Here is a 57,671-nt window from a genome sequence, read left to right on the forward strand (position 1 = left end):
GTGGTCTGACTGTAGACGTATAAGACAACCTGTCCCGCGGACAAGTCCACTCGCGACTGCTGCCCGTATTGGATGTTGCCGCCGCCGTTGGGTTGACCGTAAGTCAGACCACTCTGCTGCCACTGAAATACCGATGCGTTCGCGGGCAAGTTGACGACCACACGCTGCACGATATAACCATCGGGTGTCACAACGGGCGTTGAAGACACGATATCCGACGGATTCACGTAATACGCAGTTTGAATAATCGTGTTCGCATCCTGGAACGGGGCGGTGTTACCGGGCTGCCCCGGGTGCCACCACGGCAGCTCGTTCATCACATATGTTTGGGTGCTTGTCGTGGTCGTTGTCTGGATATTCTGGCGGACGTTATTGATCTGGTTCGCAGCCGCATTCAGATTGGCGCCGGCTTCAATCGTCGATGACAAGTTATTGATGGTCCCGGTCTGATTGATCAGGGTGCCGTTCGCATCGGTGCCGCTGTTCGCGGCCATGTTGACGTCGCCGAGACTATAGATGGTGGCACCGTTCTGATTGTTGACGGTGCCCGGCACCCACAGGTTGACCTGGTCAGTGCCCGCGATAACTGCGGAAGCGCCGTCGTTGGTCAGCGTGTTCGCGTTCGCGGTGATGGTCCCGCCGATAATCGTCGCCGTGTTCTCGAGCGTGTTGCTGATCGTGGTGACGGTATTGCCTTCAATACGCCCGGCGTTGTTGATATCACCCGCGCCATTGCCTGCGATCAACGTCGTTTGGCCCGTCGCGGAATCGCCTGCCGTGCCCGACACAATGTCTGCGCCAGCCGTGTTCACGATATTCGCCGCGTTCACGGTCACGCCGCCCGCTGCGGACAATGTCTGCTCGTTCGTGAGCGTGCCGGTTGTGGACAACGTGAGGTCGTGGTTCGCCGTGATCAGGTTGCCGGCGTTGTACGTGTAGTCGCCTTGCAGCGAAACAGTTGCGTCATGGCCGCCGATGATCTTGCCATCGCCGGTAAGCGTGTTGGCTGTTATCGCCAGGTCACCACCGCTTCCCACCGAGCCGCCGTCATTCTGCAGCGCTCCCGTGGAAATCGTAACGGTTCCGGTGCCACCCAGTGGATTCGCAATTTGCCCGTTCGTGTTGTTCAGGCTAGCCGTCGTCAGCGCAACGTTACCGCCGCTTACCGTTCCGCCAACGTTAGAAAACACAGCGCTCGGCTCGTTGAGCGTCAACGTGCCGCCAGAAACAAGTTGGCCACCGTCGTTGACAACATTGCCCGGCATGGTCAACGTCAACGCCCCGCCCGCCGCCGCCTGAGCGCCTTGGGTGTTACTGAAATTTGCACCCGAGATGGCGACATCACCGTTTCCACCGATCATGGCCGCCGAGCCCGCGTTTGTGATCGCGCCCGTCGCGTTCACGCTCGTCTGGGCCGTTCCCGTATTGGTTAGGATACCGTTCGTGTTATCGATCGAACTGCCTGCGAGCGTCAGCGCACTGGTTGGCCCAAGGCTTTCGATCTTGCCAGCTACATTCGATACCGCACCCGCTGCCGAGATGGCAAGATCGCCTTGGGTCGCAATCGTGCCGCCGTCATTAACCAATGACGATTGTGAAGCGATGGCGACGTTGCCAAGGGCGGCAATCGTGCCGGACGTGTTGTCGATTGCAGCCGCGTTCACCGATACGTCCGCAGCACCACCAATCGTGCCGGCACGGTTAGACAACGCCTCCGCTGCAACCACCGTGACAGCGCCACTGCCAAGTCCGTGGACCGTGCCGCTGTCGTTATCGATCGATTGCGCGCTTACCGTTGCAGCGCCCGTTGCCGCCTCGATCGTCCCGCCTGTGTTAGTGACTGCGCCCTGACCCGCAGACAGCGCAACCGACGATCCGCCGATGTATCCGCCCACGCCACCAAGCGCGCTGTTATCGACACCGGTCTGCCCCGTCAACGACTGCGTGCCAAGCGCCGATATCTGGCCGCCACGGTTCGATACAGAACTCGCGTTGACTGTCGACGTGCCGTTGGTGCCGAGCACACCGCTGTCGTTATCGAACGCACCGGTTGCTACGTTGAGACTGCCCGACCCCGAGTGCGTGATCGATCCGTTCACGTTGATCAGCGTCTGCGGTGTCATCGACAAATCTGTCGCCGCGATTTGTATCGAACCCGCAGTGTTATCGAGCGTGTTCGCGACATCAAGCGTGGCCGTGCCGCCCGATCCTGTCTGCGCGATCTTGCCACCGGCGTTGGTCAGGTTGTTCGCATGAAGGCTCGCCGATGCAGCGTTGACCCAGCCATCGGTGTTATTGAGCTCGTCAGCGGTGATCGTCACGGCACCGGCAGCCGTGGACGTTCCCGACTGAATGGTGCCGCCCGCGTTCGTCAATTGCGTGCCGGCCTGCACCGTCAGCGCATCCACTGACGCGAGCGTCCCGCCGTTGTTATTCACTGCCGTACCAGTAACGTCAAGCGTGCGCTGAGCGCTTATCGTCCCGCTGTTGGTAATAGTGGTTGCGCTTAGCGATGCAGCGCCGTTGCCAGAGATTGATCCTGCGTTGGACAAAGCGCCGGTTTTAATATCGAGCGTGCCGGTGCCCGCGTGGGCGATGGTCCCTTGAGCGCCGTTAGTCAGCGAGCCGGACGAGATCGTAAAATCCTGGCCGTTGCTTTGAAGCGTTCCCGCCGAGTTGTCCAGCGAGCCCGCAACCGAAACGGTGGTGTTACCCGTCCCGCTTTGACTCACGACTCCGGCGTTATTGATGAGATTGCGCGCCTGAACCTGAACTGACTTACCCGATGCTGTACCACCCGAGTTATCGAACGTGTTGACCACTGCGATGCCCAGATCGGTTGCGGCGCTTAGCGTTCCGCTATTCGTGAATGACCCGGCCGTGATCGATGCAGCGCCGTTGCTGCCGATCACCCCGCGCGAACCATCGGCTGCGGGGGCATTGCTCAACTGCCCAGCAACGTTGAGCGTCATCGCGTCCGTGCCGAGCGAAACAATGCGTCCCCGGGAGTTATCCAGCGATCCGGCGGACACGCCGAGCGGACCACTCGCATCAATCTCCCCGCCGATGTTCGACATCGCACCGGGTGTCGAAATGGAGAGCCCGCCCTGACTGATGATTGCGCCGCGATCGTTAGTCAGCGAAGACTGCGATGCAACATTTACCTGACCACGGGCCGTTATCGTGCCTCCTGTACTGTCGATCTGAGCAGCGCTAACCGATACGTTGCCGTTACCGCCAATCATGCCACTGCGATTCGAGACCGCACCGCTCGTGGTCACCGTGACGGAGCCCTCGCCCAGTGCGTGGACGGTGCCGCTGTTGTTATCGAGTGTCTGTGCGTTGAGCGTTGCCGGACCCGTCGCTGCTTCAATCATCCCGCCAGTGTTCGTCACGCTACCCTGCTGCGTCGACACGGCGACGCTTGCGCCACCGATGTAGCCGCCCACATCCGCTAAGGCGCTGTTATCAACGCCCGTCTTCCCCGTTATCGATTGCGTGCCAACGGCCGAGATCTGACCTCCACGGTTGGACACCGATGACGCGCTGATCGTCGATGCGCCGTTCGTGCCGAGCACACCGCCATCGTTGTCCAGCGCGCCGGTCTGCACGCCAAGCGTGCCGTTACCAGCGTGCGCAATAGTCCCGTTAACATTGGTCAGCGTCTGCGGTGTCAGCGCGAGATCGACCGCTGCAACCTGTATCGACCCGGAACTGTTATCGAGCGTGTTCGACACATCAAGCATGGCCGTGCCGTTTGTCGCTGACTGCGTGATCTTGCCGCCAAGGTTCGTCAGGTTGACTGCGTGAATGCTCGCGGAACCTGCATTGATTACGCCCTGACTGTTATCCAGGTTGCCGGCAGTGATCGCTACCGTGGCCGGCGTAGAGGAAGTCCCCGAGCGTATCGTGCCGAGTGCGTTGGTGAGCTGAGTTTTGCTCTGCAACGTCAAGTCGTCGACAGATGCGAGCGAACCACCATTGTTATTTATCGATACCGCCGTCACGCCGAGTGTGCGCTGAGCGCTCACGGTGCCGCTATTTGAAAGCATCGTCGCGTTCGCTACGGCGTCGCCATTGGTCGTGATAGCCCCGGCGTTTGACAATGCGCCGGTTCGGATATCGAGTGTTCCGGTTCCGCTGTGCGTGATCAACCCTTGAGTGCCGTTAGTCAGTAACCCTGATGATATCTTCAGATCACGCCCATTAGTTTCGAGCGTCCCTCCCGAGTTGTTCAACGAGCCTGCGACTGAAACCGTGGTGTTATCCGTTCCGCTTTGACTGATGACCCCGGCTTGATTGACGAGATCATGTGCCTGAACCTGAACCGTCTGTCCGGACGCGATGCCCTTCGAGTTATCGAACGTATTGGCGACGTTGATACCCAGGGTGGTTGCCGCGTTGAGCGTTCCGTTATTCGTCAACGACCCTGCGGAAATAGCGGTCGCTCCATTGCTGCCGATCAGGCCATTCGATCCGTCGGCGGCCGGCGCGTTGATCAACTGCCCGCTGACGCTCACCGTCAAGCCATCGGCGCCCAGCGCTGCGATGCGGCCCTGCGTGTTATCCAGCGATGCAGCGGATACGTTGAGCGCGCCACCCGCATCGACGCTTCCGCCGACGTTTGAAACCGCACCTGTGGATGCAACGGTCACGGCGTTCACAGCAGAGAGTGCGCCATCTTGATTGCTGATTCCCGATGCCTTCACCAACAGCGCGCCATTCGATGCGACCACACCGCCCTGATTATTCAAAGCACCGGTCGTCACGGTCAGCTTGCCGGACCCCGCGAGTTGCACCTTGCCGCCAACGTTTGCTATAGAGCCAGCCTGCAGCGCGAGGTCAGCCGCGTTGGTGGTCAAGGTGCCACCCGAGTTGTCGAATTCGCCCGTGATCTGAATTGACGTGTCGGCGGTACCGGTCTGGTTGATCAGGCCGCCTCTGTTAGTAAGACCCGCCGCGTTGATGTTGATCTGGGCCGCATTGATTTGCGCGAGTTCGTTTGCCCTTTGCGCGTCGTTGCGGACCGTGCCTGAAGGCGCATTGATGTCGATTTTCTGACCAGCGTTCGTGTTGGCGCCCATCAGGTTGACGTCACCGTTTTCTGCGAGCAGCGACAGGTTGCCGTTCGCCGTGGTCGTCGACCCCGAGAGATCAAGCGATGCGCCCTGCAGCGTCGCGTTGCCGCCCGCGAAGTTCCGGCCGTTCGCAGCAAGCGCATTGCTCGCGACGACGATCAGGTCGCCGGACTGGCCCACGTTGCCCGATGTATCCACCCCGGCAGCCAGGCTGCCCGTGGATGAAACGTTCCTGCCGTTGACCACGACCTGGGCCTGTCCCGCGATCGTGCCGCTGTTCGACACATCGCCGGGTGAGTTGACGGTCGCCGACTGAAGTCCGTAGATCGAGCCGCTGTTCTCTACGCCGCCAGCCGCCGATAGATTCAAATTGCCCGACGCGTTCGTGTTGCCCGTGACGACGAGCTTGCCTTGGCTTGAGAGCGTCAGGTCACCCGACTGCGCGGCGATGGTGCCCGCATCATTGACACCGACGCCACGCTCGGTCCCGACCAGCCAGATATGCTGAGCGTACATGCCACCCAGTTGGCTCACATCGACGCTGACCGAAGGCGCCGTCCCGGTGCCTGCGATGGGGGTTGCTGCCAGCGTCGAATGATCGACCTGATTGGCGCCGGTGATCACGTTCAATGAGTTCGCGTACACGCCGGCGTTCACCGACACGGCACGCGCGATGACATCGACCTGATCCAGATTCGATGCGTTCAAACCGGCGCCCGTGAGCGAGACGGTGCCGCTCGTGACGCGGAACGCATCGAGACTCCCGCTCGGTCCAATGACTGGCGTGCCGGTGGTGAGAATGCCCCGGCTGGTATTGATGAAGCCGCACCCCGAGCATGTGATGCCTGCGGAGTTTGCAATCACGACTTCGGCCTTGCGTCCTGCGACTTCGATCTGCCCCGCGAGCATGGACGGGAGATTGCCGGTCACCTGGTTCAGGATGATCTTGGCCGGTGATGTGAGGTTTGCGTTGCCGGGAATCCAGCCGGCGAGTTGGCTCTGGACGGAGGTCGGTGAATTGTTTAATACTGCCCCGGCGCGGCCGACGGAGAATTGATCGTACTGGTTGTTCGATACACCCGCAGCCGATGGGCGCGAGATCTGGACGAGTGGAATGCCTGAGGGCGTGGTCGCGACAGTTGGTTTTTGCGCTCCGGCATTCGAATTCGGAACGATCTGCGCGGCGACCCATACGGGCGTCAAGCCGAAGATGCAGAGGGCGCCGAATGCTGCCACTCTGAGTTGCCACACGAGGGGCAGCGGGCGGGATGGCGCATCGCCAGAATTTCCGCTGCTTGAACACCTTCCAGATACCGTCTCCGCGACCGCAACTAATGCGCCTTGAACACGGCTGAAAACAACACGGAAACAGTTCTTATTCATTTCATTACACGCGTGGCAATCCTAATGGCCGGCGAGTGTAATGGTTACGTTTATGAAAATTGATACAAAGTGTCAAGGTAAGCTAATTATTGTTGTCGTGTTGGATTTACATGTTTTTTCCGACGACGCGGTTATCTCGTTGACCCGGTCTTTTCAGAATATTCTGAATTTGGCGCATTTGTCTGCATCGTCGGATAGTGCAGATTGGGACACGCGATAAGAACATTTGGCAAGTTTTTGATCGTTCACTTTGTTCAGTACGGGCCTCGTCGAGGATGTGCTCCCGCACGCTCACATTCGATGGAGATCCGAATCGCGAAAGGGGTACCTGTCTACGTTGTGTGACAATCAAGTTCTCACCCTATAAATTACAGCACGGCGGAAGCTCATGAACACCAACAAGAAAGTGACGTATCTGGTCAGCATCTTTATCGGTACTCCGACGCAGCAGCACGCGCAGATCAAAGACATCGCGGCGCAAGTGTCAGGTGACGACTATGAGTTCTTGCATCTGCATCAAATGGGCGCGTTCCTGGTGCTGAACACGGATCGCAACGCCAAGGAACTGGCGGGTTCGTTCTCGCGTGCGACAGCGGCCGATGACCGAGTGTTCATCTGCGAAATGGGCCAGGATTGGCACGCGCTCGGATTGAACAAAGCGATGTTCTGGTTGCAGAACCATCTGGCGACCAAGACGCAGACGCCAGCGACTAAGAAAGGGAATCCGTTTGGGGATGCGTGATTGCATGTGAGTTTTTGGGCGAGTCTCGGGTGACAGATCGCACTTGGCGAATTTTGTGCTGAAGGACAATAGTGCAGATGTTTAGTCGAATGACAAGTGTCCGGCCATTGCGGCTATTTGCCAATGGACGCTTGCGTGACTGCTTCAGACTACGAACCGGACGTTCTGCGATCGGAAGCCCAGTGAGCATGGCGCTTTCACTTTAACGCCTTTGCCACGCGGTTCTTCAGTTGCTAAATCGACGCCACTTGAGGTGTATGTGTTTTTTTGTCCGATAATAAAATAAATATCGATACGCCTGCGCGTTCAGCAGAACCATAGGACATCGAGTTCAGATGGTGAGCCACCGTGCTTTCGTTAAGAAAAGATCTAAATCATACGTGTGCGCTCGCAGACAGCGCGGATAGCCGCAATCAAGGCGGTTAATGGTTCTAGTGCGCTGCCCGTGACGGATGTGAGTGCGGCCGGTCTGGAAATCGAGTCGCAAATTTATGCACCGCCTAGCATTGCGCCGCAGCTAGTCCGGTGCTTTCGGCTTTGGCGGGGCCATCACTGCGTGTGGCCTATCAGAGCACTTTAGTCCAGGAAATTCGAAGCGTGCTCTGGGCAAGTTTCTAAGCGCAACTAATAGAACTCACACGTCCTCGGTGTGGAATAACAGCGACCGAAAGAGGTTGAACAGTTACGCTATAGGGAAGTGTGGGATGCCCAATCAGTATAGTGTGTGCGTATTCACGCCACCCGTAAAGCGGTGATCTCTAGCCGATTTGCGAACCTACGATGTACAGTGACTCGCTTCTGTTCAGAGTAGCCGGAACCAATTACGCCTGGCCCGTAAAGCTAACCGGTGCATCCCACTCGTGTACGATAGCCGTTCAATAGCTTTTTAGCAACGCCTTTTTCTCTAATGAAGAAAGCAACTCAGCCCGGTTCCACGACGTGAACCAACGATATTGTGCGAATTTCTTCTGCTGATCTAAAACTTCGTGGTCGCTGGGCGCTGAATTTGTGACCGTTGAAATCAAACGTCTCGTCAATTCTCTTCGTTTTGAATCTTCAACGAAGGGACAGGCTAGTATGTCGAGCAATAAATATACTTTCTCAGAATTGGTGCGAATATCTGATAACTCTACAAGTATCGCGTCCACGTCTTTTAATATTTTCTTTTTAATATCTCGATATGAATTTTCTAGGTCATCGCCAATATAAAATAGCAGAGACGTTATCTCAAAATAAGACATCCTTCGGTCATCCGTAATGTTCACGATCTTTTCAAGCACTGTTCGCGAAACTAAATATTGACGTCCGAGAAGTTTTAATGCAACAAGAATATTAAGTGCTTCGAGCAAAGCAAAATCAGCACTATCTTTTGATATTTTCTTGAATCCACTACTTTCAAAAAACGAGTTAGATAGTGTGTAAATTAAGCTCCGCACCTCGTTTGCACTTTCGGGCATTTTTTCATCAAAATAAGCGCATGCGAGATCAGTGATAATGCATATTTTCACAGAGCCGTTTTGACTTGGGCTGATTGTGTAAAAATGGAAAACAAGCTCAATAAGCACCAGAAAAAAATCCACGTGGCTATTCTTTGACGCGTCCTCTGGAAATTTATACTTGGCATTCCGCTCAGTAAATGAAATCAATAGATTCGCAAGCACCGATATTAAGTAGCCAGAGACTACCTCATAGGCAGAAGGTGATCCGATGCAGGCAGATTTTATTTCGTTTAGAAATGCGACAATAACCCGACGGCGGTTATATATCCTCTTTGGTGGGAGAGCTAAATCCGGTGCAGCCGAACCTTTCTCGCCGATAAGTTTATCGAATAGACTACGAAGGCTTTTCTTAGCCAATTGCAATGATCGACTTTTCTCCGTAATGAATGGTCTGACGGCTTTTATCGTTTTACCGGCGTTAAGACTAAGTTTGTAGAATTTAAGGCAATCTTCGACCACCTTTGAAACGATTTGCGACATTTCGTCAGAGGTGGAAAATATAAATATGTCGTCAACGTAGCGACGAATGGTGTAGTCGATGTTGTTAAAAAATCCCTTTTTTTCTAACTCTCGGCAGATATTTCGATCGATTCTCTGAAATATTATTTCTGAAAAGATTCGACTAATTTCCGGTCCAATTATAATTCCTGCAGTCTCATTGTAATTGGACCGTTGCATCAGAGTATCAAAGATCGAGCCGAACGTATTTTTGGTGCTGGCAATAGCTTTGGAATGGGTTTTTGTTTTTAGAGCCCATGTTATCGAATGGGTGTACACGCTATCAAAACAACGTGCTATATCGATCGACCAGAACGATGAATATTTTCGCTCGAGACTCAGAAATTCTGTTGAGTCAAAAAAATGGTGAAGTCGTGTATAGCCACGATAGGAAAAATAGGATGTTAAGTACTTACTTTTCGTCTCGGCCTGCCGGGTAGTAATCGTTTCGGACCGAAATTTATATCGGTTCTCTTCTTCATTTTTAGAGTAATATTTACTGGCAATTGTTTCGGGGCACCTAATGCTAAACGGGCTTTCTTTACATGCAAGGATCATTTGTTGATCGAAACCTTTATAGAGTTCGATGAACTTGATTTGCGTACTTGGGTGTATCAGGGCAAGAGACCGATACGACTCGCTATCTTTCCGCATTTTATATGGCAGAGGGATCGTATAGTTCGTGATGTCGTCGCTCTGAAAAAGAAACGCCATGACCTTAGGAAAGAAGCTTGTACCTTCCTCGTATTTTTTCCAATGCCAGTAAAAGCCAATGTTGGAAAATATGACTGGCACATCATACGAAGAAGTTTCAGTCAAGAGAATTCGCGCGTAGTCTTCTTTTTCTACCCGGCGGAGTGCTTTTGTCATTTTTTCCATGCCTCTTTCAGTGTTTTGAGGTCTTTATTCGTAAAGTAATGCAGTCGACGTTTGTAAAACCCGCTAGAGAAAGTATAGCCGACCAACTTGCGTCGCTTTGTGAAGTCAATTTTGCTCTGGATTTTCATCGAAAGTGCGTGATTTTTCGAGAAGAGCAATCCCCGCAGAAGTGCGTCTAGTTTTTTGAGCGGGCAATCTCGGGTAATATTTTTTTCGTGATAATTGTAATAAATTCCAGTTTTGATACTTATATTTGTAGATGGATCATTTATTATGTAATTCCCCGTCAAAGCTTTTATGCGGTTTTCGAGCAATGCAAACGCGGCGGAATGTGTCGATGTGCTTATGTAACTAGTGAATGAATTGATAACTCGACCGGTGAGTTTATCGATTTTTTCTTGACAAATATCGACCTCAATCCTGCGCTTCGGAATTCCGAGAATAGTATCGTGCAGGTGATTATTTTCAAATATCGAGAACTGATATCCAAGATATTCGAAAGGATGTATTTTTAAATTTTCTTGATTGTTATCAGTTGCGCGAGGTACAAAATGCTGTGATATTTTTTTCCCCTTTTTATGGATATTTAGTCCAGGAAAAATATTTTTATCAAGTAAATTTATAGCAGCTGACTTGTTCAAATCGGGGGACGTAATCAATACTATATCGTCAACGAATCGAGCGTAAAAGAAAACGTCGTTCTCTCGTTTTATTGCATTGTCGAATTCGTGAAGTACATACTCGGAAAGCGTCGCGCTAATACCAAGGCCCCGGGGTAATCCAACGATACTCTGCTTATCGAGTCTATCGAATAACTGAAAAATAAGCAAAATCGTCTGACGCGAGCATTGACCGTCATTCATTAGGCGTTTCTTGAGTTCTTTTCGATCTATGTTTTCGAAAAAAGATTCGATATCGAAGCGAAAGATATTATACGGCCCGCTCTCTTTTAACATGGAGATCAGGTTTTTTATTATTACATTTCTATTTTGCTGTCTAATTCGATAGTTCGCACGGATGTTTTGCGAGACCAAGCGTGTGGCCAACATCTGTTCGATGTTGCGGCATTTGTAGGCTGATTTTCCTCTAATCGTGATCTGATCAAGGTCCGCGTGAAAAAGTGTTCCGGCGTTGATCCCTTGTAGTGTTCTGTTCGCGGCTGCTAGCCGATTCTTGCGGTCGAGCAGTCTTTTATCATTGATCAGATCGCTATAGGTAATGCATCGCGCGAGTCTTTTCTCTGTATAGGCAAGTTCAATCACATCTCCTCCGGTGAGCGACGCGCGTGTGTAAAGTGTTTGGTAGGGCCATTTTTTCCTTTGCTTATTAACCGCGCAAGCATTGCGACGAACTGAGTCCTGCAAGCTCGAAAGCTTGAAAAAACGCACTACTTGAATTCGGGGGTGGCGACCGACAGAATTTGTCTTGGTTGAGCTTCTTCATTTTTACCTTCATGTCTTTGCTGACCGATCTGGTGCGCCGATGCTATCAGAGTTAGTGTCGTTGTCCGATCCGCATTCTATTACTTCGGGTCAGTGCAAAATTCAGTGACTTCCGCGGCGTTGCCGCATCCGCGGCCGCCAACACAGAATGCCCGGTCAGATCAAAACGGCATGCTAGTGGCAATTAGGAAGCAGCGATTTAGGCCGAAAATGGGCGAAGTGAAGACGGTGACGACCATTTGCGGCTGAACGCCATTCGGCCGAACCACTTGCTTGCGCCTTCAAGTCTTCACTTCATCGAAGCGTATTCGTTTCTTCTGCGTCTCCGCGCCATCCGACGATCACTTTAACTACCATCCTAAAGTGACCACCTCTCAAAGCCTCCACCCCCATGGAATTCGATACCAAAGTAGCCATCATCATCCTCGACGATCTCGCCATCTGGCAGAAACTCAACGTAACCGCGTTCCTCGCGACCGGCATCGCGGGCGCAGCGCCTGACGCAATGGGCGAGCCTTACATCGACTCAGCCGGCAGAACCCACGCTCGCCTCCTCGGCCAGCCCATCATGGTCTACCAAGCCGACACCCCCGGCCTCCTCCGCGCCTTCCGCCAAGCAATCGAACGAGAACTAACCCGCGCCGTCTACGTCCGCGCGATGTTTTCAACTGGCCACGATGAAGCCAATCGGGAAGTGTTTCTAAAGGAGCCGGCAGACACGCCCGATCTGGTCGGACTGGCCGTAAGAGGCCCGAAGAAGGCAGTCGATAAAGCCATCAAGGGCTTATCGCTGCATGGATGATTGAAACAAGATTGAACCAAGATCGAAACGCGGTCACACGCCAACCCACCGACCGCAATTCCCAACTCAGCCGCGCAACGGCCAAGGCAAAAACAAAAAACACTACCCCCCCAAAGCCCCCGCCGCGCCCATAGCATGCCGCGCCTGAACCAACGAAGTCCTTGCCGCCCGCGCATCCCCCGCGACCCTCAAAAGCGCACCAAGCTGCGAGGGCTCCTTCAACAACTCCCTCAATATCGGCAGAATCGTCGTAGTCCCATCATCCCGCAACCCAGCCGTCGCAGCGCTCGGCAAACTCCGCCACGCCGGATCAACGATCGCCCGACAAACCGCAAACGGCAATCCCCGCGCCGTAGCAATCGCCCCGGCAATATGCGATTCCATATCCACCGCAAGCGCCCCAGTAGCCCGATAAAGCGAGCCCTTCTGCTGCTCGCCGGTCAAAGGCGCAGCCACACCGGCCATCGTCCCTCGAACCGCCTTCGCCTCCAGCGGCGTCCCGGCAAAAGCCGCAAAGAGCCTGGCAGACCATTCCGGATCGGTATCAAGCACACCGAACGGCCCCGACACAGAACTCGCGATAATCACCGTCCCCGGCTCCAGCTCCGGCGAAAGCCCTCCCGCCGTCCCGAAACTAATAATCCCGGAACATCCCCGCGCCAACGCTTCGCTGATCGCGCGCTCAAGCAAATCCGACCGCGCCGCAAACACCGACTCCACTCCAGGCCCACGCGCGATACGCGCTTCAAACGCCATCCCCGTCACCGCAATCACGGGCAGACGGGCATCTTCGGAGCCAGAGGAGCCGGAGCCAGAATTAGACCCAGAGCCAGAAGCAAAGCTCGGTCGCGAACTCACATGCCCGCCGTCACGCGCGACGTACCGTCGCGCATCATGTTCCTGTACCGTGCCAGCGCCCAAAGCGGGAAAAACTTTCTATACCCGTGGTATCGCAGATAAAACACTCTTGGGAATCCGGTCGCGGTAAATCGCGTTTCATCCCACAAGCCATGTTCACGCTGCGTGACATGCAGATACTGCACGCCCTTCGCCACCGCCGGATGATCGACAAACCCCGCCGCCATCAACCCAAGTAACGCCCACGATGTCTGCGAAGCCGTGCTCGGCGCCGCTTCATATCCGCGATAGTCGAGCTTGTAACTCTCCCCGCCTTCACCCCAGCCACCATCGGCGTTCTGGATGCTGACAAGCCAATCTGCGGCGCGTTGAATGTGGCTATCGGTAAGAGGCAATCCAGCCGCATTCAGCGCACACAGCGCCGTCCACGTCCCATAGATATAGTTCAGCCCCCATCGACCATACCAACTTCCATCGCGTTCCTGACCGCGCAAAATGTAGTCGAGCGAGCGCTTCGCCGGCTCACTCGTCGCGGGCAATTCACCCAACTGCGCGAGCATCGAAAGACAACGCCCGGACACATCAACAGTAGGCGGATCGAGCAACGCGCCGTGATCGGAGAAAGGAATGTTGTTGAGGTAATACTGCGTGTTCTCAGGCTCGAACGCGCCCCACCCGCCGTCGCTGCTCTGCATGCCGACGACCCATTCCCGCCCGCGCGCAATCGCTTCGCCATACAACGCGGTACCGTTTTCACGATCGGCGCGTTCCATTGCCATCGCAACCACAGCCGTATCGTCCACATCCGGATAATGCGGATTCGCGAACTGGAAGGCCCACCCTCCAGGCCGGATATTCGGCCGACGTGAAATCCAGTCGCCACGTACATCGAGAATCTGCAGCGGCACCAACCAGTCCAGACCACGCGAAACGGCAGCGCGCGCCTTGGGCGTATCGGCTTCGAGCAACGCGTGCGCGACGAGCGACGTGTCCCATATCGGCGATAAACACGGTTGGCAATAAGCCTCGCCGTCCGGCGCTTCATCGATGATCAAAAGCTTCTCAATCGACTTGCGCGCAATCGCCCGGTTCGGATGATCTTCCGGATAACCGAGCACGTCGTACATCATCACGGAGTTGGCCATCGCCGGGAAAATCGCGCCGAGGCCATCTTCGCCATTCAACCGTTCATCGACGAAACGCACCGCCGCTTCGACCGCGCGTTGCCGCGTGTGGCGCGGGAACAGCGGATCAGCGGCGCGCAGCACGACATCCACGCAGCGGAACAGCACGAACCAGCCCTGATGCTGATGCGGCGCACGCGCGGCCATGCCGGCGTTCACGGGGGCATCGAAGAACAGTTCATCGATGCGCACGCCCTTCGGATTGCGCGCGCGCGGCCGCTTCGCGTTGAGCACGAGCAGCGGCACGATCACGGTCCGCGCCCAGTACGACACTTTCGACAAATGGAACGGGAACCACTCGGGCAAGAGCGTGATTTCCACGGGCATCATGGGCACCGCGCGCCACGACACCACGCCGAACAGCGCCAGCAGAATCCGCGTGAACACGTTCGCTTTTTCCGCGCCGCCGGCCGCGATAATCGCGCGGCGCGCGCGCTGCATGTGTTCGGCTTCAGGCGAATCGCCGATCATCTTCAGCGCGAAATACGCCTTCACGGTGGCGCTGACGTCCATCGCGCCATCGGTGAAAAGCGGCCAGCCGCCATCGGCGCGCTGGATCCTGCGCAAGTACCGCGCGATCTTCGCTTCGAGTTCGGGCTTCGGCGTTTCGCCAAGGTAATGCACGAGCAGCACGTACTCGGCGGGAATAGTGGCGTCGGCTTCGAGTTCGTAGAGCCAGTAGCCGTCGGGATGTTGGTCGGCAAGAATGGCATCGGCAGCGCGCGCCACCGACGCTTCCAGCGCCGCCGCCGTCACCGGCTGGATACCGGGCGGCTGGACAGTTTCGTTCATCAGCGTTGCACCGAGAAATCAATCGAGGGATTCATAAGCAGGTCCGCGGCCTTCTGGCCGGAGCGGATCGAGCCTTCAATGGTGGCAGGCAGCCCGTTGGCCGTCCAGTCGCCGGCCAGCATCAGGTTGGACCAGCGCGTCCGCGTGCCCGGCCGGAGGTTTTCCTGGCTCGGCACGGCTGCAAAGGTCGCACGCTTTTCCGTGACAATTTGCCATGTCGGCATGCGCTCAACGGGCAAGCGCGCCGCCTTCGCCACTTCTTGCCAGATGGTCTGGGCCAGCGCCTCGCGCGGGGTATCCAGAAGTCGATCCGCGCCGCTGATGGTCACGGAAAGACGTCCATCGAACGCGAACAGCCATTCGGCGGTGCCGTTCAACAAACCGGTCATCGGCTCGAAGGCGAGCGGCGGATCAATAGCGAAATGCGCATTGACGATCGCGCGGAATTCGTTCGGCGCGGTAAGCCCCGGCACAAGTTGTTGCGCGACGTTGGGCGGTACGGCAAGCACCACGCCGTCGTGAACACCGATGTCCACGCGGCCATCGTCGAAATCAAGCGACGTCACGCGCGTCTTCGAATCCGTGCCGGCGAAGCCGATCTCACGGACCCGCGACCCGAGCTTGATCTCCGCGCCGCCATATTGCAGCAGACGCAACGCGGGATCGACGAACGCATGGCCCAAGCCGTTGCGTGCGACCAGCGGACGGCACGCCTGACCGCCAAGCAGCAGCGATTCCTTCAGCACGTTGCCGGCGAGCACCGCGCTGCCTTCACGCGGATCCACATTCAGCACGGCCAGGAACAGCGGGTTGATCAGCGCGTCCCACAAGCGCCCGTTCGTGCGCATGGTTTGCTGCATCGTGCGTCCGGGTTTGGCGAACAGCAGCGGCGCCAGCGACAAATAATCCGCGGGCATGGTGCCCGGAACACGCGCGGCGGAATCGAAGATCCAGCCCGGCACGCGGCCCGGCGATAGCTTCACGGTCCAGCGCGCGCCGCTGCGCAAATCCATGAACGGAAACTCGGGCTGGGTCGGGCCGACGAGTTCATCGGCCGCGCCAATCGCCTTGGCATAACTCAGCGTGGCGTGGTTGCCCGACAGCACCAGATGGTTGCCGTTATCGATCGTGGCGTTGAGCTTGATATCGAAGTAAGAACGGCATCGGCCGCCAGCGTGCGGCGCGGCTTCGTGCAGGACCACACGCGCGCCACGGCGCTGCAACTGGACCGCGGCGGCGAGTCCCGACAACCCGGCGCCAATCACATGAACGAGACGCGACATCAGAAAATATGTCGCGCGACGATCCACAGCAACCGCGAACGCGGCGTGCGGACGTGGTTGCGCGGGAGATCGAAGCCGCGCTTCAAATTCGCTTCAAGCACGCACCGGTACGCACCCGACATGATGCGCGGCGCCCGCACCTGAACACGCGGCGCGGTCGCCATGATCGCGTCGGATTGCGCGTAGTGGGAACGGGCGCGATCGGCAAGCGTCAGGCAGACGCGCGGCAAGCGGGCATCGTTGACGATGGACGCGATGTCGGTCGTGGAAATGCCTTCGCGGGACAGCAGTTCTCGCGGCAGATAAACACGCCCAATGCCGGCGTCTTCATCAATGTCACGAAGAATGTTCGTGAGCTGCAGCGCGCGGCCGAGGTGGTGCGCGAGACGCCGTCCGGCATCTTCGTGCATCCCGAATATCCTCACCGATAACCGCCCGACCGCGCTCGCCACGCGGTCGCAATACAGGTCGAGCGTGGCTTCGTCGGGCGCGACGATGTCTTCGGCGGCGTCCATCGCCATGCCGTCGATCACGGCAATGAAGTCATCGCGCGAGAGATGAAAGCCCTGGATATGGTGCGTCAACGCGGCCAGCGACCTGCGCGGCTTGCCGGCGTAGCAATCGTGTATATCCGCGCGCCATTGTTCGAGCGCGGCGGCGCGTTCGCCGCGCGGCAATGTGCCGTCGGCAATATCGTCAACCGCGCGACAGAACGCGTAGACCTGATACATGGCGTCGCGCTGCGCAGCCGGCAGGATGCGCATGGCGAGATAGAACGAACTACCCGACGTTACCTTGGCAACGTCGGGAGCAGGATCGTCGGCGATAAGATTGGAAACGGCCAAGACGGACTCCGCTGTGGCGCCCCCAAGGGCAGCAAGTGTTAAATCGGGCGCCGGGCATCCGGCTTCATGGAACATGCTTTGAAGCTGAATGCAAGCCCGGCATGGCTTGGACACCGGCTTCAGGCGGCGTGCAAGCCATGCCGGAAGCGGCGAAAAGTATATCAAGTTTGTGAAGCGTTGCCCTGAGGTCTCCTGCCGCGTACTTTCAACACGCTTTCCACGCGCCCTCCGCCGGCCTCAACCTTCGTACGAAACATCGGCCGTCAGCATATATCCCTCGTTGCGCACCGTGCGGATCAGCGCGGCGCCGCGCGCCGTATCCTTCAAGTGCTGACGCAGGCGGCTGATACAGACATCGATAGAACGATCCAGCGGCGTATGGTTCTTGCCGAAAACTTCGTCAAGCAGATAATCGCGCGAAAGCGGCCGGTTGGGGTGATCCAGCAGCGTGCGCAATGTCCGGTAATCGGAACCACCGAGCGTGATCACCACGCCCTCCGGCGACAGCATCTGCTTCGTGCGCGTGTCGAGCCGCCAGCCGGCAAACGTGATACCGGCGATGGAATCCGCCGGGCGCGCATTGGGCATCGCCCGGCTGCGCCGCAAAACCACCTTGATCTTCGCGACCAGTTCACGCGGGTCGAAGGGCTTTGGCAAATAATCGTCGGCGCCCATTTCAAGGCCGAGCACGCGGTCGAGCAGACCACCGCGCGCACTCAGCATGACGATCGGAACCGTGCTGCTGCGACGCAATTCCCGCGTGAGATCGAGGCCGTCCTCGCCGTCCAGCATGAGGTCGAGCACGACCAGGTCAATGCGCGACGAGTTGATGATCTGCTTCATCTGCGCGCCGCTTTTTGCAGCTTGCGCGCCGTAACCCATGCTGCCGAGGTAATCGAGCAGGAGTTGCCGGATGTTCGGATCGTCATCGACGACGAGTATCTGGTCCATGTGTTCTTTCTTCTTGCCGTGAACGCTGGGTGAACGCTGGGTGAGCGCTATTACGCCGCGGCTGGCGTGTCTGATTCCGCGATGGACATAGCGGCCAGATCCCGCGCCAACACGTTCCATTGCAAATCGCAATCATTCTTATTCAGCAGGGTATCACATGTCGGTTTTACGGATTTGCCGCCGCATCGCTTGGCTGGCGTGGCTTTCGCGATGGCGCTGCTTGAAGAAAACCATCCGGTTTTGATTGACGATCTCACCAATCGATCGCGCATCGCGGGCAAGGTTTAGAGAGCACGTCCCGGCACCGCCCCTGAAGCCAATATTGCTCGCCAACTTTACCCGGTGCGCCGCTTTTTACCGCCTCGCGTCTCCGCCCGTCCGAGCATTACCTCTTCCCAATCCCCGCGCTTTAAACGTCGATGCCGGGTAGTTGGCAGCACATCGATTCAGCGGCGCAAAGGCACGATTTATGCACGCATTCTCTCTCCCGAGCGCGGGCGACAACCAAACGAACGGCTAAAATGCGCGCAATTCCGCGTGCCGCATTCGCTGCCTTCATCGGTGCATAAAGATGCCGCGCTCAGCCATTCACATCGGGACGACGAATCACCATGACGCCGCAACGCGAGGAATCGGGCGCTGACCATTGGCAGGACGAGCCGCCGTTTCCCGTGGTACCCGAGCGTAACTTCGCCGCCCAGCGCATGACCCTGCGGGTCCTGCTGATCGCGGCTATCGTTTTGCCCTGCCTGTATGTTGCGGCCATGTCGTGGAGTGATCTGAAAGGACGCGAAGCCGATGCCGCCGAGGTGGTCGACCGCAACGCGCATGTGGCCGAAGAACATGCGCTGAAAGTCTTCGACATGAACGAGACGCTCAACGCCCGCGTGATCGACCTGATCGACGGCGTGGACGACGACACCCTGCGCCGCGAAGAACTCGCCGTTCACAACAAACTGGCGGCCATGGGCGGCGGTTATCCGCAAGTGGCGGCGGTGAGCATTATCGGCCCGGATGGACGCCTGATTGCCACGAGCCGCGTTTTCCCCTCGCCGGATGTATCGATTGCAACCCGCGACGACTTCGTCGGCATCCGCGACAACAAGATGTTTGAAAACGTCTCCCGCGTGATGTTCGGCAACGTGGCGGGGGAAACCGTGTTCAACACGGCCGTGCTGCGCAAGACCCCGGATGGCCGCTTCGCCGGCATTGTGACCGTCGCGCTTCGTCCCAGCTACTTTGGCGCGTTCTATCGCGAGCTGCTGGGCGAACACTCCACGGTGTCGCTCGGCCTCACGCGCGCAGACGGCGCCGTGCTCGCCTGGTATCCCGCGCGGCCGCCCGAGCGCATGGAACTGGCCGCCAGTTCGCCATTGCGCGAAGCGTATGCGTCGGGAGAGCGGAACGGCGTCGTGCGAATGCGCTCAGGGCTCGACAATCAAATGAAGATCGTGGCGTACCGCAAGGTGGGGAGTTATCCGGTGTATGTGTCCAGCGGATATCCCCTCGCCACCATCTGGGCCGCGTGGTATCGGCATGTCACCGTATTGATGCTGTCCTTGTTCGCGCCGTGCGTGGTGTTGTGGGGCGTGATCTGGTTGTCGCTGCGCCGCCTCGCGAATGAAGAAGATGCCTGGGAGCGCTGGCAAGCGGAAGCGTCCATGCGTCGTTCTATCGAATCGGCTTACCGGCAGGCGCGCAAGATGGAAGCGCTGGGCAATCTGGTCGGCAGCGTCGCGCATGACTTCAACAACCTGCTGATGATCCTCTCAACGAACGTCCAGATTGTCCGGCGACGCGGCGCTACCGGACTGGATCGCGAGTTGTCGGCCATGGAACGTGCGCTTAAAAGCGGCCAGTCGCTGACGCGTCAGTTGCTCGGCGTCGCCCGCAAGCAGCCGCTGCGCAACGAGACCATCGCGATCGGCAAGTGGCTGCCGGCCTGCCGCGAACTACTGAAAGCATCGCTGGGCGCGAAGGTCGCGCTGAATCTCGAAACGAATAGCGATGTGTGGCCCGTTCGCGTCGATGCAGCCGAACTGGAGCTTGCACTGATCAACGTGGCCGTGAACGCCCGCGACGCCATGCCGAACGGCGGCACCTTCTCGGTCCGCGCGGACAACGTGCATTTTCGACACGAGGACGGGTTTCCGATCATCGGCGAATTCGTGCAGTTGACGCTGGAGGACACGGGCGCGGGCATGGGTCCGGAGATCCTCGGCCGTGCGTTCGAACCCTTGTTCACCACCAAGTCCAAAGGCATGGGCACCGGGCTGGGCCTGCCGCAAGTGTTCGCGTTCTGCGAGCGGGCGGGCGGCGTGGCCACTATCGACAGCGCAGTCGGCGCAGGCACGTCGGTGCGGCTCTATCTGCCGCGCGCGAGCGCAACCGCACCCGAAGCGCTCGACGCGCAACACGACACGGCCGCGGCCAGCGAATCGCACGGGTTGCGCGTACTGCTGGTGGAAGATAACGAAGAAGTTGCTGCCGGCACCGAAGCGTTGTTGTCGATGATGAATCACGACGTCACGCATGTCTTCAACGCGGACGGCGCGATCGCCATGCTGGAGGCGGCCCGTCGCGACGTCACGCATGACGGTGCGCTGCCATTCGACGTCGTGCTCTCCGATATCCACATGCCGGGCAAACTGAACGGCATCGACCTGGCCGAGATCCTGCAAAGCTGGACGCCGCGCGTGCCGGTGATCCTGGTGACGGGTTATGCCGAAGAACTGGACCGGGCGCGTCAGGTCGATGCGCGCGTGTTGTCCAAACCGTTCGATATCGCCCTGCTCGATTCGCTTCTGCAAGCCATTCGCGAAGACTTGAGCGCACGCGCCGACAATCGCGAGCACGGCGAAGCCCCGCACTGAGTCGAGCTGCCTTTTCCACACGGTTTGTAAAAACATCCGCTCGCGGGCGGGCATCGGGCGGAGTCGTCCGGGGCTTTGCATGGCGTCGCAGCGCGCACGCACGCGACCCGGCACGCGAGTTGCGAGCCTGACGGGGAATTGCGGCGAATCCGTCTGAAGCGCCGCAACCCAATCAGGCCACTCAGGAGGCAGCCATGCGACACACCGTTATTGGTATCTTCGATACCTACGACCAGGCCGAAGTGGCGCGCAGCGCACTAGTCGCGTCGGGTTTTGCGCGTTCCGACATCGAACTCCAGGCCGCGCCCGAACCTTCCTCGCCCGATGACCCGGCTCTCGCGCCCGGCGCCGGGCAGCCCCCCGAAACCGGCGGTGTGCTGGCGAATATCGAACGCTTCTTTTCGATGCTGTTCGGGGGCCGCGATCAACCGCCCGAAGTGGCGCATTACTCCGAAGCCGTGCGGCGCGGGGCGGTGCTGGTGGCCGTCGATACCGCAACCGAGACGCTCGCCAACACCGCGCGGCAGACGCTCGCTGAGCAAGGCGCAATCGATATAGACGAACGCGCGGCCAGTTGGGGCACGCTGAATCATTCACGCACGGCAGGGACGACACGGCCAGTAACCGATGAAGCCGGGAGCCGCGATCATTCGCTGCTCGACGAACTCGGCCTGGGCTCAGGCAGCGCCGTACCGGGACACGCGCCGGTGAATCCGCCGGCAGATCCACTTGACCCCGTTCGCGCCGATGCCAACCGGGCACGCGCTTATCCGCATGCGGATCGTGACGATCCGGCTGTGCAGCCGCTCGACCCGATCAGCCCGGTCAGCCGCGATGTATTTGCCGGCGGCAGCGATTCGTCGTACCGCGCAACAGGTGGCGATCCGATGACCAGCGGCACGGTCTGGCAAGACACGAAGGAAACGACATTGCGCGCGGCCGGCGCGGAGGACCCGTTGACCGGAACGACTCCCGCCCAAGGCTGGCGCGCTGTCGATCCGCTTGATCCGCTGGATGAAACCGAAGCGTCAGATCGAGTGGGTGCCGCACGCGCCACCAGCACGAGCATGCCGGGCTCGCCGGTTCCGGGGTCGCTCAGCCAGACCGGGGACTCCTTGCTCGGGACGCGTCGGGGCGAGATGAGCACGATGCCGGACGAGTACATGGAGTACGAGGATGAGTTTCGCACGGACTACGAATCGAAGTACGCGGCGACGGGTACGAGTTACGAAGAGTACGAGGAAGCGTATCGATACGGCGTCACAGCGGCCAGCGACGAGCGTTATCACCGCCGCAACTGGGACGACACGATGGAAACCGAACTGCGCCACGACTGGGAAGGCCGCAGTTCAGGCGGCCATGACACATGGGAGCGCTTCAAGCTCGCGGTGCGTCATGGCTGGGAGCGTGTGACCGGGCATCAACATCATCTGTAACTCGCGCTGCTCATCGATTCAGCGCGTTGCAGCGCGTTAAAACGCCAACGGCCCGCTAAAGCGGGCCGTTGGCGTTTTGCAGTCTAAACCGTCGCAAGGCGCTGAACCCACGCGACGTATTTATCGACGAAATTCTGCAGGAACTTGCGCGTGTCCTCGTTCACGATCGTGCCGCTGGCATCGATACGGTTCGCATCGTGCTTGACGAACATCTCCGGGTGACCCATCAGCGTTACATCGAGGTAAGCGAGCACATTTCGCAGATGCGCCTGCGCGAGCGCCGTACCGGTCGCACCCGGCGACGTGCCGAGCACCGCGCCCGGCTTGTTGCCCCACGCGCTGTGGCCCCACGGCCGCGATCCCCAGTCCAGCGCATTCTTCAGCACGCCGGGAATCGAACGGTTGTATTCCGGCGTCACGAACAGCAAGCCATTCGCCGCCAGTATCTTTTCCTTAAAGGTTCGCGCGACTTCGGGGAAATCGCTGTCGTAGTCCTGGCTATAGAGCGGCAAGCTCGCGATGTCCAGGAACTCGAACGAAAAATCCGCGGGCGCAAGCGACGTTACAGCGTGCGCGAGCTGCTTGTTAAATGACTCTCGGCGAATGCTGCCAACAACAACCGCAATCTTGTAGGTCATGGCTTGTCCCGGTGACTGAATGAAGCGGAGGGATGAATTGCATCCACGAATGTGACGCGTACCCGCCGATCCATCATAGGCGTTCGACCGGGGCCAAGGCTATCCGAAATGGGTTGGATTGACGCCCGGGCCGACATCTGGCGGTACATGTTTCTTGTCACGTTCTGCTTCGAGCTGGGCATTTCGATCGATACCGGGCGACAGGCCCGTTTCAAGCCATTTTCGAGATGATTTCCACAAAGTTGTCCACAGAATCTGTGGACAACTTTGCAGATGTTTAATAATTCGCACTAAACCGCCAGATCGTTGGCGGAATAAGGCTAGGAGCGTGGCGAAAGCCGGCAGGAACGCTGTTATTGCCAGCGGTGGTCAAAAGTTATTGACCGAAGACCACATTGCAGGAGAACGCAATGATTGGAGTGCTGCGGGCCGGGATGAGCGAGCGGTCATCTGCGCGCGCCGACATAGAACTTCACATTCATGCGCGATGAACAACAATATGTTTTCTCAATCGACATTGGTCATCGATAGTGATTTGAATAGACTGCTTCACATCGATGGCGTGAAACGCGCCGTCTCCAAACAGTCAAGGATTCGTCATGAAACGCGCGCTTATCGGAAGTTTGTTTATCGCCGTAATGGTCTCGTCGGCACCCGTCTTTGCTCAATCCATCGACACCGCGCAGCAAAACGCCTACGCGCCGAGAACGCGGGCCGAGGTGAGGGCCGAACTGATCGCCGCACAACAGAGCGGTGAGCTCGACGCGATCCACACGGAAAGTTATCCCCAGTTGTTGCCCTATCAAGCCGCGCGGTTCGAACGCGTCACATCGGGTGCGGACACGACCGTGACGCAAGCGAACGGGATGCGCGTGAGCGCGCAATAAGCGCAACGGGGGAAGACACAGCAACGCGGCGAATTCGATTGCTGGTGCCGCGTTATGTGTCATCGGCGCACGGTTTAATGTTCAACGTAAAGAACACAAACGCCCTAGATAGACGTTATGTTCAAAATATTGAACATAACGCGACCGAACCGGGTCTTGCGATGTCCGCTATCAGGTCAACACGGCAAGGCACACCGTGACCGTGACGAGCGAGATGACCGTGGAAAACAGAATGGCGCTGGACGTCACTGCCGCTTCCCGCCGATAAAACTCCGCCAGCATGAACGGCCCCGTCCCCGTGGGTAACGCGCTGAGTATGACGGCGGTCTTCGCCCACAACACCGGCAACGCGAACACATGAAACGCCAGCCACCCCGTCAGCAGCGGTTGCGCAGTGAGCTTGGCCAAGACCAGCATCGTGGTGGTTTTCGCCGCGCCGCCTTCTGACTTCTCGCCGAGGAACAGCCCAAGCGCAACGAGCGCGCACGGACTTGCCGCCGCGCCCAGCAACTTGAGAAACGTGTCCGCACCACCCGAGATAGTGAGCCCCGCTCCGCTGCATAGCCACCCCGCGAACGGCGCGAACAACAACGGATTGGTGACCAGCGACCTGACCACCTTGCCAAGCGTGGCGACAAACTTCTTCTCCGTCTGCAGCCCCAGTTCGATCAACACAATAGCCACGGCGAACAGCACGCACACCGTCATGATCGTGGCAATCACCGCGGGCGCAAGGCTCGCGTGACCGAAGGCAAGCGCGCATAACGGCAAGCCGATGAAACCCGCATTCGGATACGCAGCGTTGAGACCGTCGAGGCTGGCATCGGCGAGATGACGTGATTGCTTTAATCGAACCAGCACCGTCAGCAGGAATATCCCGCCCGCTCCCAGACCAAACACTGCTATGAACGCAGGCTGATCGAGCGCATGCCACGGCGTGGTCGCCATGATGTCGAAGAGCAACGCGGGCAATGCCAGATAGACCACGAATCGATTCAGTTCCGACGACGCATTCGGCCCTAGCCGATTAGTCTTGCGACACGCGTAACCCGCGAAGATCAACGCGAACACAGGAAGAATGATTCTCAGAAGCGGGGTGAAAAGCGATGAGACCAGCGACGACATGAGCAGCGGAGCCAAGTGAACGAGGCCAAGAGCATAGCGGCTGAATCCGCTTGCCGCAGAGCGGACTTTATAAAGGTGAGCGATTTCGGGAGCCGCGCGAGGTGAGTTGCATGACCCGGCAAAAACTCACGCTTAAGGCTTTTTTCAAGTATCGCTAACTAGATCGAAGAGCTAACCATGCCTCAGCAAGTGCTTGAGGTATACCGCTGTAAGCCTTTATCTATAAGGCTTTCACGGCTTCGCTTCTACATCGGCTTGAGATCTTCATTGCGTTTCGTATGGGTGATACGCGACGTGGACTCGACACTCCGCTTGCCCGAGCGTGAAGTGAGTGACGCGATAGGTGAGGTTATACGGGAGAGTGATCCTTCGATGTTGAGAAAGCACATGAAGTGCTTCGAGCGAGTCTTGCAGCGGACTGCATGCGCCACGTTAAAGTGTTCTCTATCAACGAGTTGCGGCCTGTTGTTAAAACAGTTGATACGGGTGAAGGTGAGCTTTAAGTGCTTGCTGCCAATGCTTTCCGATGACTTCATCACGCTATAGGTGAGGCTATGCGGGACCCGAAGCAACGGAACGAAGCTTGCTCATACAGCGACGCTTACCGCTTAAATGCCGCTTCAACACAACGAGGACCATCATGAAATTCAAACGATCCGTCACCATCGGTATGACGGCTTTGCTGGTGATCGGCGGACTGGGGCTGCTGGCCACAAGCACCAAGGCCGGCGGCAAAAAGAGCGGCAACGCGCAGGTGCCCGAGCCTGCGAAGCCGGTCGATCTCGATCGTTACCTGGGCCAATGGTACGAATTTGCACGCTATGAGAACCGCTTCGAACGCGGCTGCGAAGCGGTCACGGCGAACTATGCAAAACGCGACGACGGGCTGGTTTCCATCATCAATTCATGTCGGGACGGCGGAGTGAATGGAGCATTCAGGTCGTCCGAAGGGAAGGCGAAGATCGTGCCGGAAACGAACAACGCGAAGCTCAAAGTGTCGTTCTTCGGACCGTTCTACGTGGGCGATTACTGGGTGCTCGATCACGCCGATGACTACACATGGTCCATCGTCGGCGAACCGAGCGGCAAGTACCTGTGGATCCTGACGCGTGAAGCGAAGCCATCGGCTGAGCAACGCACGGCATTGGTCAATCGCGCACGCTCGCTCGGCTACGACGTGACCTTGTTGCGGGAGACGCTGCATTGAACCCCGCATTTGAACCCATCACGCGTGAACCTTTTCGAAGCTCACGCGGGAGGTGTTCAAGCGGGAGGTGTTCAAGCATCAATCAGGAAGCGTTCCTTGTTGCGCCCTGCCAGCCAGGCGGGTGGGCGCCCGCGCCCGCTCCATGTCTCGCCGGTCTTCGGATTGCGATACTTCGGCGGCAGCGGCGCCTTTCTGGCCGGCTTGCCGCGCCTCGCGGAAAAGCCCAGCTCTTCGGCGGTCAGATCGTAGTCAACGATCTTGCGCTTGATATCCTCGATCACAACCGCGATTTCCTTCTGCTGCGCAATCGCAACTTCCTTATGCAGTTTTTCGAGTTGGGCGGTCAGTTGCTTGTAGGTGGCCATAAGCTGCTCTCTGGGTTCGGCATGTGCCCGAATTGGAGATGGCGTGATAACGCCAGTCATCGGTTCTTACTCGTCACCGCTTAGTCGTCGATGGCGTCATACAGATGGCGCTCGAACACGGCTGCCATCGGAAAGGGTTCCAGGCTGCGTCGCTGAATCAGCAGGATGCCGATCATGTTTTCCACCGGATCGGCGAACCAGCTCGTGCCAAACGCACCGGGCCAGCCGAACGAACCCACGGAACGATAACCGAGTGTGCGTTGTTGCGCAGGATCGTCCACGATAGCCAGGCCCAATCCAAACCCTTGGCCCGCCCACGCGATCTGGCCGAACGCCGGAATACGGCGCTGATCACGCGACAGAAAATTCGTGCGCATGAGGTCGACCGACCGATGCGACAGCAGGCGCGGACCGCGCGCGCGTTCATCGGCATCGCCTTGCAGACGGCCGCGGCCGAGCAGCAGGCGCGCGAAACGCAGATAGTCGTCGGCAGTGGAAACAAGACCGCCGCCGCCGTTTTGAAAACGCCCGGGTTTGGCAAAGCGGCTCGATGCCGGATGATCTTCCACCACGCGTTGTCGCGTAGCGGGATCAATGGCATAGGCCACCGACAAGCGCGCGAGTTTTTCGGGCGGCACCACGAAGCCCGTGTCTGCCATTGCCAGCGGCTCGAAGATGCGCGTACGGAAGAACGCTTCAAGCGACAACCCGCTGATGCGCTGAATCAGCGCGCCGAGGACATCGGTGGAAATGCCGTAGTGCCAGCGCGTGCCGGGTTGGAACATCAGGGGCAGCTCGGCCACGCGGTTCAGCCATGCGCCAGGATCAACCGATGCATCGACGTCGTTGAAGATATTGCCGTAAGCGCCGGCTAACGCGCCGAACGCGGTGAAGTGATAGGCGAACCCGGCGCGGTGCGTGAGCAGATCCAGCAACGTGATGGGTACACGGGCGGGTTCTGTACGGTCGAGCGGCGCGGAGGGGTCGGTGAGTACCTTGAGGTTGGCCAGTTCGGGCAACCAGCGTGACACCGGGTCATCGAGCGCGATGCGGCCTTCCTCCACCAGCATCAAGGCAGCGACGCTCGTCACGGGTTTCGTCATGGAAGCAATACGAAACAGCGTGTCGCGTGTCATGGGCGTGAGGGTGTCGCTGTCGCTGTGGCCCAGTGTGTCGACCCGGGCTATTTCGCCATGCCGCCAGACCAGGGTGACACAGCCGGCAACGTCACCGGTCTCGACGAACTGCTGCATCGCGGTACGAGTGCGCTGAAGGCGCGTGGTGCTGAATCCCGCGTCTGACATTCAATATCCCTCTTGGTACGCATTTCTCAGCACATCATTTAAGCACGCCTGAAATGGGACTCCAGGGGAAGAGTTACCTCGGGTTGTAACTCCATGACACAAAACGGGAAAAATCAGACCATCGAAATCTTACACCAGCTTTAAACCAGCGAGCAGTTCAATCCGATACTGGCTTCGAGCTGTTCGAGCCTGTCGTTGACTCGCTGCATGCGGGATTGCTGAGCGGGCACAAGCGCACAGGATGCGACCAAATCAACCCGGTTACGCCAGTAAGACAATGGGATACGGTCATCAGCGGAAATTCTTCCGATTACCTGCTCCAGATGGAGAATATCCGTTTCTATTTGCCGGTGATTCATTCACTACTCCAAGGTAGATGTTATTTTTACTTTTTATGAAACGAATTCGAAGCAACACACGGAACAGATAACCGTTTTCCGGTGTCATAAACTGGATGCCATGAGTTCGAACAATGCGCGGCCCGGGCCGCCAGAAGGAGGCAGCACAGGCCGTGGAAGGACTTCCTGCAGAGTATCGAAACATGCGGGGTGCTGTATATTCCGCAAATGCGGAACAGTAAAAACGCAATAAGCCGGCGTTCCGGATCGGCAAATTATCCGCATGACAGGAGGAAATGGATGCTTTTTGAAAGCGACCAATACGATCAGGCTGTCAATGCTATATACGAAACGCTTGCGCGTCCTCGCGCGTGGCACGCTGTATGTACTGCGATTGCCGGCTTGATTGGCGCCCGCGCAGTCTGGATAACCGTCAGCAATAAGCAACCTGCTAATTTGCATTCCGAAAATGTGGGATATCCGGAGAATACGGATTATTACAACACCTCCGGATATCGGCCGGCGGAAGTGGCGAAGAATTCAATTGAATCGTTTGCGCGCTTCAGATCGGATCAGAAGCGTGCTGATTCCGCGAACATAAGCGCGTCGGGACATATTTCAAACCGGCATATTCTCGATACCAGCGAATTGCTGATCACGCTGGTCTGCGAGTTTGTATCGGAGGGGGAGGCGCTAACTCAGTCGGAGCCACGCTGGCTCGATCGCCTGATGCCGCATCTTTCGCGCGCTGCACAACTTCAGGACGCACATTATTTCGCGACGCCCGAGCTTTTCGCCCGTGTTCCCTTTCTCGATGAATGGCGTCAACCTGCCATGCTCGTCGCACTGAACGGGAAGGTGCTCCGCTTTAACGACGCAGCCACCCAGATGCTGGGAAGGACCCGGTTGATTCAGGTTGTCGACGGATTGCTTGAATTGCAAGGCGCGGCGCAACGGCGGATTCTGGATGAATGCGGCGCGGCGGCAGACATGGCGCCGGTGTATCGAATGCGTCGGCTGACGGAAGAGCCCCACAGGGAGCCTGCGGGTCAAGACGCGCTATACGTGTTTTATCACCCGGTCGCAATGAGCCGCGGGCATGCCGCGCTGATCACGTTCTATCACCCGGATTCACCGCCTATTGTCGATCCCGATCTGCTCGCGAGCGCGTTCGACCTGACGCCGGCGGAGTGCCGCGTGGCCTGTCATATCGCGGAAGGGCGCACGCCCAAGGAGATAGCCGGGAAAATCGGCGTGCAGCACGACACCGTGCGCAAGCAATTGCAGGCGATCTATCAGAAGACGGCGACCAATCGTCAGGTCGATCTGATTCGCCTGCTGCTCAATCTGCCCGCGCACCCGGCGCGGAACTAGAGCCTTGGCCTGGATGAAACAAGGGCGGGCCTTATTTCGCCCTGCACGCGATCAACAGGCTGTTCTGGCCGTTGTCGCTGCTTTGATCGAGGACGTCGTAACTGCCTGCGCACAACGCACGGGCATTTTCCTGGCAATTACTCCAGCCGCCGTTAGTCGGGCACTGGATCATGCTGGTCGGGCGGCCATCGGATGAAAAAAGCGGCGGCGCGCTGCTGCACGCAGACAACACCGACACCGCAGCCGCAAGCGGCAACAGCGCCAGAAAACGCGATGCTCGTACGCTGGAAATCTTCATCCGGAACCCCTTTTAACGCTGTTTTTATTGATTCCGCGAGTATGCCACGCGGAGCTTTCTGCTTGCCTCCCTGGAGCGCGGATCCTGCGCTCTCCGGGCATCTTTCCGGATACGTTCGCGCTACTTCTGAAGCCCCCAGATGTCGCTGTCGATCATCTCGACGCGGGCATCGATCTTCGCTTTTACATCGGCGAGTGCCTGGTTGTAGAAATGCGCGCCAATGATCTTCGATAACTCATCAAGCCATTCCTTCGCCTCGAACTGACCAAGCCGCGCGTCGAAGCGTTCTTGCGCCAGCCGCTGCAACTGGTCGATGGCCAGCGCCTCGTGCTCGCGGGATAACACCATCTTGTTCGTGTCTTTGCTCATGTTTTTTGCTCGTGGTTCAAACGTCTATGCCTAGTGCAACGATCTTCTTGTACATCGTCGCCCGGCCAATGCCAATCCGCTGCGCCGCCTCGGCCACGCGGCCGCCGCTTGCACGCAGGGCTTCCGCGAGGAAACGCTTTTCGAAGCCCGTCATGGCTTCGGCGTAGGACGTCGTATCGGTTTCTTCGGGCATGCCTGCGGATTCCGGCGACGCCTCTGTACCCATGAAGGCGCCGAGCGCGCGGGCATCGATATGTTCACTGTCCGACAACATCACCGCGCGCTCCAGCACGTTGCGCAATTCGCGCACGTTGCCGGGCCACGAATACGCGGCGAGCACGCGCAGTGCGTCGTCGTGGAGCACGAACTGGCCGGCGTGACGCGGGCGGGCATCGGCGGAAAGCTCTTCGAGCATGGCGTACACCAGCGCCTCGATATCCCCCGCCCGCTCGCGCAACGGCGGCGCGTGAATGGACAGCACGTTCAGCCGATAAAACAAGTCCGCGCGAAACCGGCCGCTGGCGACCAGCGCCGGCAAATCCGCCGACGTCGCCGCAATGATCCGGACATCCGTGCGCACGATCCGGTTCGATCCCAGCGGTTCAAACTCCTTCTCTTGCAACACGCGCAGCAACTTGCCCTGCAGCACGAGCGGCATATCGCCGATTTCATCGAGGAAGAGCGTGCCGCCATCGGCCAGTTCGAACTTGCCCACACGGCCTTTGCGATCCGCGCCCGTGTACGCGCCCGCCGCCGCGCCGAAAAACTCCACTTCCAGCAAGGTGTCCGGAATCGCCGCGACGTTCACGGTCACGAGCGGCCGCGCCGCGCGCGTGGATGCGCCGTGAATCGCGTGCGCCAGCAATTCCTTGCCCGTGCCCGTTTCGCCGGACAGCAGCACGGGCGAATCGACTTGCGCCGCGCGTCGCGCCTGGCGCTTGACATCGAGGCTCGCGGCGCTCGTCCCCACGAAACTCGCGAATGTGTATTTGGCGCGCCGCGCCTGCGCGAGCGATTGCCGTGTCGCGATCAGTTCCTGCTGCACGCGCGAGTAATGCGAAAAGAGCGGCGTGAGGGCCTTCATTTCGTCGAAGAGCGCAAACCCGATTGCGCCGACCGTCTGGCCGAAATCGTCCTTCAGCGGCAGGCGCGTGACAACCAGCGGCTCGCGATCCGTTTCCAGCAGATCGAGCAGGATCGGCTTGCCCGTTGTCACGACTTCGCGCATCAGGCTGTTCGGAATCACTGCTTCGCAATCGCGGCCGATCGCCTCTTGCGGGTCCGAAAACCCGAAGCGCGCCGCGTAGCGTTTGTTGATCCAGACAACCCGCGATTCTTTATCGACGATAAACGTGCCTTCGCTGAAATTCTCGAAGGTCTTGAAAAGCGAATCCATCGCGCGACGCAAAACGTCGCTGTAATCGACGGGGACATGCGTCCAGTCGTTGTGCATCCAGTGTCTCGCGGGGTTTTCTCGATATGGAGACAGGATATCTCGAAATGTGGAAATCCAGCAAGATGGCTGTCAAACATTATGTGACCGGCCGTTCGGGCGAGTTTTGCGTCAGCGCGTTGTCTCGATTTTGTCTCGATAGGTAGACATTATTCAGGACGCATGGAGCGCATTGGACCCGTATTCCCTTGCTGGGTAACGCTTCCCGGTCTTTGGCATGAATGCTGCATAGAGGGCGCACCTGATTTACAACACCACAACAACTAACGGAGACTTAATGTCGTTCATCATCGTCCTCGCCGCCCTGGCGTTTCTCATGCTGGCCGCGTATCGCGGATACAGTGTGATCCTGGTGGCGCCCCTTGCCGCGCTCGCAGCAGTCCTTCTGACCGAACCCGCCGCCGTCGCGCCGGTGTTCTCCGGCATCTTCATGGAAAAGATGGTCGGCTTCGTGAAGCTGTATTTCCCCGTGTTCCTGCTCGGCGCCGTGTTCGGCAAAGTGGTCGAGTTGTCGGGATTCTCCGAATCGATCGTGGCCGCCGCTATTCGATACATCGGCAAGACGCGCGTCAATGCGGTGATTGTCGCGGTGTGCGCGTTGCTCACCTATGGCGGCGTGTCGCTGTTCGTGGTCGTGTTCGCGGTCTATCCGTTCGCGGCCGAAATGTACCGGCAGAGCAATATCCCGAAGCGGCTGATGCCCGGCGCCATCGCGCTCGGTGCGTTCTCGTTCACCATGGATTCGCTGCCGGGCACGCCGCAGATCCAGAACATCATTCCCACAACCTTCTTCAAGACCACCGGTTGGGCCGCGCCGTGGCTCGGCACCATTGGCTCACTGTTTATCGTCGTGGTCGGGCTGACGTTCCTGGAATGGCGCCGCCGTTCAGTCATGGCAACGGGCGAAGGCTACGGCACGTCGCTCGTGAACGAGCCGGAGCGCGTGGAAAGCGCGCATTTGCCGAATCCGCTGCTCGCCGTTGCGCCGCTGGTGCTGGTGGGCGTCGCGAACTTCGTGCTGACGAAGCTGATCCCGGTCTGGTACGGCGCGAGTTATTCCGTCGCTGCCGACGTGCTGCCGGGTGTTCACGCACCGGTTGTCACGCCGATCAAATCGGTCGTCGCGATCTGGGCCGTGGAAGGCGCGTTGCTGCTGGGCATTTTGCTGGTTGTGTTGACCGCTTTCGGTCGCGTGCGCGAACGCTTTGCGGTAGGAACGAAAGCGGCGGTCGGCGGTGCGTTGCTCGCCGCGATGAACACCGCGTCCGAGTATGGTTTCGGCGGTGTGATCGCGGCGTTGCCGGGGTTTATCGTGGTCAGCGATGCGCTCAAGAGCATCCCGAATCCGCTCGTGAACGCGGCTGTCTCGGTGAGTTCGCTGGCGGGCATCACAGGCTCGGCATCGGGCGGCATGAGCATCGCGCTGGCGGCCATGTCCGATACATTCATCAAAGGCGCGGAAGCCGCGCATATCCCGCTGGACGTGCTGCATCGCGTGGTCGCCATGGCGAGTGGCGGCATGGACACGCTGCCGCATAACGGCGCGGTGATCACGCTGCTGGCCGTGACCGGACTGACGCACCGCGAGTCGTATCGCGACATCTTCGCTGTGACGATCATCAAGACGCTGGCCGTGTTTTTCGTGATCGCGGTGTATTACACGACTGGACTGGTTTAAGGCTTTTGGTATTTGCATCGGCGGCGCACGTTGAAAGCCGTCAATGCAAACCAACGTCCCTTACCCGCATCTGGCAAACTTTGCGGCAGCCGCTTTCGCCTCCCCGTTCCTCCCTCACAGGACTTCCCCCATGACCTCATCCGCAGCAACACCGCTCGCCGGCAAAACCGCGCTCGTCACCGGATCGACGAGCGGCATCGGCCTTGGAATCGCTAACGCGCTGGCGCAAGCCGGCGCGAATCTCGTGTTGAACGGCTTCGGTGACGCCTCCGTCATTCAAAGCGCCATCGCGCAAATTGAACAGCACGGCGTGAAGGCCGTGCATCACGGCGCGGACATGTCGAAGTCCGCCGAGATTGAAGCAATGATCGCCTTCGCCATCGAGCAATTCGGCGCCGTTGATGTGCTCGTGAACAACGCGGGCATCCAGCACGTGGCGACTATCGATACCTTCCCCGTCGACAAGTGGGACGCGATTATCGCGATCAACCTGAGCTCGGCATTTCATACCATGCGCGTGGCGCTGCCCCGGATGCGCGACAACGGCTGGGGCCGCGTCATCAACATTGCGTCGGCACATGGGCTGGTGGGATCGGTGGGGAAATCGGCTTACGTGGCGGCCAAGCACGGCATTGTCGGCCTGACGAAAGTGGCTGCGCTCGAAAACGCGCGCACGGGCGTGACGGTGAATGCGATCTGCCCGGGATTCGTGCTGACGCCGCTGGTGCAAAAGCAGATCGACGATATCGCGACGCGCGACAACATTTCGCCGGACGCGGCGCGCTCGAAGTTGCTGGGAGAGAAACAGCCGTCGGAACAGTTTGTCACGCCGGAACAGATCGGCGAGCTGGCCGTGTTCCTGTGCTCGGAAGGCGCCAATGAAATGCGCGGCGCGGCGCTGCAGATTGATGGCGGGTGGACGTCGCAGTGAAGCATGCGATGAGCGGAGCGCGTGCCTGCCGTGGCAACCGTTGGTACTATCGGGGTTCGTAGAACGGAGACTCTGATGACGGCCGAACACAATCGAACAGAAGAAGCGCGGGCGATGGAGCGCATCGTCAATGCCACGCGGCAGGTGCAGACCGCGTTCACGGCGTTGCAAGGGCACTTTCCGCCGGGAGGCGATGGCCGGCCGTCGCAGATGGCATTGCAGACCTTCGACGCCGCGCTCCAGGAACTAGAGGAAGCGCAAGCCGCGTTCGACACGATGTTGAACGACCTGTTCGACGGAAACCGCTAAAAGGGTTTGATTCGTTCGCGCGCGGGATGACGGGCCGGCAACCACCACCCACGGCGCGAGCGAAACTCTCAAGCCCCCCGCAATACCGGAACGATGGGCGCCTTCCCCTTGGCGCTCTCAACCTCTCCCGACACAACCGCGTCCGGCGGATTCAGCCCCTCCCACGAAACGCCGTCGGTGGACTGCTGCCGTGCCGCGGCCACACATGCCTCGACCAACTCCTTGAACGACGTAGCCGCCGAGGTCTTGCGAATCACCGCCTCGCCTTCCAGCGCGCTCTCAGGCAGGACCAATCCCACGATCAGATCCGCTGCAGCCGCCCGCTGATGCAGCCGCCGCAGCAAATTGCGCAAATACGGCGGCGATTCGGCTGCATCGAACGAAATCACGCAGATCAGCGATACGCCCGTCAAGTCGACCTCGTCGAAGCGCGTGCGCGAAAACCGCTCGTAGGGCGCCAGATCCGCGCCCAGGCCATGCTTGCGGAACAGTTGAACCGCGATAGTCGCCGCCAGATCGTCAAGCACGCCGCGCCCCGCAATGCACAGCACGGACGCCGTATGGCCTTCGCGGGCGGCATCGAAGTGAGATGGCGGCGTTTCGTGCAGGATGCCGGCTTCGTTATCGGACATCTCCAGACTGGCCGGCGGGTCCTGCTCCTGCCTGACCGCCATCACCACGTCCTCCACCTCCTCGAGCCCTTCGACAATGTCCATCGCCGATTCGTTGATGCGCCGCAACTGGTCCGCGGTCACGACTCCGCGCAACACGTCGTTGTGCGCAATCCGCAAACCCTCCAGCGCGACTTCGTCGTAATACGCGCTGAGTGAGCGCTCCTTCAGCAGCGACTCGGCTTGCACGAGCGCTTCATCGGGATCGTTGGCGAGCAGCCGCTGATAGAAATTCTCCGCCGGCGTCAGCGCTGGACGGTCGCCGAACAGCACATCGAGGAATTCCAGCCGGTCCACGTGCCGCCCCAGAATCACCAGGCACAAGGTCAGCGGCGTCGATAAAACCAGCCCGATCGGTCCCCAGATCCAGCTCCAGAAAATCGCCGCAACGATCACCGCGAACGGCGAAAGGCCCGTGCTATGTCCATACAGCAGCGGTTCGACCACCTGCCCCGCGACCACGTCGGTCACGCCGAACAGGACGATGGTCCAGATCATCATCGACCAGCCGGGTCCGACGGCGGCCGCGAACACCACGGCCAGCAACGCCGCGATCCAGGTACCCACGTACGGCACGAAACGCAGCAAGCCGGTGAGCACGCCGAACAGCAACGCGCCGGGTACGCCGATGATCGCGAGCCCGACCGAGATGACAATGCCCACGCCCATGTTGATGCCGAGCTGCGCGAGGAAATAGCGGGACAGCCGGCGGGCGGCTTCGTCCATGGCGGTGGTCGCGCGATGCAGGTCGCGCGAGCCGAACAGCCGGATCAGCCGGTCGCGCAGGTCTTCTCGCTGCAACAAGATGAAGATGGCGACCACCAGCACGATGCCGGTGGTTTCCAGCGGACTGATCACCGGCGATAAAAATCGCTGCGCCAGCTCCACGGGCGATGGCGACGGTTCGTGCACTTCGACCGGCATCGGGGAATCGATAGGCGAGGCCGCGGGATTCTCTTCGTTCTTGCGAATCTCGTCCTGGCGATTCGGCGAAAGGCGCTTGAGCGCCGTCGCCGCTTTTCCCAGAAATGCATCGGCCCGGCCGATGGTCCTCTGCTGCACGGCGTCGATCTTGCGCTCCACCGCGACCTGATACTGCGGCAGGTCGCCGGCCAGTTGCGCCACCTGAGCGCCGATCAGCGCGCCAACAGCGGTCAGCACCGACAACGCCACCAGCACCGCCACGATCACCGACGGCACCTGTCCGAACTTCAGCCGCCGCAACAAGTCGACAAACGGCGCGACGAGAAAGCTCAACAAAACGGCGAGGATGATCGGAATCAGCACCGCGCGGCCGAAATACAACACGCAAATCACGACCACACCGGTAATTAACGATGTCAGCGCCCGCAAACCCGGTCCTTCGGGCGGCAAGACCGTGGTTGACGGCCGACGGGGCACGGGATCTGGATTCATGACATCGTTCTCGTTAGTGACGGGGTAAGGACATACAGGACGTTAAGGTCAGTGCGGATCAAAGGCAGCAACGCACTCGCTGGTCCGGGCAGGATCGCGGTGCGGGCGCGCGTTTTCCGTGTCTGGAGTGCTATGAGCCGGTGTCCGGCTGCTCGGGTATCGAAGGAACATCGACATGTCTGAGCAAGGGACATGCCATTTGCGCCGAAAGGTGAGCCTTTGCGGGAACAAAAAAGGTGAGTCTTTACAGGAGCACGGGCCACCCCGTAACGGCTGGTCGTCCGGGTTAGTCGTCCGTCAAGCCCAGCGTGACCATCCTGCGAATCCGGCTCGCCATGGATTCGAGCGTGAACGGCTTGGTAATCATTTCCATGCCGGTATCGAGGAAACCATTCGTGCGGGTCGCCGCTTCAGCGTAACCCGTCATGAAAAGCACTCTCAGCCTGGGCCGCGTCGCCCGCGCGGCGTCCGCCAGTTGCCGGCCGTTCAGCCCGGGAAGTCCGACGTCGGTCACCAGCAAGTCGATACGCGCAGGCGAATTGAGGATGGTCAATCCCGATGGGCCATCGAACGCTTCGAGCACCTGGTAATCCAGATCACGCAGGATCTCGCACACGAGCTCACGCACGGACTCGTCGTCTTCCACCACCAGGATCGCGTGCCGCCCGGCCGCACGATGCGCCTCGTTGAGTTCGCCGGCAATTTCCTGCGTGCCCGGATCGCCCGAAAAACGCGGCAGATACAGCCGGATCGTGGTGCCGGCGTCGGGCGCGCTGTCGATTGTCGCAATCCCGCCCGACTGCTTCGCAAAACCGTAAGCCATCGATAAACCCAGCCCCGTGCCCTGGCCCAGCGGTTTGGTCGTGTAGAACGGGTCGAAGGCGCGCGCCTTGACGTCGGCCGGCATGCCCGCGCCCGTATCCGACACCGATACCACCACGTAGGACCCCGGGGCCACATCCGGATGGCGCGCGGCGAAGTCGTGGCCGAGTTCCGCGTTACCGGTTTCAAGCGTCAGGCGGCCGCCTTCCGGCATGGCGTCGCGCGCGTTGATCGCGAAATTCAGCAGCGCGTTTTCAAGCTGGTTCACGTCGCAGCGCGTGAGCCAGAGATGCGGGTTCGGCACCACGCGCGTATCGATCGCTTCGCCCATCGTGCGCTTGAGCAGATCGTCGATGGAATGCAGCAGCTCGTCCGCGTTCACCGGCTTCGGGTCGAGCGGCTGACGCCGCGAAAACGCCAGCAGCCGGTGCGTGAGCGATGCCGCCCGGTTTGCCGCACCGGTCGCCATTGAAATGAACCGGTCGATGTCGTTTGTCCGGCCGAGCTGGGTGTATCGGCGGATCAGTTCGAGCGGCCCCGTGATGCCTTGCAGGAGATTGTTGAAATCGTGCGCAATCCCGCCCGTCAGTTGCCCGAGCGCCTCCATTTTCTGCGCCTGGCGCAGCGCTTCCTCGGTTTGCTGAAGCGCTCGCTGAGTCTCCTTTTCGCTGGTGACGTCGCGGCCGTTGCCATAAAGCGCGTCGCCTTCGGGCGCGGCAACCCACGATACCCATCGATACGAGCCGTCCTTGTGACGGTTGCGATTCTCAAACCGCACCAGCCCCGACCGGGCCGCCGAAAGCAGCGCGGCTTCGGTGGCCTCCACGTCGTCGGGATGAACGATTTCCGCGAACGACTTGCCGATCAGCTCGTCCTCGCGGAAGCCGAGAATATCGGTCCAGGCTGGATTGACGGCGCGCAGCACGCCCGCGCTGCTCGCGACAATGAACAGGTCGCGCGAATTGCGCCAGATGCTGTTGCGCTCGCGGGTGCGGGCGTCGACTTCGGCGGCCAGTGAATCGTTCAGGCGCCGCAATTGCGTCTCGCTGACACGCAGGCGTTCTTCAAAGCGCTTATGCCCGGTGATGTCGTAAGTCACGCCGAGATAACGCAAACCGCCCGCACTGTCTTCAATCGCTTCGCCACGGCGAGCCATCCAGCGCTCCTCGCCGTTGTCGGGGCGGCGAATCCGGTACTCCAGATAATCGAGCGCACCGGCAGGCATGTCGAGATGGCCGGCGCGTACGCGCTCGCGGTCATCGGGATGCACGAATTCCAGCAGGTCGTCGAGACGGTATTCATGACGGGGCGTCAAACCCCATTGCCAGCACAGTTCTTCGGACACCGCCAACCGCCCGTCATGCGGAAATATCTCGAAGGTGCCGATCCCGCCCGCCTGCTGCGCAATACGCAGACGCTCTTCGCTTTCGCGCAATGCCCGATCGCTCGCATGGCGCTCGATGGCGAGCGCTGTCACGCTCGCCACTTGCGCGATGTCGTCCAGTTCCTCCGGCGATGGCGTTTTCGGAACCGAGTAATAGTTGGCGAAGGTACCGAGCAGCCGGCCGTCGGCCGCGTGTATGGGCATGGACCAGCAGGCGCGCAGGTCGTACTGCCGGGCAATATCGCGAAACGCTGCCCAGACCGGATCAGTCTGGATATCTTCCACAATCACCGGCTCACCGCGGAACGCCGCCGCCCCGCACGACCCCATCAGCGGCCCGAATTCGAGGCCATCCACGATGCGGTTGTAATCATCGGGCAAACTCGGCGCAGCGCCGTGAACCAGGCGCTTCCCTGTGGCATCAACGAGCAGCACGGAGGCGCGCAACGGCTGTTCAGAGCGGTTTTCCACTCGATGCACCACATGCTCGAGCACCTCGCGCAACGGCATGCCTGCAACGACGCGCCCGAGCACGGCCCGCTCGAATTCAAGCTGGCTTAGCGTGGAAAACAAAAGGGGTTTCTGCATGGTCGTCAAGCAAAAGCCGGTATGTCGGGCACAGTGCAACGAGCGAAGTGTTCCAAATCTTAGCACCCGGTATCGCCGGATCTCCGGTTGCCTTTTAAGCACAGCACGGGGCGCGCCTATTGTCCCCATCCAGATTATGTTTTAGGCCCACGGGCATGCATCGTGCGAGATTTATGGCGTTGAAATAAAGCGTACGCGCACTGGATTTGTAATGGCTGTGGAGTCGCCCTGCATCAATATCTGCAAATTCGATGGCAAAACCGGGCTATGCACGGGTTGCTTGCGAACCAGGGACGAATGCAAGCAATGGAAAAAACTGAAGAACAAAACCCGGACAAAAATTATTGATGACCGGCCCAAACGCGCGGCTAAGCTTAAGAAAGCGACACGATAAAAACGCGTGCCTGATTGACGCGACAAGACGACAAGGACACGAAAACCCACTTACTCAGGGAGTTCAGTCATGACCATCATCGTTAGGTTGAAACGCGTTTTATCGGTTTGCGCAGCCGTGCTCGTTACATCGTTTGCCACTCAAGCGGTCTATGCGCAAACCACGAGCACGGGTTTGAGTCCGAATGACGACTTGCACGCACCGGCTAACAGCACGAGATTGATGCCGAACGCGCCGCTGGGCAGCGAATATCCGACGCACGGCAATCGGCAAGCGGGTGAGATGAACCTGAATCCGACCGATCCGCGCGCGCAGTTGAGCAACGGCTTGCCCAATAACGCGCAAAGCGGTGGTTATGGCTCACCGCTGGCAGGGAACAAGTCGAATGTGCCGCAGGGGTACTAGGTTTCCAGGTTTGCGGTTCGATGTTGAAGGCCGCGGTCGCTCGCCAAGGTGGTCAGTTCAGGTATGCGCAAGAACATTGACGAGCTTGCCGAACGGATCGCGGACATAGAAACGTCGGACGCCCCAGGGTTCATCGACAGGTCCGTATTCAATGGGGAAACCCGCGTCTTTCATGCGATCGAAAGCGGCGTCCACGTCATCCACCTCAATCGACAGGTCCGGCACCGGCGTGCCGGATCCGCCCTCCGAGGCCACGCTGACCTGAACGCTCATGACTCTCTCGGAACCAAAAGTCTGAATCCAGCCGTGATCCATCAGCAAATCCAGACCCAGCACGTCCTGATAGAAACGGCGGGCTTGGGTAACGTCCTGCGTGCCAATGTTGGCGACTATTCGCTTGACCTTCATCTCACCTCCTTTCCTGATCTTCGACTTTACGGCGCCAAGGGGGGATACGGTAAAGGTTTCGTCCTGGGATCAGTGGTCATGTTGTCGATAACCTTGTCGACATCCGCCGTTTTCGCCAGCTCGGAGAGGAATTTGTCCCGGTCGAAAGCGGGCGATACACAACCTTGCACGTAGATAAACCTGCGCTGCAACATCAACCATAACGATGATTGTTCGCGCCAGTGCGTAGCGATATTGATCGTGCTGAGCCGACGTTGAACCGCTTCGGCTATCTCGGCATCGTAGCGATACGAATTCGACAAACGACACCGACCCTCCACCCAGCAGCTATTACCGCGCTCGATCCGGTAATGCGCTTCGCTTACCCATTCCTGCTCTGTCTCCAACGGTCCCAGAGGAACTGGACATTCAGGAATTGCTTTGGAAATCTGGAAAAACGGATCGTTTCCGCGGTTAGTGCGCAGGTCATCGGCAAGCGCCGGCTGGCTTGCTATCGATGCCAACAAACACCAGACGCAGAGTTGAATAAGCGATCGCATTTTCCTGTGTTTCTGAGCGGCTGCCTGGAGACCACATTAAAAGGCTGCCTTAGGCGCCGTAACGAATATAACCGATCGATTCAGCCCATCGGACCACGCAACCATGCGACTCGCAGGGACTTCCCTTCCTGCTTCCTTCAGCGTTTTCCCTATGTCACTGCGCGTTGACATTCTTCCCGACAACGACCAAACTTGCCCGCAAGTGTGATCACACATCACAACTAGCTTTATCGACGATACGGCGTGTAGGCGCGTCCTCGCCGTGAATGTGGGCTGCCCGAGAGCGCTGCGCGGCTCACTCGACTATCAGGATCACTAATTAAGTGGAACAACGACAGGCGACCTGACGTTGCCCGAACCATGACTGAAGAGGAAAAACAATGAGCGTTTTAAACATGCTTCAACCGCGTTCGGGCTTGCGTGTATTGGTGACCGGCGGCGGTTCAGGCATCGGCCTTGTCATCGCCCGGGCGTTCGCCGAAGCGGGTGCCCGCGTGCACGTCTGCGATGCAAGCCAGCAGGCGCTCGACGCGTTGCGTTCGGACCGGGCCAATGAAGCCATCTCCACCACGCTCGCCGACGTCTCCGATAAAACCGCGGTCGCCCGCGTATTCGCCGACGTGGAAAGCAAGCTCGGCGGCCTCGATGTGCTGCTCAATAACGCGGGGATTGCAGGCCCGACTGGCGGTATCGATGAGATGGATGTGGAGCAGTGGGAGCAGACCGTCGCGATCAACCTCAACGCGCAGTTTTACTTCGCGCGCCTCGCGGTGCCGCTGCTCAAGAAGTCCACGCACGGCGGCGCGATCATCGCGATGTCTTCCGTGGCGGGAAGACTCGGTTATGCATTCCGTACGCCCTATTCCGCCACCAAGTGGGCGCTCGTCGGCCTCACCAAAAGCCTCGCAATCGAACTGGGACCGCACGGCATTCGCGTCAACGCAATCCAGCCGGGCATTGTGCGCGGGCCGCGCATGGAGCGCGTGATTGCCGCTCGCGCCGAGCAGCTCGGCTTGTCCTACCCCGAGATGGAAGCGAAGTATCTGGAAAAAATCTCGTTGCGACGCATGACGACGCAAGAAGAAATCGCGGCAACCGCGCTGTTCCTTTGTTCGCCGGGCGGCAGCGGCATCTCCGGCCAGTCAATCTCCGTGTGCGGCAACGTCGAAGTGCTCTGACACGCTTTCTCGCTCTCCCATTCTTGAAGGAATTCACCTTGGCCTCAACCCGCAAAGTCATCATTACCTGCGCGCCGACAGGCGCCATCCATACACCGTCGATGTCGCCCTACCTGCCGGTCACGCCGCAGGAAATTGGCGATGCCGCGCTCGCCGCCGCGGAAGCCGGTGCCGCAATCCTGCATCTGCACGCTCGCGATCCGAAGGACGGCCGGCCGACGCAAGACCCGGCCGTGTTCTCGGAGTTCCTGCCGCGCATCAAGGCCAACACCGACGCAGTCATCAACCTGACAAGCGGCGGCAGTCCGCATATGACCGTGGCGGAACGGCTTCGCCCCGCCCATCATTTCAAGCCGGAAATAGCGTCGCTGAACATGGGCTCGATGAACTTCGGCCTGTATCCGATGCTCGACCGCTTCAAGGACCTCAAGCACGATTGGGAACGCGAACATCTCGCCAACAGCCGCGACCTGGTCTTCAAGAATACGTTCAAGGACATCGAGTTCATCCTGACTTCGTGCGGCGCGAACGGCACCCGCTTCGAGTTCGAGTGCTACGACATTTCGCATCTGTACAACCTGGCCCATTTCGTCGAACGCCAGCTCGCCAAACCGCCGTTCTTTATCCAGAGCGTATTTGGCTTGCTCGGCGGTATCGGGGCCCATCCGGAAGACCTGATGCATATGCGCCGCACCGCCGACCGGCTGTTCGGCAAGGATTACGTCTGGTCGATTCTCGGCGCCGGCCGCAACCAGATTCCGCTTGCGACGTTAGGCGTGGCGCAAGGCGCGAATGTTCGCGTGGGCCTTGAGGATTCGCTGTGGATCGGGCCCGGCCAGCTGGCTGAATCGAGTGCGGCGCAAGTGCGCAAGATCCGGCAGGTGATTGAAGGGCTGTCGCTCGAGGTCGCTACACCGCAGGAAGCGCGCGCCATGCTCGGACTCAAGGGCGCCGACAACGTGAATTTCTGAGCTGGGTTTCACCGGCCTGTTCACTTTCACAACAAAAAAATCAGCAGGAGACAAAGACGATGCGGATCGAAGGAAAGAACATCAGCAGCACTGGAAGCGGCGACATTGGCAACAAGCGGCCGCTTCGCCGATGTCCAGGTGTGCACGCCCCATGCACCCCAGGCGCTCAACGCTTGTTCACTGGACGCCTGGCGTTCCGTCGATCCTGATCGGAGTTTTCCATGTCAAGACCTCTAGCAAAATCGCCGTCCGCCACGCCGCTCGCGCACGCGGCCGTCACGCAGTTGATGATCCGCAAGCTGATGCCGCTGCTTGTTATCGTCTATGTGATCAGCTTTCTCGATCGTACGAATATTGCGCTCGCCAAGCATTCGATGAGCGTGGATCTGGGCCTGTCCGCTGCTGCCTACGGGCTCGGTGCAGGATTGTTTTTCCTGTCGTATGCGCTCCTCGAAATCCCGAGTAATCTGATCATGCATCGGGTCGGTGCGCGCATGTGGATCACGCGGATCATGATCACCTGGGGCCTGCTCTCCATCGCAATGGCGTTCGTGCGCGGGGAGACATCGTTCTACGTGCTGCGCTTGCTGCTCGGCGCCGCCGAAGCCGGTTTGTTTCCCGGCGTGATGCTGTACCTCACCTACTGGTTCAATCGCGAGGAACGGGCGCGCGCCACGGGCTATTTCCTGCTCGGCGTGTGTCTGGCCAACATTGTCGGCGGACCGCTTGGCGGTGCGTTGCTCGAGCTCGACGGCCTGCTCGGATGGCACGGCTGGCAGTGGTTATTCGTTGTCGAAGGGCTGCCTGCGGTATTGCTGGCATTCGTCGTGTGGAAGGTATTGCCGGATGGACCTGCGTCGGCACGATGGTTATCGAAGGAACAGGTTGAAGGGCTCGAACGCCGCCTCGCGGCTGAACGCGAAAGCCAGGCAAGCGGTGGCCGCGGTAGCCACTCGCTGCGCAGCGTGATCGGCGACAAACAAGTGTGGCTCGCGATCTTCGTGTACTTCTGCCACCAGCTCACCATCTACACGACGATCTTCTTTTTGCCAGGCATCATTGGCGCGTCGGGGCATTTTTCGCCCTTCGCTATCGGCGTGCTGACGGCCTTGCCATGGATCGCCGCGGCTATCGGCGCCGCCACCGTTCCACGCTTCGCCAGCACGTCTTCCCGCAGCCGGCAGATCCTGACCGGCGGGCTGATCGTGATGGCGGCTGGCCTCGTGATCGCCGCGTATTCGACGCCGGTCATCGGACTGCTCGGCGTGTGCGTATCCGCGTTCATGTTTTTTGTGGTGCAGTCGATCATCTTCACGTTTCCGTCGTCGCGCTTCAACGGCCCGGCACTGGCCGGCGGGCTCGCACTGGTCAACTCATGCGGCCTGCTGGGCGGCTTCGTGGGACCGACGGTCATGGGACTGATCGAGCAGTCGACCGGCAACCCCATGAACGGCCTGGTGATCCTCGCGGTAGCGCTTTTCATTGCAGCACTATGCAGCCTGCGATTGCGTCACGGCGCCGAGGACCGCGCAACATCCACCGATGGCAGGCCCGCAACGGGTAAGGCGATCTGACGGTTATTGGTGAGGGTATTCCGGACCGCTCGTCTCTGCGAGCGGTTCGTCCTTCGTTGCGCACCCGGGCAAGATGTTCGCCTTTTTATTTTTTGAAACATCCGCGCCCAATTACGCAATCTCTTGACGCGTTGGCCGATGGCAAATCGTATCAGGTCGTGGCTGCCCGGCACATGCACGGATTATTAGTAAGCCTAACTTTTTGGTGCGCTTGGTACGAGTGGGCGTGATACGGGAATCTGATTTTAAGTCACATCGTGTCGGGCGACCCTGTGCAATAAGCTAAACACCCCGACGCTTATCGACACGAAGCGTGGTCATTCTCATCTTCACGCGGCCGACCTTGGCATTGATCATGCACTTGGACGGGACCGGCGCCTGCTGCCCGGCAGAACGCAGGTCCCTTGCATGACGCCGGATTATTTGACCAGCAAGCGCGTTCGGATAAAGCCAGGTTCGCGCGCCAGCATCTGTATCAACTCGCTGGATGGCGTTCTATCCAGGTCCGTTACCACGTAGCCGGTCTCGCCCTGCGTCTGCAGATGCTGAGCGACGATATTGGCCCCCTCCCCCGCAAGCCGCGTGTTGAGCGTCGCCAGCGCACCGGGCGCATTGCCGTGGACGTTGAGCAGACGCGCCGGCGCGTCCAGCGGCCCCGGATTGACGTGCGGAAAATTGACCGATCCCACGGTGTCGCCGGTCGTTAAAAACGAAATGAGTTTCGTCGCGACTTCGGTCCCGATGTTCTCCTGCGCTTCCTCCGTGCTGCCGCCCACATGGGGTGTCAGGATCACGTTCGGCAAATGCTGAAGCACGCTCTTGAAGATATCCGCATTGGTCTTGGGCTCTTCCGGGAATACGTCGATAGCAGCACCACCCAGCCGCTTCGCCTGCAGCGCTTGCGCGAGTGCATCGATATCAACCACCGAACCGCGCGATGCATTGATCAGGATCGCGCCGGGTTTGAAGCACACGAGCGTTGTCTCGTCGATCATGCGGCTCGTCTGAGCCGTTGCGGGCACGTGGAGCGTCACCACGTCGGCATGGGCGACCGCGTCGGCGAGCGATTGTGCCGCGCGGGCGGAACCCAGCGAGAGCCGCGCCTGCACGTCGTAATACACCACGCGCATTCCCATGGCTTCGGCAAGCACGCCGACCTGCGAGCCGATGTTTCCATACCCTACTATCGCAATGGTCTTCCCGCGCGTCTCGAACGATCCGCTTGCGCCCTTGGCCCACGTTCCGGCATGCGCCAGCACGCTCTTCTCGGGCACGCGGCGCAGCAACAGGATAGCTTCGGCGATCACCAGTTCAGCGACCGAGCGTGTGTTCGAAAACGGCGCGTTGAAAACAGGAATTCCTGCGTTCGCGGCCGCGTTCAGATCGACCTGGGACGTTCCAATGCAGAAACAACCTATTGCGAGCAGATGACGCGCGGCATCGATTTCCTCACGCCTAAGATGCGTTGCCGAACGAATCCCGACCAGGTTATGCGCCTGAAGCGCACTCGTTAAATCCATGCCGGCGAGCGCGCCCGCGCGGCGCTCGACCTCCAGTTTCGCTTCGCTGAAACGCGCGACAGCGGTGTCGTGGATATTTTCGAGTAGAAGAACAGAGGTCATAGAACGCTTATGTGTCAGTGACGTGGGCCATTCATATGCCCAGCAGGTGGTGTCCGGGTAACATTCGCAATTTCGTCGCGCTCGATCACGCCGGACGAATCGACGCCCAATCTTCAAACGTCACGATGATGTTACCGCTTGCCGGGCATTCGTATTTTCTACCCTACTGTCCATGGGGCCTTTGCACTTGCGCGTCCTTTCGGATCACGTTATCTGCGGGCTAAAGGCAGCTCGTCGGGCGAAGCGGTATGCTTGACGCTTGTTTCTTGGGAATCGGACTGGTATCGGACGCGGATCGTCGGTGCGCCTTAAGCCGACGCCGATCAGACCGGCTAAGACAAACCAACGCTATTTTCCTTACGATGGCCAACACGCATTCCTTACCCACGATTGCGGCATTCCGTCGTCTCTCGAGCAATGAACCGTTGAGAGCGTCAGCCTTTCTGCAGAACCTGCACAGGAGTTGGTGCCAATGAGCGCACTCGCCAAACGTACGTCCCGGACCTATGCGATGCCCGAGCGCAGCGATCGCCTCGACTTCTACATTCGCGACCAGACCTTGCGCTCGGCGATCACGGAACCGCACAAGCACGACTACTTCCAGATCCAGATCAATCTGGGCGGCGACACGAAGCAGCAGATCGGCGACGTAACGCGTCCGTTCCCAACCGGTTCAATCGCGTTCATCGCGCCTCACCGGGTGCACATGATTCCGCACCCTGAACACTCGCGGTTCATCGTGATCAATTTCGCGCTGGACTTCCTTGGCCTGGATGTCGATGCAGTCGATGGCCGGATCGACCTGGGCAGTATTCCCATCATCCGGTTTCCGGAGCTGGCACCCTTTCGCTTCCAAGATGAAACAGATTTCAAGCTGACGGGCTCCGATCTGGCTGAAGTCGAACGCATCGTTATCCTCATGATGGAGATAGATAGTGCGCGCGGGTTTGGTGCGACGAGCCGGCTTCGTGGTTACCTCCTGCAATTGATCGGACTGGTTTGTGCAAGATATGCGGAGCCGCTTATGCAACTGGCGGCGCTCGGCGAACGCGCAGTCAGCCGCCGCGACTCCATCAGCAAAGTGATGCGCCATGTCCTGGAGCACCTGGAAGACGACACGCTTTCGCTGGGGTCGGCCGCACACGCCGCGGCGTTGACTCCCGGCTATGTAGCCCGTCTGATGAAAAAGGAGACTGGCAGGACGTTTGTGCAATGGGTAACGGATCAAAGAATCAATCGGGCGAAAACATTGCTTGCAGACGATACCCGCCGTGTGAAGGACATCGCATTCGTGGTCGGCTTTCGCGACGAGGCTTATTTCACCCGACGTTTTCGGCAGGCGGTGGGGGCATCGCCGACAGAATACCGCGCGTCGCAATTCGAGCTATAGGCTCTTGCGCAGCCTTTCACTAGCGCGGCTTGGAATAGAGCAATTTAATCCAGGACGTAGGGCGGATTCGTCCTGCACGGAAGGTTAGCCGAGGCATATTGTTGGGGGTGTCGCAGTGGTCTGCGCCAAACAACCTCCACCTTCGAGTTCGCCGATATGACCGAATACGTCTTCCCCGCCCCTCAAACTGTCGTTGTGCCCGTCGCCGGCTCGAACGCCTCCTTCGCGGTACGCCGCGTCTTTTGCGTAGGGCGCAATTACGCCGATCATGCGCGCGAGATGGGAGCCAACCCTGACCGCGAGCCGCCATTCTTCTTTACGAAACCCGCCGACGCTGTCGTGCCCGCAACGGGAACACTCGCATACCCGATGCTCACCGAGGACCTGCATCACGAGATAGAGATGGTGATTGCCATCGGAAAAGAGGGACGAGAAATCGAGCCGAAGGATGCACTGTCGTACATATTCGGCTACTCCGTTGGCGTGGACCTCACGCGGCGCGACCTGCAAGCGGTCGCAAAGAAGATGAGCCGGCCGTGGGACTGGGCCAAGGCCTTCGACGAATCCGCGCCGGTCACGGCTATCCGTCCTGCGACGGAAATCGGTCATCCGGAAAGTGGCCGCATCTGGTTGTCGGTCAATGGCGAGACACGGCAAACGGGTGATCTCGGCGACTTGATCTGGCGGGTTGCGGACATCATCAGCCAGGTTTCCAGAGCGGTTGTCATCAAGCCCGGTGATCTGATTTTCACCGGCACGCCTGCGGGCGTCGGGGCGTTGAAGCCCGGCGATAAGGTCGCTGGCGGTGTCGATGGTATTGCTGATTTCCACTTTGAGATCGGCAAGGTTCTGCGCTGAAGTGAACATTGATCGCTTAGCCTGAGTAGTCCATCCGTACGCTCTACTTATCAACGTACGGTTTTCCTGGCTCAGGTCCGAGGGGAAGCCAGCACTACCGCTTGCTGGCTTCGCCACTTCATGGCAACGGTGCTCGTGTCTTTCGCCGCCCTTATCCGCCCCGTGTGCAACGCTCCCGAATAACCTCACCCAAGCGTCGATAAGACAACGCCACCTGCTTCCCGCATTGTTTGGATAAGCCGCGTTAGGCTGCGATCTGCTATGGGCAAGTCTTTTTCATGACTGCAACGCTTGCGCGGACTGTGTATAACATCGACACATTTCCGTTAATCGCCAAGCGAGAGAGCAAAACATGAATAGCCCCATTCCGCGCGACGAACAGCGCAAGGACAAACATCACCACTTACGTTTTCATCTGCCATACGTACACCTTTCGTCAGTGTTCGGTGACGACTGGTTCGCGCTAAAAGCCGAGCGTTTTGCGCGTTTCTTCGGAACACCGACTTTCCTCGTCGGGCAGACGATTATTGTTGCAGCCTGGATTGGCATCAATGTCGCGGGCCTGACAAAGTTCGACGTTTATCCTTTCATTCTTCTAAACCTTGCCTTTAGTCTCCAGGCCGCTTACGCCGCGCCGTTAATTCTGCTTGCGCAAACGCGACAAGCAGATCGCGACAAGGTCAATTCCGACGCCGATGCGCGGCATCGTGAAGACCTCGCCTCAGCGAATGAGGAACGCCAGTTGCAAGCGGCTCGACAGACCGATCAGCTCGTTGCCTTGCTTGAGCAAAATACCAAATTGACCGAGATCACGAAGCAAATGAGCGAACGTATCGAGGCATTGACGCGCGAAGTGCATAACCGGATAGAGCAGGCAAATATAAAGCCGTAAGTGCTTTGAGGGCTAGCCTTCAGGTCACCGATGCAGTCTTCAGAAAGTTCAAAAGACGGCAGCGACGATCAAACCGCGGAGGCGGTTGAACGTCGCTACGATATAGTCTGTAATCCGAATTGAAACTGGCTCCAGCGCGCGGACGCATCGGGCGTTAAAACGGAGGGGGTCAGAAAATTCGGTTCAACGGTTAAAACAGAAAGTCAAAATCGGCAGGCCGGTTGATCGACAATCAAGCCTCGCCGAGCTGATCAATCCTTGGTCGGGATGCGCGGGCCAATTCGCTTCCAATAGATCTTGGTCCCGGTCAGCCCTCCATGCGGCTTGAGCGCATAGTCTGGAATCTCTCCCGTAAGAGTGAACCCGAGACGCTCGTAGAGCGTCGACGCTCCGCCATCGGTCGCGGTATCCAGGACCAGCAACGTGCGTCCCTGTTTCACGGCCAGATTCTCGGCCGCCTGCATCAACGACGCCGCCACCCCTCGCCCCCGATGGCTGAGACAGGTCATCAGTTTGGCAATTTCCGCACGGTGCGGCTGGTTGGGCGGACAGTCGAGCAACAGGGTGACGGTTCCGACCAGTCTCTCACCGTCCCATGCACCCAGAACCATTCGTTCGCCGCGAGTTGCGGCGGCCAGCGCATTGGACCAGAACGCTTCTGCTGCTTCGGGCTGCAGCGGATGCATGAAGCTGACCGAACCGCCGTTTGCAACAGCCTCGATCAAGAGCCCATTGAGCATCGCGCGGATCGTCGGCGAGGCGCTTAGTTCACTGATTTCAATGTTTGACATGACGGCTAAGTCCGGGCGAGAACAACGAGGTAGGTACAGGTCGAGGCAGTCTCGTTAGCCAGGGTGACCTCTGAAGGCGGACCGAATCCCAGGCAATCGCCGGCGCTCAGAGCGTACCGCTCCCCGCCTTCCTGGATCACGAGATCGCCCACTAACACCCAGACCACCTGACGGATATGAGCATAAGACGATGGCGGTAACACCACCTGTCGTCCCGCCGGCAGATCAACCTGAACGATCTCCACCGGGTGGTCCGGATTGTTGAACACCTGCTTGCGGAGATAGCCTGTCTTGGGATCGCGCCAGAGCGGTTGATCGACGGCCCGCGACAAGCGGTCTCCATTGCCTTCTGCCCTCACCAAAAGGCCCGCGAGCGTCAAGTCGAAGGCCCCGGCCAGTCGCACCAGCGTGACCGCGGTGGGGCTTATTTCCTCGCGTTCAATCTTGCTGATGGTCGCCTTGGCGACCCCGGAGAATTCGGCCAGATCCGCCAATGACCATGCGCGCGCATTTCGCTCAAGCCGAATACGGCGAGCGATGCGAGGTCCAGTGTCGTCTATTGATGATGTCATATTGTCCATCATAGTAGACGATAGGGTCGTGCGCAAGACGCGCTCAAAGCGTGGGGTTTAGTGCGTTGGCGGGCTTGGAGTCGGGTGTCGGGTTTTGTCTTCCAGAGCGACGCGTCAGTAAGTAGTGTGATCGACTACTTGCGAGCAGACAAAACCACCTTTGCTCCGCGTAAGACAACGGTCATCAGCGCACGCGGTCGAGACCATAAGGCAAATTATTTACGGGCTTGTGTGGCGGTCGCCACGGTATGGCTCCCCCGCGATGTCCGCTGGACTCAGGCCCGAGCTCGGCAATGTAGGGGCTTGCGGCTTTCTTAAGGTGAGCTGATACGGGAGCTGTTCGGGAAACATCTGAAGCCAGGTCAGCCAATGAGTCTCGGTGCCTTTTGTGGAGTAGATTTTTAATCCGGAGTCCAGATTAGATGAGAAATCACGATATATGCGGCGAAGGGGCGAGCGTCGACACGCCGAGATTGGCAGAGTCGATGGAATACCTTGAGCCGCTTGAGAACAAACTACGCGACCCGTCTACGATTCGCCTTTTCCGTGCAATCTCGAATGAAGCACGACTAGCGTTTCAACGCCCCGGGGAGTTGTCACCAAAACCTGACTCGTAGCTGAAACCCCAGCGTGAAGGGCAAATCGCTAGAGGGGATCGGCGGAATCAGGATGATGTTCGCGCCAATACGACCGTACTCCGCCATGATGAGCGGCGCGAGGACCGGACCGAGTTTGTGATCGTGGCCGATACCCCATTTGCCGTAGTCGTATCCCGATATCAAGCCGCCCATTGCGGCCAGTCGGATGTATCCCCAATGTGCGAATTCCGGCGCCCAAACGCCGCCGCCATAAAACGAAGGCGCCGTCAGCGAGTTTCTGAAGTACCCGCCCGCCAGCGCCCACTGTGGGGCAATCCAGCATTCAACACCAATGCCGGGGTTGAATTGATCAAAGTGTTTTTTGGGATGAACGTGATATGAACCGATCATCGCGTCGGCCCATAAGCCGTCATTGCAAACTTCGGCTGCCGAGACGTTCGATGTCGCACCTAATGCCATCAGGGCCGCCAGCAGTAGGGGGACACGAATCTTTTTTGAGACGGTTGCTGACGTTTTCATTCGGCTCAAACCTGTGCGTTCTGCCGCCGCGGTCTCGCCGACCACGCCTTTTTATATGAAGTTCGAGCGAAACTTTACATGAACGTCGTGGGCATTTGTGTGAAATTGGGGAACGAGATTTCGGGAATTCAGATCGCGTGTGGGTTTGATATTTAACTGAAATCTTCCGGCTTGTTAATGACTTGATAGCTGGACCCTATTCTTTTGTCGGTTTGTAGTTTGCGACGCTAGATGGCCCACAGGGTGTTGGCTGATGGGACGGGAGATTAGTCGTTTCCAATTAGCGCGATACCGAGTCACATGGATTCGGCGCGGCAGGTGCCAACGGCGGCCGGAACTTGATGCGCATAAAGTTTTCCGGCTGCGCATCAAGGAGGGGACCCAGCAGGCAAAAGCGCTTAGCTTCAAAAACCGGCGCTTACGCAAAGTTCAGCTTTCCAACCCGATTAGTACAAGAAGCTAGGTAAGCCATCCAAGCTTGGCCGGATGGTCCCCAAGCTGATGGAGAATTCAGCAAGCCGCCTGTCGATAACGGTCAGTCCTGGCGTGCGCAACGGTCATCGTGACGAAGTAAACAAAAAGAAGCCGTTCCAAATCGCTTTAGAACGGCCAATCACTTTTAAAGGCGGCAGTTGCTAGTGCGTCGAGCGACCAGCTACCCGCCACTGCCTGAAGTGATCCATCAAGGTTTTTTGAACGCGTCCTTTACGTCTTCGCGTGCATCGCCGACGCCTTTTTGCACCTTACCGGCTGCCTGTTGCATGTCGCCCTTTGCTTCCTGGCTCTTGTTGCCAGTTACCTTGCCGACCGCCTCGTTGACTTTGCCCTTGGCCTGATTCACCACACCGTCTTTCTGATCCTTGTTCATCTTGATCTCCTTTCGTATCGAAGCGCGAAATCCCGATCTCCTGAGATTCGCGGCGTCATGTCAGGGAAAGCGCCCTGAACGTGTAATCAGAATGGCGATTTCGAACGCCGCAGAACAGCCGCACACGTCTGATTCCCACGTAGGCGGAATCGCACATACGCGCGGAGCACTCAGCGCGACGCTAGAGGAACATTGCGATAAACACTGTATGTTTGTACAGTACACATCTTGGCGCAATGGCATGAATGGAGGAGAACACAATGGACTTCGACGAAGATCGTATGGACACCCCCGAATTCGCACGTACAGTGCGCGACCTTGAGCGGATTACGCGCGATATAGCGGAGCGCTACATTGTGCAAGGTGTTCCTTTGACTTGGCGGTTACTGCTCGCCATTGAAGCGGAAGCGCTCGCCGATCTCGGTTTTGCAGGCCGACATGAGTCCGCACTCCGCGCGCTCTTTGCGCGCCCGGACGACATGGCTTTTCCCGAAACGGATGATCTCGTCGATCTCGGGGCATCGAATGCTTTACCGCCGGTGTTTGTATTTGCCGTCGATGCCTACGACTGCGCCGCCCGTGCTGGACACCCTGAACTGGCAAAAGCCGTGGTCCATTGAGATATGAACTCGAGGGTGCGCGAATTGGAAGCATAGCCGCCGGGAAACCAGCGGCGGCCGTTACTGTTTCAACCGCAATTCGAGTTTGTAGCCAGATCCAAAAACGTTGCGTCGCATGTCATGCCGCGAGCAAACCAGAATGCCCGCCGCCAGAGTTCCTTGTGTTACTGGCGCGGGTCAACACGCACCGTCATGAAATCCCCATCGCCGCGAGCGCCTGGCAATACGGCTTTGAACTTGCAGCCGACACATGGATGAAAGCTGAACCTCAACATCGTCGGCAGCATTCGCGTAACCTGTAGCGTATGCGTTTTACAACTAACGGATTATCAAGCCAATGGCCGCTCCTGCGGAAACTCCCGAAATTTTCGATCATGAGCGGACCAATTGGTACGCCGATCCGCGTAGCGCGTTCGACTCCTGGATGGCGCATCAAGCGTTCAAAGCGTCTTCCGCGGATGTCTACCGGGCGCAATGGGGGCTCTTCCTCGAATGGCTGAGCGTTAAACGAATCGATCTCCGCACGGTTGATCGACTTGCCATCGAACAGTTCGTCACCCAGCTAAAGATTCGAAAGCCACAGCGCGTTCGCTATCTGCGCCTTATCGAGCGGGTACTCGACCATGTCCGAAAAATCGAAATGGCATCGACGAACCCAGCTCGCTTTATCGCCCAGGACGGCGAGGCTCCATGGCGAGATGCGCGCGAAAACGAGCCAACGGGATTTCTCGCCCACGGTGAACGAGCGGCCCTGATCAGGTATCTTTTTTCTCCAATCGGCGATCTGCCGGCGGGGCAGCGCTGGCGAGAGCGCCGCGATCGTGCGCTGGTAGGCGCATTCCTGGGCGGCGGGGTAAAAACGGGTGAAGCAGCAGCGCTGACCGTTAGTAGCTATTCATGGAATCAGCCATGGCTTGCTGTCGAGGCTACGAACTCCCCTTTAAATCGAGAAACCCGGCTCGCACCGTTTGCGATCGCGTTACTCGACCATTGGATCAGCGAGCGCAAGACAGTGCGATTACTCGGCAACCTGCTGTTCCCGTCCGCGCCATCGGGACGCCCGATGCACAAGGCCACCATGCTGCGCGCGATCGATGCCGTGATCGACGCCGCCGGCATTGCCGATTCACGAACGGCACGCGCCAGTCCGCAAACCTTGCGCAATACCTTCGCAGCCGACTTGTTCGAAAGTGGCACAGCGCCCGAGCGAGTCGGGCAATGGTTAGGTTTCCAGCAACAAATCTCGGCGCACCGGCTGCATCGAGCATGGCAAAACTGGACCGGTGAGGAAATACGGGAGCGGGATTTGGCGGAGGCGCAAGAAAGCGGCGGCAAGGAAAGCCACGAATTCGAGTAGCGTTCCGCTCCCGAAAAATCTCACCTCTCGGTTTGTTCTCCGGCCTCGGCAATCTCCGGCGAGTGAAATCGGGCTACCGCGAGCAACCGTGACGACGCGGCGCCCGACGACCGATCGCAATCCGGACAGGACAACTCAAACTTATCATCGTGCTGGGCAAGTTCAGGCTCGCCGGTGACACACGTGGGGCAGCAGGCCGGCACTGCGACAAAACCATCGATGTCCGTTCCCAACGTCCCCATTTCCTGTGCGGATAGCCGTCCTTCCTCAACCATCGTGCAGATTAGCCGGGCGACGTTTTTACTCATTCCGCTTTGTCCGAGCAACGCGTCACGTTCGATGACCAGCGCGTCGATCTCGTCCGATTGCTCGCGAATTCGCAGCTCTAGCCGATCCGTGCGTGCCTTGGCGATGCTAAGTTGTTGAATAAAATCGAATTCCTTCTGACTTGCCTGACGCACTCCCGCCTGGTAGGTTGCCGCCATGCCACGCAGAGAATCAAGTTCCACGAGCATCGGCTTCACTCGCCGCTCGGCCTCGCTGATCGCATCCTTGATCTGTTGCGCATAATGCTCGGTGTTGTGTCGCAGTTCACCGTTCAACGCATCCACACGATCGCGCAGCGCGGCGTTAGCCGTTTGCTCTGTTTCGAGCCGCTGAGTCAACGCGGCGTGTTCCCGTTCCAACCGATGAATCGACGCCTGCAAACTGCTTTGTGCCTCCAGTTCGCGGCCACGAAGGGATGCTAATTCGATCTCCAGCGCGGAATTGCGTGCCAACGCAGTATCGGCGCGTGCCTCGCTGCGGTGAAGCGCCTCATCGACCGTCGCGCAACGTACTTCTGCGTCGCGAAGCCGGCTTAACGCAGCATCGACGTCATCTTTTGCGGCATGGCGCTCATCTTCCAGCGATCGAATTGCAAATTCCTGCGCTTCCAGGAAAAGCTGCCCGAGCAATTCACCGGCTCGTTCCTGCAGTCCTTCTGGAATCGCTCCACTTTCGATCCGAACGCGCGACGCGGATCGGATCCGAGCCCAGAATGCGTCGATATCCTTCGGGATATCGCTCGCGCTACCGGTTTGCGTGAGATCTCTGACCGTGGCCGTTGATGGGCGAATGCCGAAATCGAAGAAAAGCCGCTTGCAGGCATGCTGCGATAGATCTTGTCGACGGGCACCGTTGGTCCGCATCGTCGCGAGTTCAGCCCGCAGTGCAAGGCGTTCTGCATCGTTCATACGAAGCTCCAAGTCAAATTCGTTCGTATAATAATACTTTACGTATCAAATGCTACATATTTAGATTGAGCACGTGGGCTAACGCTTGGAGCTACTCTCTTTTTATCTAAATAGCCTATATCACGTATCGATCGCAGTGGCATCCGTGAAACATGTCGAGGTTAATCCGTCAAGCTATTGATTACTAGCATCTTTTTCCGACTTGACCATTTCTGCAGATGTTCCACGGAGTTTTTGTTTCACGATTCTCTTCCTTGGATCTCTCGCTTGCTTGAGAGTATTAGAAGTAAACACCTTTGAACCCTAGTTAAAAACGTTAACGCCACGGCAAAGCCTTACCAGATAAGGCTTTCCGGGCGGGTCGGTGAGGGTCTGCGGGATAGTAGGTGAGATAACACGGGGGCTATCGGTGTATAGGTTCGGGGGCCAGCGTGAGGAGTCACGGGAGCAAGCGTGAGCGAGTTCGGGAGGCGGGTGTTTTGGGAAGGTGAGGAAATACAGGGGCTGCCGCGGCTATCGTCCATATGCGGCGGCACAGCACACGTCGACCCGCCAATTTCTGCAGTGAGCGTTTGCAGGATACAGAAAATACGAAAATTCCAATAGAAAAAAGGTAATTATTACCTGTAGGTGAGGTTTTACAGGGGTCAAACCAAGTCCAGGGTGAGACTATGCGGGTGCGAGCTGCTCAGAAGTCCCACTTTGCGAGGCACGCAAACCGCAACGGTGAGGAAATACGGGAGAACTGCGCGGCGGTATTTCGACCTGCCTACTTTGCCGATCCCACTGGTTTTAAGGGATATTTCTGCAAAACCGGACCGGAGGTGAGAGTTTTCGGGAGCAGTTTTTGGTTCGTCGAGAATCGTACTGACAGCTCTGTCGAACTCCAAAGGTGAGGCTTTTCGGGACAATATGATCGCGATCTTAAGGCATGAAGATCCTCCTCGGAAGACACCTTATCGACCAATATTATATTAAGTATATGATTTAAAAGAATTTTATGTGAGCCGAGTGCGCGCACATTGCAGCAAAGGTGAGTATTTTCGGGAGTGGTAATCTGCTGTTCGCAGTTATCTCCTTCGCGTGAAAAAATGGCAAAGGTGAGCTTTTACAGGACTACATTTGGCCGAATTTAGGTGCCAAGAGAGCCCCGACGGTGCTGAAATCCAGAAAATCG

47 protein-coding genes (1 of these 47 running past the window's edge) are annotated in these 57,671 nt (G+C 58.5%); 21 read left to right on the forward strand and 26 right to left on the reverse strand.

Translation table 11 applies throughout. From position 1 onward, the window contains the following. A protein-coding gene (locus tag HB376_RS41635; RefSeq protein WP_346730493.1) for a hemagglutinin repeat-containing protein crosses the window boundary here: on the reverse strand, positions 1–6,314 show its 5' portion. The gene continues 5,371 nt to the left of window position 1, outside the view; 6,314 of the gene's 11,685 nt are visible here — the first part of the coding sequence; the start codon lies at positions 6,312–6,314; the stop codon falls past the left edge of the window. 535 nt (positions 6,315–6,849) lie between these two features. Between HB376_RS41635 and HB376_RS14160 the strand changes: the two genes are divergently transcribed. After that, on the forward strand, positions 6,850–7,203 hold the full coding sequence (locus tag HB376_RS14160) for a hypothetical protein (protein WP_213764288.1): 354 nt from the start codon (positions 6,850–6,852) through the stop codon (positions 7,201–7,203). Between the two features lie 875 nt (positions 7,204–8,078). Here HB376_RS14160 and drt3b read toward each other — a convergent pair. Further along, complete coding sequence (gene drt3b / locus HB376_RS14165) at positions 8,079–10,079, reverse strand: antiviral reverse transcriptase Drt3b (RefSeq protein WP_213764289.1); 2,001 nt, start codon at positions 10,077–10,079, stop codon at positions 8,079–8,081. Next, the gene (drt3a, locus tag HB376_RS14170; protein ID WP_213764290.1) at positions 10,067–11,467 is read right to left on the reverse strand and encodes an antiviral reverse transcriptase Drt3a; all 1,401 of its coding nucleotides are present in this window, start codon (positions 11,465–11,467) and stop codon (positions 10,067–10,069) included. Before drt3a ends, drt3b begins: the two co-directional genes overlap by 13 nt. A gap of 445 nt (positions 11,468–11,912) precedes the next feature. Between drt3a and HB376_RS14175 the strand changes: the two genes are divergently transcribed. Continuing rightward, complete coding sequence (locus tag HB376_RS14175) at positions 11,913–12,323, forward strand: DUF2000 domain-containing protein (RefSeq protein WP_213764291.1); 411 nt, start codon at positions 11,913–11,915, stop codon at positions 12,321–12,323. A gap of 102 nt (positions 12,324–12,425) precedes the next feature. On the opposite strand, the gene HB376_RS14180 is transcribed toward HB376_RS14175, so the two are convergent. The 5 genes from HB376_RS14180 to HB376_RS14200 all read right to left on the reverse strand — a co-directional run bounded on the left by HB376_RS14180 (position 12,426) and on the right by HB376_RS14200 (position 18,236). Continuing rightward, positions 12,426–13,079: a phosphorylase gene (locus HB376_RS14180; protein WP_213764292.1), complete on the reverse strand. Its 654-nt coding sequence runs from the start codon at positions 13,077–13,079 to the stop codon at positions 12,426–12,428. Between the two features lie 98 nt (positions 13,080–13,177). Beyond that, positions 13,178–15,157: a squalene--hopene cyclase gene (shc, locus tag HB376_RS14185; RefSeq protein ID WP_213764293.1), complete on the reverse strand. Its 1,980-nt coding sequence runs from the start codon at positions 15,155–15,157 to the stop codon at positions 13,178–13,180. Continuing rightward, positions 15,157–16,440, reverse strand: a complete 1,284-nt coding sequence (hpnE, locus tag HB376_RS14190) for a hydroxysqualene dehydroxylase HpnE (protein WP_213764294.1) — start codon at positions 16,438–16,440, stop codon at positions 15,157–15,159. Before hpnE ends, shc begins: the two co-directional genes overlap by 1 nt. Continuing rightward, entirely contained in the window at positions 16,440–17,285 is an 846-nt protein-coding gene (gene hpnD / locus HB376_RS14195; protein ID WP_213764295.1) for a presqualene diphosphate synthase HpnD, read from the reverse strand. Before hpnD ends, hpnE begins: the two co-directional genes overlap by 1 nt. Positions 17,286–17,522: 237 nt before the next feature. Next, positions 17,523–18,236 carry a response regulator transcription factor gene (locus HB376_RS14200; RefSeq protein WP_213764296.1) on the reverse strand — a complete coding sequence of 238 codons (714 nt, stop codon included), beginning with the start codon at positions 18,234–18,236 and terminating at the stop codon, positions 17,523–17,525. A gap of 81 nt (positions 18,237–18,317) precedes the next feature. Between HB376_RS14200 and HB376_RS14205 the strand changes: the two genes are divergently transcribed. From HB376_RS14205 to HB376_RS14215, 3 genes are all read left to right on the forward strand, one after another. Then, positions 18,318–18,524: a hypothetical protein gene (locus HB376_RS14205; RefSeq protein WP_213764297.1), complete on the forward strand. Its 207-nt coding sequence runs from the start codon at positions 18,318–18,320 to the stop codon at positions 18,522–18,524. Positions 18,525–18,847: 323 nt separating this feature from the next. Then, positions 18,848–21,109, forward strand: a complete 2,262-nt coding sequence (locus HB376_RS14210) for a hybrid sensor histidine kinase/response regulator (protein WP_213764298.1) — start codon at positions 18,848–18,850, stop codon at positions 21,107–21,109. A 194-nt stretch (positions 21,110–21,303) separates the two neighbouring features. After that, positions 21,304–22,545, forward strand: a complete 1,242-nt coding sequence (locus HB376_RS14215; RefSeq protein ID WP_213764299.1) for a hypothetical protein — start codon at positions 21,304–21,306, stop codon at positions 22,543–22,545. 83 nt (positions 22,546–22,628) lie between these two features. Here the strand turns inward: HB376_RS14215 and HB376_RS14220 are convergent, their stop codons facing one another. After that, positions 22,629–23,183, reverse strand: coding sequence for an NADPH-dependent FMN reductase (locus HB376_RS14220; RefSeq protein ID WP_213764300.1), 555 nt, complete (start codon positions 23,181–23,183; stop codon positions 22,629–22,631). A 599-nt stretch (positions 23,184–23,782) separates the two neighbouring features. On the opposite strand from HB376_RS14220, the gene HB376_RS14225 reads away from it, so the two are divergent. Continuing rightward, complete coding sequence (locus HB376_RS14225; RefSeq protein ID WP_213764301.1) at positions 23,783–24,070, forward strand: DUF4148 domain-containing protein; 288 nt, start codon at positions 23,783–23,785, stop codon at positions 24,068–24,070. Positions 24,071–24,241: 171 nt separating this feature from the next. Here HB376_RS14225 and HB376_RS14230 read toward each other — a convergent pair whose 3' ends face one another. Next, complete coding sequence (locus HB376_RS14230; protein WP_213764302.1) at positions 24,242–25,195, reverse strand: AEC family transporter; 954 nt, start codon at positions 25,193–25,195, stop codon at positions 24,242–24,244. A gap of 640 nt (positions 25,196–25,835) precedes the next feature. On the opposite strand from HB376_RS14230, the gene HB376_RS14235 reads away from it, so the two are divergent. Then, positions 25,836–26,402: a lipocalin family protein gene (locus tag HB376_RS14235; protein WP_213764303.1), complete on the forward strand. Its 567-nt coding sequence runs from the start codon at positions 25,836–25,838 to the stop codon at positions 26,400–26,402. 71 nt (positions 26,403–26,473) lie between these two features. Here the strand turns inward: HB376_RS14235 and HB376_RS14240 are convergent, their stop codons facing one another. From HB376_RS14240 to HB376_RS14250, 3 genes are all read right to left on the reverse strand, one after another. Continuing rightward, complete coding sequence (locus HB376_RS14240; protein ID WP_213764386.1) at positions 26,474–26,767, reverse strand: H-NS histone family protein; 294 nt, start codon at positions 26,765–26,767, stop codon at positions 26,474–26,476. An 80-nt stretch (positions 26,768–26,847) separates the two neighbouring features. Continuing rightward, a complete protein-coding gene (locus HB376_RS14245; protein ID WP_213764304.1) occupies positions 26,848–28,071 on the reverse strand; it encodes a serine hydrolase domain-containing protein in 1,224 nt (407 codons plus the stop codon). Between the two features lie 140 nt (positions 28,072–28,211). After that, positions 28,212–28,430: a hypothetical protein gene (locus HB376_RS14250; protein ID WP_213764305.1), complete on the reverse strand. Its 219-nt coding sequence runs from the start codon at positions 28,428–28,430 to the stop codon at positions 28,212–28,214. Positions 28,431–28,709: 279 nt separating this feature from the next. Here HB376_RS14250 and HB376_RS14255 point away from each other — a divergent pair, with 279 nt between their 5' ends. Then, the gene (locus HB376_RS14255; protein ID WP_213764306.1) at positions 28,710–29,783 is read left to right on the forward strand and encodes a helix-turn-helix transcriptional regulator; all 1,074 of its coding nucleotides are present in this window, start codon (positions 28,710–28,712) and stop codon (positions 29,781–29,783) included. A 31-nt stretch (positions 29,784–29,814) separates the two neighbouring features. Here the strand turns inward: HB376_RS14255 and HB376_RS14260 are convergent, their stop codons facing one another. The 3 genes from HB376_RS14260 to HB376_RS14270 form a co-directional block, all read right to left on the reverse strand. Next, positions 29,815–30,081 carry a hypothetical protein gene (locus HB376_RS14260; RefSeq protein ID WP_255631336.1) on the reverse strand — a complete coding sequence of 89 codons (267 nt, stop codon included), beginning with the start codon at positions 30,079–30,081 and terminating at the stop codon, positions 29,815–29,817. 120 nt (positions 30,082–30,201) lie between these two features. Next, complete coding sequence (locus HB376_RS14265; RefSeq protein ID WP_213764307.1) at positions 30,202–30,450, reverse strand: DUF2164 domain-containing protein; 249 nt, start codon at positions 30,448–30,450, stop codon at positions 30,202–30,204. A gap of 16 nt (positions 30,451–30,466) precedes the next feature. Beyond that, positions 30,467–31,903 (reverse strand): sigma 54-interacting transcriptional regulator, encoded by a 1,437-nt coding sequence (locus HB376_RS14270; RefSeq protein ID WP_213764308.1) that lies wholly within the window; start codon positions 31,901–31,903, stop codon positions 30,467–30,469. Positions 31,904–32,180: 277 nt separating this feature from the next. On the opposite strand from HB376_RS14270, the gene HB376_RS14275 reads away from it, so the two are divergent. The 3 genes from HB376_RS14275 (at position 32,181) to HB376_RS14285 (ending at position 34,821) form a co-directional block, all read left to right on the forward strand. Beyond that, on the forward strand, positions 32,181–33,581 hold the full coding sequence (locus tag HB376_RS14275) for a GntP family permease (protein WP_213764309.1): 1,401 nt from the start codon (positions 32,181–32,183) through the stop codon (positions 33,579–33,581). Between the two features lie 130 nt (positions 33,582–33,711). Further along, positions 33,712–34,512, forward strand: coding sequence for a 3-hydroxybutyrate dehydrogenase (locus HB376_RS14280; RefSeq protein WP_213764310.1), 801 nt, complete (start codon positions 33,712–33,714; stop codon positions 34,510–34,512). Between the two features lie 75 nt (positions 34,513–34,587). Next, positions 34,588–34,821, forward strand: coding sequence for a hypothetical protein (locus tag HB376_RS14285; protein ID WP_158939805.1), 234 nt, complete (start codon positions 34,588–34,590; stop codon positions 34,819–34,821). A gap of 68 nt (positions 34,822–34,889) precedes the next feature. Here HB376_RS14285 and HB376_RS14290 read toward each other — a convergent pair whose 3' ends face one another. After that, positions 34,890–36,908 (reverse strand): AI-2E family transporter, encoded by a 2,019-nt coding sequence (locus HB376_RS14290; protein ID WP_213764311.1) that lies wholly within the window; start codon positions 36,906–36,908, stop codon positions 34,890–34,892. A 286-nt stretch (positions 36,909–37,194) separates the two neighbouring features. Continuing rightward, positions 37,195–39,702: a PAS domain-containing protein gene (locus HB376_RS14295; protein ID WP_213764312.1), complete on the reverse strand. Its 2,508-nt coding sequence runs from the start codon at positions 39,700–39,702 to the stop codon at positions 37,195–37,197. A 211-nt stretch (positions 39,703–39,913) separates the two neighbouring features. Here HB376_RS14295 and HB376_RS14300 point away from each other — a divergent pair, with 211 nt between their 5' ends. Together HB376_RS14300 and HB376_RS14305 are read left to right on the forward strand one after the other, a co-directional pair. Continuing rightward, on the forward strand, positions 39,914–40,096 hold the full coding sequence (locus HB376_RS14300) for a DUF1289 domain-containing protein (protein ID WP_213764313.1): 183 nt from the start codon (positions 39,914–39,916) through the stop codon (positions 40,094–40,096). Positions 40,097–40,165: 69 nt separating this feature from the next. Further along, the gene (locus HB376_RS14305) at positions 40,166–40,501 is read left to right on the forward strand and encodes a hypothetical protein (RefSeq protein ID WP_213764314.1); all 336 of its coding nucleotides are present in this window, start codon (positions 40,166–40,168) and stop codon (positions 40,499–40,501) included. 57 nt (positions 40,502–40,558) lie between these two features. Here HB376_RS14305 and HB376_RS14310 read toward each other — a convergent pair whose 3' ends face one another. Together HB376_RS14310 and HB376_RS14315 are read right to left on the reverse strand one after the other, a co-directional pair. Next, entirely contained in the window at positions 40,559–40,909 is a 351-nt protein-coding gene (locus HB376_RS14310) for a VOC family protein (protein WP_213764315.1), read from the reverse strand. Positions 40,910–40,935: 26 nt separating this feature from the next. After that, entirely contained in the window at positions 40,936–41,448 is a 513-nt protein-coding gene (locus HB376_RS14315; RefSeq protein WP_213764316.1) for a hypothetical protein, read from the reverse strand. 380 nt (positions 41,449–41,828) lie between these two features. Between HB376_RS14315 and HB376_RS14320 the strand changes: the two genes are divergently transcribed. From HB376_RS14320 to HB376_RS14330, 3 genes are all read left to right on the forward strand, one after another. Beyond that, positions 41,829–42,626, forward strand: coding sequence for an SDR family oxidoreductase (locus HB376_RS14320; protein WP_213764317.1), 798 nt, complete (start codon positions 41,829–41,831; stop codon positions 42,624–42,626). 38 nt (positions 42,627–42,664) lie between these two features. Further along, the gene (locus tag HB376_RS14325) at positions 42,665–43,597 is read left to right on the forward strand and encodes a 3-keto-5-aminohexanoate cleavage protein (RefSeq protein WP_213764318.1); all 933 of its coding nucleotides are present in this window, start codon (positions 42,665–42,667) and stop codon (positions 43,595–43,597) included. 221 nt (positions 43,598–43,818) lie between these two features. Next, positions 43,819–45,171: an MFS transporter gene (locus HB376_RS14330; protein WP_213764319.1), complete on the forward strand. Its 1,353-nt coding sequence runs from the start codon at positions 43,819–43,821 to the stop codon at positions 45,169–45,171. A 419-nt stretch (positions 45,172–45,590) separates the two neighbouring features. Here the strand turns inward: HB376_RS14330 and serA are convergent, their stop codons facing one another. Next, entirely contained in the window at positions 45,591–46,811 is a 1,221-nt protein-coding gene (serA, locus tag HB376_RS14335; RefSeq protein ID WP_255631348.1) for a phosphoglycerate dehydrogenase, read from the reverse strand. Between the two features lie 454 nt (positions 46,812–47,265). On the opposite strand from serA, the gene HB376_RS14340 reads away from it, so the two are divergent. The 3 genes from HB376_RS14340 to HB376_RS14350 all read left to right on the forward strand — a co-directional run bounded on the left by HB376_RS14340 (position 47,266) and on the right by HB376_RS14350 (position 49,933). Then, a complete protein-coding gene (locus tag HB376_RS14340) occupies positions 47,266–48,183 on the forward strand; it encodes a helix-turn-helix domain-containing protein (protein ID WP_255631337.1) in 918 nt (305 codons plus the stop codon). A gap of 156 nt (positions 48,184–48,339) precedes the next feature. Continuing rightward, positions 48,340–49,041 carry a fumarylacetoacetate hydrolase family protein gene (locus tag HB376_RS14345; protein WP_213764321.1) on the forward strand — a complete coding sequence of 234 codons (702 nt, stop codon included), beginning with the start codon at positions 48,340–48,342 and terminating at the stop codon, positions 49,039–49,041. Between the two features lie 352 nt (positions 49,042–49,393). Continuing rightward, a complete protein-coding gene (locus HB376_RS14350) occupies positions 49,394–49,933 on the forward strand; it encodes a DUF1003 domain-containing protein (protein WP_213764322.1) in 540 nt (179 codons plus the stop codon). Positions 49,934–50,184: 251 nt separating this feature from the next. On the opposite strand, the gene HB376_RS14355 is transcribed toward HB376_RS14350, so the two are convergent. The 4 genes from HB376_RS14355 to HB376_RS14370 all read right to left on the reverse strand — a co-directional run bounded on the left by HB376_RS14355 (position 50,185) and on the right by HB376_RS14370 (position 53,282). After that, complete coding sequence (locus HB376_RS14355; RefSeq protein WP_218627254.1) at positions 50,185–50,724, reverse strand: GNAT family N-acetyltransferase; 540 nt, start codon at positions 50,722–50,724, stop codon at positions 50,185–50,187. A 5-nt stretch (positions 50,725–50,729) separates the two neighbouring features. Then, on the reverse strand, positions 50,730–51,296 hold the full coding sequence (locus HB376_RS14360; protein WP_255631338.1) for an XRE family transcriptional regulator: 567 nt from the start codon (positions 51,294–51,296) through the stop codon (positions 50,730–50,732). A 596-nt stretch (positions 51,297–51,892) separates the two neighbouring features. Beyond that, complete coding sequence (locus tag HB376_RS14365; protein ID WP_255631349.1) at positions 51,893–52,354, reverse strand: hypothetical protein; 462 nt, start codon at positions 52,352–52,354, stop codon at positions 51,893–51,895. Between the two features lie 742 nt (positions 52,355–53,096). Further along, entirely contained in the window at positions 53,097–53,282 is a 186-nt protein-coding gene (locus tag HB376_RS14370) for a CsbD family protein (RefSeq protein ID WP_213764324.1), read from the reverse strand. A gap of 260 nt (positions 53,283–53,542) precedes the next feature. On the opposite strand from HB376_RS14370, the gene HB376_RS14375 reads away from it, so the two are divergent. Both HB376_RS14375 and HB376_RS14380 read left to right on the forward strand, forming a co-directional pair. Continuing rightward, positions 53,543–53,902, forward strand: coding sequence for a DUF2471 family protein (locus tag HB376_RS14375; RefSeq protein ID WP_255631339.1), 360 nt, complete (start codon positions 53,543–53,545; stop codon positions 53,900–53,902). 337 nt (positions 53,903–54,239) lie between these two features. Then, complete coding sequence (locus tag HB376_RS14380) at positions 54,240–55,259, forward strand: site-specific integrase (RefSeq protein ID WP_213764325.1); 1,020 nt, start codon at positions 54,240–54,242, stop codon at positions 55,257–55,259. Positions 55,260–55,279: 20 nt separating this feature from the next. Here HB376_RS14380 and HB376_RS14385 read toward each other — a convergent pair whose 3' ends face one another. Continuing rightward, complete coding sequence (locus HB376_RS14385; RefSeq protein WP_213764326.1) at positions 55,280–56,494, reverse strand: DNA-binding protein; 1,215 nt, start codon at positions 56,492–56,494, stop codon at positions 55,280–55,282. Positions 56,495–57,671 lie beyond the last annotated feature (1,177 nt).

This window comes from Caballeronia sp. dw_19, assembly GCF_018449515.1.
GTDB lineage: Bacteria > Pseudomonadota > Gammaproteobacteria > Burkholderiales > Burkholderiaceae > Caballeronia.

Coding starts and splice junctions, on each gene's coding strand:
- HB376_RS14320 (WP_213764317.1), top strand. CDS start 41,829: ATGAGCGTTTTAAACATGCTTCAACCGCGTTCGGGCTTGCGTGTATTG.
- HB376_RS14205 (WP_213764297.1), top strand. CDS start 18,318: ATGGACATAGCGGCCAGATCCCGCGCCAACACGTTCCATTGCAAATCG.
- HB376_RS14235 (WP_213764303.1), top strand. CDS start 25,836: ATGAAATTCAAACGATCCGTCACCATCGGTATGACGGCTTTGCTGGTG.
- HB376_RS14280 (WP_213764310.1), top strand. CDS start 33,712: ATGACCTCATCCGCAGCAACACCGCTCGCCGGCAAAACCGCGCTCGTC.
- HB376_RS14230 (WP_213764302.1), bottom strand. CDS start 25,195: ATGTCGTCGCTGGTCTCATCGCTTTTCACCCCGCTTCTGAGAATCATT.
- HB376_RS14270 (WP_213764308.1), bottom strand. CDS start 31,903: ATGCACAACGACTGGACGCATGTCCCCGTCGATTACAGCGACGTTTTG.
- HB376_RS14225 (WP_213764301.1), top strand. CDS start 23,783: ATGAAACGCGCGCTTATCGGAAGTTTGTTTATCGCCGTAATGGTCTCG.
- HB376_RS14360 (WP_255631338.1), bottom strand. CDS start 51,296: ATGACATCATCAATAGACGACACTGGACCTCGCATCGCTCGCCGTATT.
- HB376_RS14160 (WP_213764288.1), top strand. CDS start 6,850: ATGAACACCAACAAGAAAGTGACGTATCTGGTCAGCATCTTTATCGGT.
- HB376_RS14365 (WP_255631349.1), bottom strand. CDS start 52,354: ATGGCATTAGGTGCGACATCGAACGTCTCGGCAGCCGAAGTTTGCAAT.
- HB376_RS14285 (WP_158939805.1), top strand. CDS start 34,588: ATGACGGCCGAACACAATCGAACAGAAGAAGCGCGGGCGATGGAGCGC.
- HB376_RS14315 (WP_213764316.1), bottom strand. CDS start 41,448: ATGCGATCGCTTATTCAACTCTGCGTCTGGTGTTTGTTGGCATCGATA.
- HB376_RS14210 (WP_213764298.1), top strand. CDS start 18,848: ATGACGCCGCAACGCGAGGAATCGGGCGCTGACCATTGGCAGGACGAG.
- HB376_RS14370 (WP_213764324.1), bottom strand. CDS start 53,282: ATGAACAAGGATCAGAAAGACGGTGTGGTGAATCAGGCCAAGGGCAAA.
- HB376_RS14380 (WP_213764325.1), top strand. CDS start 54,240: ATGGCCGCTCCTGCGGAAACTCCCGAAATTTTCGATCATGAGCGGACC.
- HB376_RS14375 (WP_255631339.1), top strand. CDS start 53,543: ATGGACTTCGACGAAGATCGTATGGACACCCCCGAATTCGCACGTACA.
- HB376_RS14300 (WP_213764313.1), top strand. CDS start 39,914: ATGGCTGTGGAGTCGCCCTGCATCAATATCTGCAAATTCGATGGCAAA.
- HB376_RS14340 (WP_255631337.1), top strand. CDS start 47,266: ATGAGCGCACTCGCCAAACGTACGTCCCGGACCTATGCGATGCCCGAG.
- HB376_RS14290 (WP_213764311.1), bottom strand. CDS start 36,908: ATGAATCCAGATCCCGTGCCCCGTCGGCCGTCAACCACGGTCTTGCCG.
- HB376_RS14240 (WP_213764386.1), bottom strand. CDS start 26,767: ATGGCCACCTACAAGCAACTGACCGCCCAACTCGAAAAACTGCATAAG.
- HB376_RS14200 (WP_213764296.1), bottom strand. CDS start 18,236: ATGGACCAGATACTCGTCGTCGATGACGATCCGAACATCCGGCAACTC.
- HB376_RS14250 (WP_213764305.1), bottom strand. CDS start 28,430: ATGAATCACCGGCAAATAGAAACGGATATTCTCCATCTGGAGCAGGTA.
- HB376_RS14180 (WP_213764292.1), bottom strand. CDS start 13,079: ATGGCGTTTGAAGCGCGTATCGCGCGTGGGCCTGGAGTGGAGTCGGTG.
- HB376_RS14345 (WP_213764321.1), top strand. CDS start 48,340: ATGACCGAATACGTCTTCCCCGCCCCTCAAACTGTCGTTGTGCCCGTC.
- HB376_RS14265 (WP_213764307.1), bottom strand. CDS start 30,450: ATGAGCAAAGACACGAACAAGATGGTGTTATCCCGCGAGCACGAGGCG.
- HB376_RS14175 (WP_213764291.1), top strand. CDS start 11,913: ATGGAATTCGATACCAAAGTAGCCATCATCATCCTCGACGATCTCGCC.
- HB376_RS14295 (WP_213764312.1), bottom strand. CDS start 39,702: ATGCAGAAACCCCTTTTGTTTTCCACGCTAAGCCAGCTTGAATTCGAG.
- HB376_RS14385 (WP_213764326.1), bottom strand. CDS start 56,494: ATGAACGATGCAGAACGCCTTGCACTGCGGGCTGAACTCGCGACGATG.
- HB376_RS14260 (WP_255631336.1), bottom strand. CDS start 30,081: ATGAAGATTTCCAGCGTACGAGCATCGCGTTTTCTGGCGCTGTTGCCG.
- HB376_RS14215 (WP_213764299.1), top strand. CDS start 21,304: ATGCGACACACCGTTATTGGTATCTTCGATACCTACGACCAGGCCGAA.
- HB376_RS14330 (WP_213764319.1), top strand. CDS start 43,819: ATGTCAAGACCTCTAGCAAAATCGCCGTCCGCCACGCCGCTCGCGCAC.
- HB376_RS14355 (WP_218627254.1), bottom strand. CDS start 50,724: ATGTCAAACATTGAAATCAGTGAACTAAGCGCCTCGCCGACGATCCGC.
- HB376_RS14275 (WP_213764309.1), top strand. CDS start 32,181: ATGTCGTTCATCATCGTCCTCGCCGCCCTGGCGTTTCTCATGCTGGCC.
- drt3b (WP_213764289.1), bottom strand. CDS start 10,079: ATGGAAAAAATGACAAAAGCACTCCGCCGGGTAGAAAAAGAAGACTAC.
- HB376_RS14350 (WP_213764322.1), top strand. CDS start 49,394: ATGAATAGCCCCATTCCGCGCGACGAACAGCGCAAGGACAAACATCAC.
- HB376_RS14255 (WP_213764306.1), top strand. CDS start 28,710: ATGCTTTTTGAAAGCGACCAATACGATCAGGCTGTCAATGCTATATAC.
- hpnE (WP_213764294.1), bottom strand. CDS start 16,440: ATGTCGCGTCTCGTTCATGTGATTGGCGCCGGGTTGTCGGGACTCGCC.
- HB376_RS14310 (WP_213764315.1), bottom strand. CDS start 40,909: ATGAAGGTCAAGCGAATAGTCGCCAACATTGGCACGCAGGACGTTACC.
- shc (WP_213764293.1), bottom strand. CDS start 15,157: ATGAACGAAACTGTCCAGCCGCCCGGTATCCAGCCGGTGACGGCGGCG.
- HB376_RS14220 (WP_213764300.1), bottom strand. CDS start 23,183: ATGACCTACAAGATTGCGGTTGTTGTTGGCAGCATTCGCCGAGAGTCA.
- HB376_RS14305 (WP_213764314.1), top strand. CDS start 40,166: ATGACCATCATCGTTAGGTTGAAACGCGTTTTATCGGTTTGCGCAGCC.
- HB376_RS14245 (WP_213764304.1), bottom strand. CDS start 28,071: ATGTCAGACGCGGGATTCAGCACCACGCGCCTTCAGCGCACTCGTACC.